We start from the raw sequence: 57,671 nt of genomic DNA, 5'->3' as shown, positions 1-57,671 counted from the left end.
ATCTTCAACGACCGTTTCAATCGGCTTTTGCCGGAATACAATCTGCAAAGGCTGATCTTTCCATTCTGTATAAAAAAGAGTTCGAAGAATGTCATATCTTTCGGCCAGCTGCGCCAAGCTCATCCTAAATGCCTCGATATCCAAGAAACCTTTCAGATCAAAAGCGGCTTGTTCAAAGTAAGCTTCGGAATCCGAATCGATCAAGCTATGGAACAACATTCCTTTCTGCATAGGGGTTAATGGGTATATATTTTCAATTTCACCAAGGTGATGTGTTTGTTGCACAAATTGATCTAGTTCACCGATCGTTATATCTTTTAATGAAATATCGCTTGGCGTCAGGTGAATTTGATCTTGAGCATCACAATGTTCGATGACTTGCTGCAAACTGCTTTTTAAGAGATCGGCACAAGCTTCCATTGTTTCTCTTTGATATTGTTTACCGCAATAACTGATTGCCAACGACAATTGACCGTTTGAAATCATGCCATTGATATCAAGTGCATAGGTTATGGGGCGCTTGTCACTGACTGTTTTCCCGCTTGAGTAAGGAGATACCTCCATCCTGCCGTTTCGGAAATCTTGATCAAATTGACCCAAATAATTGAAACTGATTTCCGGCTGTCCGGTAAATTCGGAAGCCTTCGGGTGATCGGACAAATACTTAATCAGGCCATAACCTATTCCTTTTTGGGGGATCTTACGTAAATTTTCTTTCACTGTTTTAATCCGCTGCGAGATATCCTGGTCTGCCTTAATTTGGAGCGAAACCGGGTATAGGCTTGTGAACCATCCCACCGTACGTGAAATATCAAGGTCTTGAAAAATAGATTCTCTGCCGTGTCCTTCCAGATGAATGAGAATGTCTTCATAACCGGTCCAACGATGAATAGCCGTTCCAAGTCCGGTCAGCAATAAATCGTTAATGTCAGTTGTATAGGCCCGGTTAGATTTTTTTAATAAAGATTCGGTTTCTTCCGCCGTCCATTGGACGATGATCGTTTCCCGGTCTTCAGCCAGGCCGATTTCCTGTTCTTTGTCCCTTGGCAATGTATGTTGCGGGTTATGTTTCTGCCCGAACCAGTATTGATTTTCTGCTTCGAATTCCTGACTTTCTGCATAACGTTTCAATTGTTCAGCCCATAAAAGGTATGAGTCTGTCTTCTTCGGAAGCCGGATCGCTTCGCCGTTTTGAAGCTGCTCATAAGCTGCTGCAATATCCTCAAGTAAAATCCTCCACGATACGCCATCGACGACCAAATGATGAATCGCAATCAGCAAATGATCTCCATCCTGACATTGAAACAATCCCAGTTTCATGAGCGGACCTTCGGCTAAATGGATGGATTGCTGAATGTCATTGGAGATCGTTTCTATCGTTTGGGCAGGGTTGTTTTCTCCAAGTAAGGAGAACACTTCAAGGCTGAATAAATCTCCTTCATCGATCCCCCGGTTTCGGGCTTGGTATCCATGTTCTGTCGGAACATAAACCATACGTAAAGCATCGTGATGCTCAGCAATCTTCTTCATGACTTTGCGAAGCTTCGATTCATCCAATTTCTCTTTCCAACAAAGCATGATGGATTGGTTATAATGATGCAAATCCTGATATTGCTGGGCGAAAAACCAATGTTGAATCGGTGTCAGAAGCGACCGGCCTTTAATTTCTCCTTGTTCAGCGATTCGGATGACCGGCTCTACAAAAGGAACAACCCCAGCGATCGTCGGATGCTTGAACAAGTGTTTGATGTCAAGCTTATACCCTGATTGATATAAGCTTGATGTCACTTGAATCGACTTAATTGAATCTCCCCCCAGCTCAAAGAAATGATCGTCGATTCCGACGCGTTCTGCGCCTAATACCGACTCCCACACTCCGGCTAGGATTTTTTCCAGTTCTGTCCGCGGAGCTGTATAGGTATTGCCCGTGAGATTTCCTGTTGGAACAGGCAGTGCCTGACGATCTATTTTTCCGTTTGAAGTAAGCGGCATCGCTTTCAGCTGTACGAAATAAGCAGGTATCATATAGTCCGGAAGCTGCCGGGACAGATGTTTCCGGATCTCACCTGCGGTTAAAGAACGCTGTGCCGTATAATAGGCGCACAAAGATGTTTCCCCGTTGGTTTCTTGTGCAATAACGAGGGCTTCTTGAATCGGCGGTATATGAAAAAATGCGGCTTCGACTTCACCGATTTCAATGCGGTAACCGCGGATTTTCACCTGATGGTCGATCCTTCCGAGGTATTCGATATTACCGTCCGGCAGCCGCCTGGCCAAGTCTCCCGTACGGTACATTTTCCCCTCCGGTACAAAGGGATGCCGCAGAAACCTTTCCGCCGTTAATTCCGGCCGGTTCAAATAACCTCTGGCAATGCCGTCCCCGCTTATATAAATTTCTCCCGGGACGCCGATTGGCACCGGCTTCATGCTCTTATCCAGTACATAAATGTTCATATTGTCCGCAGCGGTTCCGATCGGCACTGATTCCCGTCTGTCGTTTTGCGGATCAAAGGAATAAATCATACAGCCGACGACTGTCTCTGTAGGGCCGTATTCGTTAAAGATTTCGATTCTGCCGCCGAATTGTCCGCTGATATTTTGGGCGAGACGCGTGCTTAAATTGTCGCCGCCAACAATTAATTTCCGAATGGTGCACTCAGGAGAGATGTTCATTTCTTTTAATAACTGCAAATGAGCCGGGGTTAATTTGATAATATCCACCCTCGGATCCTGCACAATGGAATAAAGCAAGGCCGCCCTGTTTTCTCCTCCGTAGACAATAATGGCATTGCCGGTAATAAGCGGAGTAAAAACAGACGTTACCGTCAGATCAAAAGCGATGGACGAGTATAGCGGAAAGTTGGTTTTTTCTCCTTTGACATATACCCTGCGGGCCCACCAAATATAATTGGTTAAGCCTTGATGCTCAATTGCCACACCTTTAGGCTTGCCTGTGGAACCCGACGTATAGATGACATAGGCCAAATCCTTCATACTGCTGATCGGTTCAAGGTCAGAGCCGTCTTCGTGGTAAGAACTTTCCTCATCGATGAAAACCATTGTGCCCGTAAGTTCCAATTGCTTTCGGAGATGGCTCTGCGTCAAGATGATATCAGCTTGGGAGTCATCTACTATATACTGTATGCGATGCTTCGGATAATCCGGATCAATTGGCACATAGGCACCGCCCGCTTTTAATACGGCCAGTATTCCAACTACCACCTCAATGTTATGATCGCTGATGATGGCTGCGAGCCGATCCGTCCGCATGCCCTTGGCTCTCAACGTTCGGGCTAATTGATTGGCACGTTCATTAAGCTGACGATACGTGAATTGTTTTTCTCCGCAAATAATGGCTGCTTGATCGGGTGTTCGTTTCATCTGTTCTTCGAATAACTGATAGATCGTCTTATCTCGCGGATATTCAGTTTTCGTATGATGATAGTCAACGAGAAATGTATTTGTCTCCGCTTCAGACAAAATATTTACTTCACTGAGAGTGAGGTCCGGTTGAAATAACATGATAGAAAATAGACGGTTTAAATGCCCGATTACCTGCATCATATACTGACGGTCATAGGCTTGTTCATTAAAAAATAACTTTACATCAATCGAGTCTTCCTCCATAGCAAACTGAAATAAGGCATCTGAAGCAGCCGTTTCTATGAAACGCTCAGAATGAATTTGCTCTAATGAAACAACCGTATGGATGATCGGCAAATGATTTGTATTGTAGTTCAGTCGCAGCTGTCCGGCCATTTTATCAAAGGGAACGTCCTGATATAGGATCGCTTCGTCCAGCGTATGTTTCAGTTCATGGAATATAGATTTAAACGTACTGTCGGCATTTATATTTTGTTTGATTAACATGAGTTGATCTAAACGAAGATCTTCATCAGTTTCGTCTTCAAAGGTTGGAACCCCTGTAATTACACCCTCTTCCCCCGTGTATTTGTACAATAGGGACTCAATTCCGATCAGGAGAACCAGATAGACGGCCATTGGCGTTTGATTCGTCATGGTCAGGATGCGCCGTGATACATCTGAACTCAATGAACTGTGAATACAGTCAGATGCACTCGATACATCACGCTTTAATGTTGAGTCGGACACTTGAAACGAAGGGAATGCACTGGGACGGTCTTCCACGTGAAACATGCGGCCCCAGAACAACTCCTGTTGTTTGAATTCTGACATTCATATCCCTCCAGTTGGTTTCATTCCTGTTTTGAAGGCGGCTTGCGGCAGCCGCGGCATTCGTGCCGGGACAGCCGCGCCGGCCATTATTAGAAATCCAATTCGATTGTGCTTGCGAGGTGTTTACTTTTGTTTACTTTTTCGCTTAATTGAATTTCTCTTAAAGGAATGGATGGATTTCGTAAAATCGCCGAGAGGATCATGACGTAATCCTTGGCCAATACAGCAATGGTTTTCTTTTTAAATAGCTTCGTGCAGTAATCAAAGCTGCCTTGTATCTCATCCTGGTCTATTACAAAGGTCAGCTGTAAATCAAACTTGGCAGCCGTATTTGTTTGTTCATAAGGTCTGACGGCGAGAGAGTCTACCTCAATATCCGTTTGTTCAGTATTTTGCATGACAAACATCGTATCGAACAATGGATTGCGGCTTAAGTCCCGTTTCACACCCAGTTTTTCAACTAATTCTTCAAAAGGATACTCTTGATTTTCATAAGCCTTCAGCATTGTTTCTTTTGTTTCCGTTATATAATCCATAAATGTCTTTTCCGCCATCGGAGCGGTACGGATGGCTAATGTATTTACAAACATTCCGATGATATGTTGCAAATCTTCATGCATTCTCCCCGCAATAGGTGTACCGACGACGATATCATCCTGGCCGCTATATTTAGCCAGCAGTATGGAATAGGCCGAAAACAAAATCATATAAGCGGTCGATTCGGTCAATTCTTCCAGCTGCTTTACACCTTGGATGACAGTCTTATCGAGCACAAAATTGTGCCGCTTCCCATCGAAGCTTCTCACCGGCGGCCTCGCAAAATCTTTCGGCAGCTCGAATGACGGAAGCTCCTCATGAAATACACCTAGCCAATACTCTTCCTGCCTCTTGATTCGTTCTCTTTGCTCTTTTTGCAGCTTCCATTCAGTGAAGTCTTTGTATTGAATACGGAGCGGAGCTAACGCTCTGCCGTCATACAATTGAATCAGTTCTTCGACAAAAATATTCATGGAGGCGCCGTCCGTAATGATATGGTGCATGTCAAACATAAAAATATGCCGGTCTTGTTCCAACTCGATGAGTCCAGCCCGAAGTAATGGAGCCTGGCTGAGATCGAATGGCCGCACGAAGGCGCGGAAAAGTTCCTCAACCTCGTCAGGTGCTGCCTTATACCTTTCCATAGAGAACTCCATTTGCGGTTTGATCACCTGCACCAGTTCTCCGCGGATCATTTCAAATCCGGTGCGCAGCGACTCATGACGCTGGATCAGTCTTTGGAAAGCGGTTTGTAAGCGATTCATATCGATTTTTCCTTCTAATGCAAGGATTCCCGGCATATTGTAGCTAAGTTCGCCGCCTTCGATCTGTGTTGACAGGTAAACCATCTTCTGCACGGAGGATACAGGATAGACATCTTTTTCTTTGGCAGCCGGAATATAATCCGGTCCGCAGGCTTCAGCTTCAGCAATGGCCTTTGCCATTTCTTCAACTTTCGGATATTGAAATACTTCTCTTAATGAAATGCTTTTATTGAATTGCTTATGGATTTTGGCAACGAGCGTCATTCCCCGTAACGAGTGGCCGCCCAGATCAAAAAAGTTATCTTTCACGCCTATTTCTTTTACCTTCAAAACGTCTTGCCAGATGCATACCAGCTTCTCTTCCATACTCGTCCGCGGAGCGACGTAGTCAGTCCCGGTTTGCAAACCGACTTCAGGAATCGGTAATGCTCTTCGATTTACTTTTCCATTGGAGGTTAACGGCAGTTTCTCCAGCTGGATGAAGTATGAAGGAATCATGTAGCCCGGTATTTGATCAGCAAGTTTTTCTTTTAGCTGACTGATCGGCAATGATTGCTCCGCTGTAAAATAGGCATACAAATCGTTTTGTCCATCTGCATTTTCTTTTGACAGGACAACGGCTTCCTGAACATGCTCGATGTTTAGCAGAGCGGCTTCCACCTCGCCGAGCTCAATCCGGTAACCGCGGATTTTGACCTGATGGTCCATCCTTCCCGCATATTCAATGTTTCCGTCGGGAAGGTAACGGGCCAGATCACCTGTTTTATACATTCGTTGTTTCGTGTCATATGGGTGCGGAACAAATGTTTCGAGCGTCAAAGACTCCCTGTTATGATAACCTCTGGCTAAGCTGACCCCGGAAATACAAAGCTCACCGACGATCCCGACAGGCTGAAGCGTTCCGGCCTCATTTAAAATGAAAATCTCCGTATTTGAAATCGGTTTGCCGATCGGCTGAAGCTCCTGATCAATATCCGGATCAACGGTATACATGGTCACGACATGCGTTTCCGACGGACCGTAATGATTATGAAGAGTGACATGGTGGTGCGCCAGCATGTCACGCAGTATACTTGTTGCGATGAGCTGTTCTCCCGCAGCGATAATGTGATCCACGCACTCGGCAAACGGTTCGAAATAGTGTTTCTCCGAGCCAAGGAGCTTAAGGAACGCGGTCGGAAGAAATGCTGTTTGTACCCTGTGCGTTCTGACAAAATCATTGAACTGACGTATTTCCCGTTTTGCCTCATTGCTGATGATAAAGAGTGTCCCTCCGCTTGAAAGCGCGGAGAAAATTTCTTGATAGCAGACATCAAAGCTCATGGCAGCAAATTGCAGCACTCTGTCAAAACGCAGCTGCGTATGATCTCGTTCATATGCGAACAGATTCGTCATCGTTTTATGTTCTAATTGAACCCCTTTTGGCTTCCCTGTTGTACCAGATGTGTAAATGACGTACATTAAGTCATTTTCCGAATAGGAAAGTTGAAGATTATCTGTTCCACCTTGATATAGTAACGGATTGTCAAGCAGAAGAACTTCCCCTTCAAAGAGCGGCGGAATGGCATGACCTGCACTAGTCAAAAGCACACCGGCGCCGCTGTCTTTCATCAAAAAAGCCCGCCGTTCATCAGGAAGTTCCGGATCGATAGGAAGAAATGCTCCGCCGGCCTTTAATATGGCTAAAATGCCGATCATCATATTTGCTGAGCGATCCGTGAGAACGGCAACCACCTGATCTGTGCCTACACCCTTATCTTGAAGGACGCGCGCCAGCTGATTGGAACGTTCGTTCAGCTGACGATAAGTCAGAGTCTGATTTTCAAACAGGACGGCTTCATGGTCTGGGTTAAGCTCAGCCTGCTGCTCAAAAAGTTGATGAATCGTTGGCGGAATACGTTTTTCTGCGGTTGCAGTATCGTTAAAGAGTTTCTGAATTTCACTCTTCTCTTCTTGGGTTATCATATCCAAATCAGCCAGCTCGGCCTCAAGTTGTTTGATAATCGAATCAATCAGCTGCACAAAATGCCCCATCATACGTTCGATCGTTTCCGGTTTAAACAGAGCCGTCAAGTATTCCATCGTGAAATGAATACCCGAGTCTTCTTCCACAGCCGTTAAGGTTAAATCAAATTTAGCCATCGTATGTTCGCTTGGGTATGGTTTGAAAGTTATGTCATTTATATCTAACTGTTCCTGCTCCGTGTTTTGAAGCACAAACATGGTGTCAAACAACGGATTACGGCTCAAATCTCTGGCAATATCCAGTTGATCAACCAGCGCTTCAAAAGGGTAATCTTGATGCTCGTAAGCTTTCAAAGCATTCTCCCTCACCTCGGACAGATACTGAGAGAACGTCTTCCCTTTTTCTGGGTAATTTCTCATCGCCAGTGTATTCACAAACATTCCGATAATGGGTTCCAAATCCGCATGCGGTCTCCCCGCAATAGGGCTGCCGACAATAATGTCTTCCTGGCCGCTGTATTTTGAAAGCAATAATGTATAAGACGCAAGGAGCACCATATATAAAGTAGATTCGTTTTGGGATGCCAACTGCTTTAACCCGGCGCTTTTTTGCTTATCAAGCGTGAAATGCATCGTAGCTCCCGCAAAATCCCGTGCCGACGGCCGTATATAATCTGTAGGCAGATGAAGGACAGGAACGTCGCCGCTGTACAGCTCTAACCAATAGGCTTCTTGGTTTTGGATCTGTTTTAACCGCGCTTCTCCGGTCTGCCATACTGCGTAGTCCTTGTACTGGATGCGCAGGGGCGGTAATGTCTCTCCTTCATAAATCCGAATAAATTCTTTAATCAATATGCTCATAGATGTTCCGTCAGAAATAATATGATGCATATCAAACAGCAGAATTCCGCGGTCAGGTCGAAGTTCAATCAGCCCCACACGAAGCAGCGGCGGCTTCTCCAGATGAAACGGGCGAATAAATTGGCGGATATAAAGGCCTGCATCATTTTCTTCTGCCTGATACCACTCTACTTCAAACTCTGCGTGATCCAAGACATACTGAACAGGTTCTCCGCCGGCCATTTTAAAACCGGTGCGCAAAGATTCATGACGTTGAATCAGTGCGAGGAAGGCTTGCTGCAGCTTATCACGATCAAACTTGCCTTTGACAGCCATCAGACCCAGCATGTTGTAACTGAGTTCTCCGCCTTCCAGATGATTGAGAATGTACAATCGTTTTTGCGCCGAAGATACCGGATAATATGGTCTTTTCTCAATTGCAGGAATCCCGGCATACCCGGTTTGCTCCATCGTCGTGATTTCCCGCGCGAGCTGTTCAATGGTTGGGAAACGGAACACGTTTCGCAAAGGAATTTGGACATGCAATTGCTTTTGTATCTTTGCAATGAGCGCCGTTGCCCGCAGGGAGTGTCCGCCGATATCAAAAAAGTTATCTCGGATCCCCACCTGCTCTAACCCGAGAACATCCTGCCAAATTGCTGCCAGATGGATTTCTGCCGAAGTCTGCGGCGGCACGTATTCTATGCCTCTGTCCCTCTTTTTGACCGGAACCGGTAATAACTGACGGTTCAGCTTCCCGTTTGGCGTCAGCGGCATCTTATCCAGCTGCACAAAATGAGCCGGTATCATATATCCCGGTAAATGCCGGGCCAGACTTTCGCGAAGTTCACTGATCTGTATTGGCTTATCCGCAGTATAGTATCCGCACAGGAAATATTCTCCATCCGCATCTCTAAGGGCAATTGCGGCGGCTTCTTGAATATCAGGAATGTTCAGCATTACCGATTCGATTTCACCGAGTTCAATCCGAAAACCGTGAATTTTCACCTGATGATCAATCCGGCCGATAAATTCAATATTTCCATCCGGCATAAGGCGGGCCAGATCACCGGTTCTATACATCTGGTCCGTCGGGACAAACGGATCGGCAGCAAATTTTTCATCCGTTAGTTCCGGCAGGTTCAAGTAGCCCCGCCCGACACCGTCCCCTGCAATATACAGCTCGCCTTGAACGCCCACAGGCTGCAACCGCTTTTTTGAATCAAGAATGTACATGCGGTTGCTGCCTAACGGCTTGCCTATAGGAACATGAATTTGACTGCGTGCCCAAGCATCGGCAGAACATTCTATGTTGAACAGGGACGCGTCTACGCAAGTTTCTGTAGGCCCATATACATTGGTGATCGAAGGCGCAGCGCCATAATCGCCGAATAATCGCATGAGCTTATTTACCGTTGTTTTGGAAAGAGCCTCTCCTCCGATTAAAAGGTGCCGAAGCGGGACTTCCTGCAAATCACCTGCAGCTATCAAGAGCTTTAAGTGGGCAGGTGTTCCGTCCGTTATGTCAATGCAATGTTGCCGATAGTAACGGCATAATGCTGCACCGTCTGACACGACCTCTTTTGGAGCAATAAACAGGGTATGTCCTAACAACAAGGAAGCATACATTTGCTGAACAGAAGCATCAAAATAATATGGAGCAAGCATGGTTACATTCAGCTCCGCATCATAGGCAGAATAAACTTGGCGGCGAAGTCCTTCAATCAGGTGAATGACCTGGCGATGTTCAATTAACGCGCCTTTAGGCTTGCCCGTCGTACCGGAAGTATAAATGGCATAGGCCAGTTGACTCGACTGACAAGAGAGCGCAAGGCCGTTGTCTTTTTCGTGATAGGCATGTTCCTCTATGAGATCGATACATGTCCCTGGGAAGCCGATGTTATTCTGCAGCTTCTCACGATAAAGCAATACGCTGATGCCCGAATCACTTAAAATATAACGGATGCGTTCAGGTGGAGAATCAGGATCTATCGGCAAATATGCTCCGCCCGCTTTTAAAATCCCTAAAATGCCTACAATCATTTCTAGAGAGCGTTCAGTCATAATGCCGACAAGCTGATCCGCCTGCACTCCTTTTGCCTGCAAGGTTCGCGCTAGCTGATTGGATCGCCGGTTCAGTTCTCCGTAGGTTAATTGTTTACCCTCGAATACAACCGCCGCATGGTCAGGTGTACGATGCGCTTGTTCCTCGAACAACTCATGAATCGTTTGTTCACGTGGGTAATCCATCTCGTCAGATTGAATACGACTGAGCAGATGTTCTTTTTCTTGCTGAGTCAGAAGCTCCAATTCTTCTATTTTGACAGACGGTTGCTGCAATACTTGCTGCATGAGCTGTTCAAAATGCCCGCGGAGCCGCTCCACTTCTGATTTTTCATATTCGTTTTCATTAAAACCGAAATGGATGGCAAGCTTTTCGCCAGGAATGACAACCACATTCAAATCATAGTGGGAGTGTTCTTGCATATGAAAATTCATGATGTCCAGTCCCGCATCATGATGGCCTGCCTGTTCAACTTGTTGTCTTATCGGATAGTTTTCAAAGATCATGATATGGTCAATCAGGTTTTGCTTTTGTTCCGTTTTTGTCTGAATTTCATATAAAGGATAGGTATCGAATGCTTGGGAAGTCAATGCCTTTTGTTGAACCATTTGCATCGCTTCAGCAAAAGAGCTGTCCTCATCACAGCGGATGCGAACCGGAATGGTATTGATGAACAGGCCGATCATCTGTTCCACACCGGGGATTTCCGCCGGCCTTCCCGACACGACACTGCCAAATACAACGTCCCTGGACCCGCTGTATTTCTGTAATAAAACCCCCCACAATGTTTGAATCAACGAATTTAATGTCACTTGATGCTGATTTGCGATCTGCTGTAATTGTTTTGTCTGTTCGTGATCGAATTGGCAGATCACATTGGCATAAGCGTATTCTTTTTGTTCATGCTGCGGTGTTTTATGAAGAAGCCTGGTTTCACCTTTATACCCTTCAAGATACTCGCTCCAGTACCGTTTGGCAGCTCCCTGATCTTGGCGGTCAAGCCACTCGATATAGTCGCTGTAAGGAGCTGCAGATGGTGGTTCTGTTTCCCTGCCTTCTTGCAAGGCGCTATAATGCTCAAACACTTCCTTCGTGATAAGTGGCAGGCACCAGCCGTCCATGACAATATGATGAAAGCTCCAAATCAAATGATATTTGCGGTCTTCCATACGGAAAATCGCTATGCGCATCAGCGGATCCCGAGCCAAGTCAAATCCTTTTGCCTTGTCCTCTCTTTGGTAGGCAGCGATTTTATCCTCACGCCGGTGCTCCTCTATGTCACGCAAATCTGCAAAATAAATTTGCGGTTTTTGTGTTTTATAGACGATTTGTAAAGGAGTATCGTTCCAGCCGCTGTAAAAACGGGTTCTGAGCACGGCGTATTTTTCAAATAATCGTTCTAAGCTTGCTTTAAACCAATCAATCTTTAACTCTCCCTGCAAATCGAACGATGCTTGTTCAAAATAAGATCTTGTGGCCTCATCCAGCAAGCTGTGGAAGAGCATTCCTTTCTGCATCGGAGTGAGCGGATACACGTTTTCGATCTCACCTGAATGCGGCAGTTGAATGAGGAGCTGGTCCAAATCATCAATGGTCATGCCTTTTAACAAAATATCGCTTGGTGTCAGTTCCGATTGTTCTTTATGAACGCAATGCGTAATGATTGTCCGCAGGCGGCTTTGAATCGTTTCCGATAGCCGCTTGATCGTTTCTCTTGCGTACTGTTTGCTGCTATAACTGATCGTAAGCCTCATCCGGCCCTCTGTTATCATTCCGTTTATATTCAATACATACGGTCTGGCTTGATTCCCGCTTGAGTCTGAACCGCAGGAGTAGGAGGATAATTGAATCGCATGCTGCTGCAAATCTTGGTCAAACTGCCCCAGGTAGTTAAAACTAATCTCCGGATTCAGTTTTGCTGGCATTGACCCGCTTAAGTACCTTGCTACTCCATATCCGATCCCTTTATGCGGAATTTGGCGCAGTCCTTCTTTGGTCATCTTGATATAATCAGAGATTTCTTTGCCTGGCTGCGCGTGAAGCACAACCGGATACAGACTTGTGAACCATCCAACCGTACGGGAGATATCCATATCTTGAATCGTCTGTTCTCTTCCGTGTCCCTCTAAATGTATCGGAATCTGTTCAAGTCCTGACCAATGCGATATGGAAAGACCCAGAGAGGTTAAAAGCAAATCGTTTATTTGAGTGTTATAAGCGCGATTCGCTTGTTTTAATAACAGCTCCGTTTCTTCTATAGTCCATTCCACGGTTTCCGTTTGACTGTCCTTTGAGGTCGTATGTGTTTCATGAAAATCCTTAGGCAGCGGTTTCACATCGGTTTGTTCGATCTCTGTCCAATATTCCTGTTCTTGTTTTATGGTTTCACTTTGCGCATATTCTGAAAGTCTCTTGGCCCATAATTGGAAAGAGTCTGTTTTTTGCGGCAGTTGAATCACTTGCCCGTTCTCAGCTTGTTTGTAACCATTAGCAATATCATCCAATAAAATGCGCCATGAAACCCCGTCTACAATCAAATGATGGATGGCAATCAGCAAGTGATCTCCATCTGCACATTGAAACAATCCGGCCTTCATTAACGGCCCGTCACATAAACGCATACAGCCTTGTATCTCATTAGCCTTGGCTTCAATTGTCTGCCCCGGGTCGGATTCTGCTTTCAGATTCAGGACTTCAAGGTGGTACAGCCTGCTTTGAGCAATCTCTGCAATCTGTGCCTCGTATCCCTTTTCCGTCTGCTGGAACGTCATGCGGAGCGCATCATGATGTTCTGCAAGCTTTTGCAGGGTTTGACGAAGCGGCGTTTCCCGAAAACCTTCCGGTGCATACAGCATGACGGCTTGATTATAATAATGCGGTTCTATCGTTATGTGATCAAAGAACCAATGCTGAACAGGAGTCAGGCTGACTTTTCCTTTGACTTCACCTTGATCGGCTATACGCAGATTCTGCTTGATATGCGGACTCAAATCGGCAATCGTTGCATATTGAAACAAGTCTTTGATTTCCATTTTGTATCCGCTCTGTTTTAATCTTGATGACACTTGGATTGATTTAATAGAATCTCCGCCAAGGTCAAAGAAATTATCCAGAACACTGACGTTCTCTGCACCTAATACAGCTTCCCAGGCGGAAACTAATATTTCTTCCACTTTTGTTCGGGGAGCCTTATACTCTGCTCTGTCCTGCAGCCCGAAATCCGGAGCCGGCAGCCCTTTTCTGTTTATTTTTCCGTTGGAGGTTAAAGGCATTTCATCCAGCTCGATAAAATAGGCCGGAACCATATAACTTGCCAGAGTATGAGACAATTGTTTCCGGAGCCGGGAAACCGTTATTTGCCCGCCGCTCACGTAATATGCACACAATTGTTTAAACCCGTGGATATCTTCTCTAGCTGTAACAACAGCTTCCTTGATCGCTTCTTCTTGATGCAGTGCCGCCTCGATCTCGCCTAATTCGATACGGTAGCCTCTGATTTTCACTTGTTCATCCATTCTGCCCGCATATTCAATGTTTCCGTCAGCCAGCCACTTCGCCAAATCTCCGGTCTTATACATCTTGGCTCCGGGTTCAAACGGATCATCGACAAATTTCTCTGCCGTCAATTCCGGCCGGTTCAAATATCCTCTTGCCACACCGGCGCCGCTGATATAGATTTCTCCTGGGACACCGACCGGCGCGGGTTTCATATTCTCATCCAGCACATAAATGCTCATGTTTGCTGCAGCCGTTCCAATCGGTACCGATTCCCGCCTGTCCTTCACGGCATCGTAACGGTAAATCATGCAGCCGACAACGGTTTCCGTCGGTCCGTACTCATTGCATATTTCAATTCGGCCTTCAAACTGTTTATGAATACTTTGGGCTAACCGGGTGCTTAGATTCTCCCCGCCCACAATCATTCTTCGGACAGCCGTTTTATCGGCGATATTCATTTCTTTCAAAACCTGTAAATGGGCCGGCGTCAATTTAATGATATCCACCCTCGGGTCCTGCACAATCGATGCAAGCAGTGCTGTTTTGTCCTCTCCGTCATAGACGATGATCGTATTGCCTGTGACAAGCGGTGTGAAAATAGAAGTTACCGTTAGATCAAAAGAGATTGACGAATACAACGGGAAGTTGGTTTTCTCGCCTTTTAGATAAACCTCTTTCGCCCACCAAATATAATTGGTCAAGCCTCGGTGCTCGATTAATACGCCTTTTGGCCGGCCTGTGGAACCTGACGTATAAATGACATATGCCAAATGGCTAGCATCACTGATCGGTGCAAGGTCAGAGTCATTTTGGTGATACGAGCTTTCATCATCCAGTAAAACCGTGACGCCTTCATAGACAAGCTGTTCCCTGACATCTCGCTGCATCAAAACGATTCCGGCTTGAGAGTCATCCAGCATATACCGGATGCGGTCTTGCGGATATTCCGGATCTATAGGGACGTAGGCTCCGCCTGATTTTAAAACGGCAAGGATCCCGACTACTGATTCGATACTGTTTCTGCTGATGACAGCCACAGGATGATCCGCCTGCACGCCCTTCGCTCTTAACGTTCGCGCCAGTTGGTTTGCCCGCTTATTGAGCTCTCCGTACGTGAGCTCCCTGTCCGTATCGATGACGGCCGCTTGATCGGGCGTACGCTGCGATTGTTTTTCAAATAATTGATAAACCGGCGTCTGCGGAAATGGTGCAGCCGTGTCGTTAAGAGTATGAAGAAGGGTTCTTTTTTCGTCTTCCGTTAACAATTCCACTTGCTCCACCTGGATATCCGCATCTGTCATGACTTGATGCAAGATTTGCATGAAATGTTCCCGAATCCGCTCTATACTTGAGCGTTCATACACACTGGCATTGTATTCAAAATAGATGTTCATCGCTTCGCCCGGTACAACGGTCAAATGAAAATCATAGTTGGTCTGTTCTTCCATTTGCACGTTGGAAATTGTGATGGATGATCCGTTTTGCCGGCCTATGCTTTCCATATACTGATCTACAGGATAATTTTCGAAAATCATTAAATGTGTAATTAAATCTTGCTTTTGCGTTGTACGTGCTTGAATATCGTATAGCGGGTACGTCTCAAATTTTTGAGACGCTACTGCTTTTTCCTGCGCTTCTTTCATAAGTTCGGTAAACGTTGTCCCGGCTTCACATCGGATCCGGACGGGAATGGTGTTAATGAATAAGCCAATCATGGTTTCCACGTTTGGAATTCCAGCCGGTCTTCCGGATACAACACTTCCAAAAACAACATCTCGGCTTCGGTTATATTTCTGCAGCAAAACCGCCCATGCCGTCTGCAGCAGCGTGTTCAGCGTGACATGGTGTTTGCCGGCCATCTGCTTCATTTTCAAAGTGAGGTCGGTGCTTATTTCACATGTCACTTTCTCAGGAATGTATCGCTCATCTTCCGCCGCATGGTGATCCTTAGGGAGGATGGTTTGCTCTTCATATCCCTCCAAATATTGATCCCAATAACGCATGGCCTCTTCTGCATCTTGCCGGCCGAGCCATTCAATGTATTGACTGTACGGAGTAATCGACGGTTGTTCAGGCTGCTTTTGCTGAAGCAAGGCAAAGTAATGCTCGAATATTTCTTTTGTAATCAGCGGCAGGCACCAGCCGTCCATCAAAATATGGTGAAAACTCCATATAAAACGGTATGTCGCGTCATCCGTACGAAGAATGAGTAACCGCATTAACGCGCCTCTTTCTAAGTCAAACCCCTGTAACTTATCTCTTCTGGCATATTCCTGAATCATCTCTTCTTTTTGTGATTCCTTCATCTCACGTAAGTCAATGAATTCAAAACCGATCTTTTTCGTTCTGAATATGATTTGCAGCGGCTGATCTTTCCAGCCGCTGTAAAAATTCGTGCGGAAAATATCATATTTTTGTGATAAGCCATCCAAGCTTTTCGAAAATGAGTCAATATCCAGATCTCCATGCAGATCAAACATCGTTTGCTGAAAATAGGCACCTGAACTCGGGTCAAACAAGCTGTGAAATAGCATACCCTTCTGCATCGGTGTTAATGGATAAATATTTTCTGCTTCGCCCCATTCACGCGTCTGCTCCAAGAGCTGTTCCAGTTCGTCTATTGTGATATCTTTTAACAGAATGTCACTTGGCGTCAGGGTAGTCTGCTGCCGGCTTACGCAATGCGCAATGACTTCTTGCAGACTTTCTTTCAAATTTCGTGCAAATTGCGCCATAGTCGATCTTTCGTATTGTTTGTTGCTGTAGCTCAGTGTTATCGATAATTTCCCTTCAGCAATCATGCCGTTCAAATCAAGCACGGCCGTTCTCTCTTGGTTTTCATTCATCGATAACCCTGTGGAAAAAGGCGATATGCGTAAAGCTTGATGCTCCAGGTCTTGATCAAATTGCCCCAAGTAATTAAACGATATTTCCGGATTCAGCTGCAGACTGGCGGCTTCCGGACGCCCGGATACATATTTGATGATGTTGTAATTCATTCCTTTATCAGGAATACGGCGCAGTCCTTCTTTGACGATCTTAATCCGCTGCGACAGATCTTTTCCGGTTTCCATCCTCAGTACGACAGGGTACTGGCTTGTAAACCATCCTATCGTCCGGGAAATATCCGCAACCGGAATAATCGGTTCTCTCCCGTGGCCTTCCAAATTCACGAGAATGTCTCTTATGCCAGTCCACCTGTGAACGGCGAGTCCTAATGAAGTCAGCAGCAGATCATTGATCTCCGTGTTGTAGGCGCGATTCGCTTGTTTTAATAATTGCTCTGTTTCCTCTTTTGTCCATTGAATCGTCACTTCTTCGCTGTCTCTTAATAACGAACCTTTGCCGATGTTGTCCTTGGGCAATGGCTGCGGTTTCATGCTTGACAGCTCAGTCCAATAAGCAATCTCCTGTTCCATGTCGGTTTCCGCCGCATACTTGGACAATTGATCCGCCCAGAATGGAAATGAATCTGTTTTTTGCGGGAGGCGGATCGTTTGTCCGCGCTCTGCCTGCTCATAACCGCTTGCAAAATCCTCAAGTAAAATTCGCCAGGATACTCCGTCAATCGTCAAGTGGTGAATTGCAATCAGCAAATGATCTCCGTCCGGACATTGGAACAAACCAAGCTTCATCAAAGGCCCTTTTTCTAATACCATGCTGCTTTGAATCTCATTCGCTTTATCGGCAATTGCTTGAGCCGGATCTGTTTCCTCTTTATAATTCATCACTTCCAGATGGTATAATTCACTTTCATCCGTGCCTGTAATTCGCGGAGCATATCCATTCGGCTTTTTTTCAAAAATCATCCTCAAGGCATCATGATGCGAGGCGATGCGTTCCATCGTCCGGCGAAGCGAAGCCTCTTTAAAGCCTTCCGCCGAATATAACATGACGGCCTGATTGTAATGGTGTGCATTCGGCATTTTTTGTTCAAAAAACCAATGCTGAATCGGGGTCAGACTTGTCCTGCCGTTCACTTCCTCTTGATCAGCCATTCTGCCGAGCGGCACTACAAACTGACTTAGTTCAGCAATCACGGGGTATTTAAACAGATGCTTCATATCCACCTTGTAACCGGCCTGATACAATCTCGAAGACACCTGAATTGATTTAATCGAATCTCCGCCAAAATCAAAGAAATTATCCAGAATTCCTATACGCTCTGCCCCTAATACTTCTTGCCAGATGGACGCCAGCAGTTCTTCTGTTGAGTTTCGCGGGGCTATGTATTCGTTATCCGTCCGCATTTTTTCTTCGGCAGCAGGCAAAGCTTTCAAATCAATTTTTCCATTGGAAGTGAGCGGTATGTGTTCCAAATGGATAAAATAGGAGGGAATCATATAATCCGGTAGTTTACGGGACAAATCGTCTCTGAACTGCGCAACGGACAAAGAAGGATCGCCGACATAATAGGCATACAATTGCTTGGCTCCGTCTTCGGCTTCCCGCGCAACGACTGCAGCTTCACGAACTTTTTCAAGATTGCACAAGGCTGCCTCTACCTCGCCGATCTCGATACGGTAGCCGCGAATTTTCACTTGAAGATCGATTCGCCCTAAATATTCGATTCTTCCATCTGGCAGCCATCTGGCGAGGTCACCCGTTTTATACATCTTTTGACCAGGGAGGAGCAAATGCTGAACAAACTTTTCTTCCGTTAATTCAGGCTGATTGAGGTAGCCGCGGGCCACGCCGGCTCCTCCGACATACAGCTCTCCGGGTACGCCGATCGGCTGGATTTGATGGTGCGCTCCTAAAATATAGGCTTGGTGGTTGGCCACCGGTTTGCCGATTGTGATCTGTTCATCAGCGGACTGGACAGGGTGAAATGTAGATACCACGCTATTTTCTGTCGGTCCGTATTCATTATTGATTCGAATGTGAGGCTGCAGAGAATATAGCTTCTCAACTGTATCTAGTTCCAGCTGCTCACCGCCTACAACAACATGCTGAACATGAATGAAGTCCTCTGCATTCATCTGTTCGATCATCGTTTTCAGAAGACGGGGAGAAGTTGAAAAATGTGTAATCCTCTCTTGTTTCATGGCATTTTGAATGGCGAAAAGGTCTTTATTCTCTTCATTCGGCAAAAGATGCAAGGTTGCACCCGAGATTAGCGGGCCGAAGAAATTTAAAATGAATGCATCAAAAACATAGGGATACAAGACAAGCACTCGATCCTTGGCAGAATGCTTGAAAAACGCCTTTTTCCACTGGAGCGAGTTCACAATGCCGCCGTGTTCAACCATGACCCCTTTCGGCTTTCCTGTTGTGCCCGAGGTGTAAATGACATAGGCTAAATGGTTGTGTTCCGCTATGGGTGATAACAATGAGCAATCGGCATGGTAAGATGCTTCATCATTCAGATCGATCGTCGGTCCGTCAAAGGTGAGGCTGTTTTTCAAATGACGCTGAACAAGGAGAACATCTGTATTCGCATCATGAAGCAAATATTGAAGCCGCTCTTTTGGATATTCAGGGTCCAGGGGCACATAAGCGCCCCCCGCCTTCCAAATGGCTATAATAGACACGATCATCTCTAATGAACGATCAGCCAGAATGGCGACTAACGTATCGGCTTGAACTCCGCAGTTACGCAATGTTCTTGCCAAACGGCAGGCCTGTTCATTCAATTCCCTGTATGTCAAATGGCAGTTTTTGAACTTGACGGCTGCATGATCAGGCGTTCTTTCTGCTTGTTCTTCAAATAACTGATAGACGGTTCTGCTCCCGGAATAATTTGCGCCGGTGTCATTAAAATCAAATAATAGTTTCTGTTTTTCCGCTTCGGGTATGACCTCTGCCGTATGGATCGCAGCTTGAGGCTGAAATAAGATCACAGACAGCAGTTGATCCAAATGAGATACAATTTGATCCATATAGCGCTCATTGTACAGATTGCCGTTATAAAAAAGCTTCAAATGAATCCCGTTGTTCTCCAAATCAAAGTGAAACAGCGTATCGGTTGCAGCATCTTCTTTAAATTGCAAGGAATGAATTTCGTTAAGTGAAACGACGGTATGAATCAACGGCATACGCTCATCATTGTATTGCACGTTCAGATGCTGAACCATTTTTCGAAACGGCAGGTTTTGATTTTTCAGCGAATCATTAACGGCTTCTTTCAGTTGCTCGAATACGGTTTTAAACGTGCTCTGGCTTGAAAGCGTATTTTTCAAAAGGACAATGGTGTTAACGGCTGACTGGCTGCTTTTTTGCTTCGATACCGTTGGAATGCCAAGAATCAGCCGCGTTCGATCCGTATATTTATACAACAAGCATTCAATACCTGCCAATAAAATCAAATAGGCTGCCACTTCAGAATGATTAGACATTGTGATTATTCTTTGGGATACTTTCGGAGATAAGGAACGGCAGATGCATTTTTCCTGATAGCCGGTACGGGCCAATGGCGCCTTATCTGCTGCTTTAAAGTAAGGGAATGCGCTTAGGCTGTCATCTTCATCAAACAGGTTATCCCAGTACGTTTCCTGATTTTTAAATACCGACATTGGAGCACCTCATTTTGTATAATTTAAACAAATAAATATATGCTTTTCCCTAAAAGTTCAATTGAATAGAATCAAGCATGTTCTCTTGTTCCTCATAGCTGCCGCTCAATCCGATATGTTCAATTAGAATGCTTGGTTGTTCTAAAATCGCGGATAGAATGTGTAAGTAGTCGTTTGATAAAGCCTCGATTCTGCTTTTCTTAAACAGTTTTTTCGAATATTCAAACAGGCCGTGATAGTTGTCTTGGTCCGCCTGAATCGACAAGGTCAAATCGAATTTGGCAACCGGATGATGAAACTGATACGGCTTGAGCTGAAGGGAATCGAGTGTCAATTCAGCGTGATCGAGATTTTGCAGCACAAACATCGTATCGAACAAAGGATTGCGGCTTGGATCTTTCGAAAGATGTAAATGCTGAATCAATTCTTCTAACGGGTAGTCTTGATTTTTATAGGCATTCAGCATGTTTTCCTTTACTTCGTTTAAGTAGGCATCAAATGTTTTACGGCCCGCCGGCTGATTGCGGATGACTAACGTATTGACGAACATTCCCACGACCGACTCCACATCCAAATGATTCCGCCCGGCAGATGGCGTTCCTACGACAATATCCTCTTGTCCGCTGTATTTGGATAAAAGAATCGTATAGGCTGCCAATAAAATCATATACAGTGTTGCTCCTGTGTTTTCTTCCATTTGGCTTAAGCCTTGTTTCAAGTGTTCCGGTATAACAAATTCAAAGGATTCGCCTTCGTAATCACGTACGGCAGGCCGCTCGTAATCCGCAGGTATGTCCAGTACAGGAATGTCATCACGAAACTGATCCAGCCAGTACGCTTCCTGACTCTTGATATTCCGTTTCTGAATATCTGATTGCTGCCAAACTGCATAGTCTTTATATTGAACAGAAAGCGGATCGGGTTCGTTCCCCTCGTAGAGCCGGCTTAAATCTTTCATCAGAATGTTGACGGATACGCCGTCAGAAATGATATGATGCATATCAACCACAAGCACATGCCGCGCAGGTTCTAGTTCAATCAGTGCGGCCCGCATCAGCGGCGGTTTGGCTAAATCAAACGCTTGGATGAAATCAAGCACACGATCGTCCGCTTCTTCTTCGCTTGCTTGAATTCGTTCTATTGTAAATTCGACGTTCTGATGAATACGCTGTGCCGGTTCGCCTTCATATAATTCAAAGCTGGTCCGCAAAGCTTCATGACGCTCGATTAATTTTTGGAAAGCGGCGTTTAACCGGTCAGGATCAATCGTCCCTTCCACTCTCATGGCACCCGTCATATTGTAAGTCAGCTCGCCGCCCTCTGCGTGACTTAACAAATACATTCGCCTTTGAGCTGAAGAAACTGGATAATAGGACATTTCCTTTGCGGCCGGGATCGGTGTATATCGATTTTTGTTCATGTGTAACGCCTTGTCAGCCAATTGTTCAATGGTAGGAAACTTGAATATGTCTTTTAGCGTCAGGTTTACATCCAGCTCTTTATGAATTCTGGCGGCTAAGGCCGCCGCGCGAATGGAATTTCCTCCAAGATCAAAGAAATTATGTTTGATCCCCGCACGGCTTATTCCGAGCACTTCCTGCCATAAATCTGTCAGTTTGGACTCCACCTCATTGCCCGGCGGAACATATTCAGCTGTCTGTTGCAGACTTGCTTCGGGTGCGGGCAGTGCTTTACGGTTTATTTTCCCGTTGGACGTTAATGGCATATGCTCAAGATGGACAAAATAGGACGGAACCATGTAGTCCGGGAGCTCCGATGACAATTGTTCCCTAAGCTGCCCAGCCGCTATAGGTTTGTCGCTTACGTAATACGCGCACAATTGTATTAAGCCGTCTTCTGCTTCTTCGGCTGTAACAACGGCTTTTTGCACCGCTTCTACGTTATGCATCGCTGCTTCGATTTCACCAAGTTCGATTCGGTGTCCCCTGATTTTGACTTGTTCATCAATGCGTCCCACATATACAAGATTTCCATCCCTCAATCGCTTAGCCAAGTCCCCTGATTTGTACATCTTCGCTCCCGGGATATACGGGTTATCAACGAACTTCTCTGCCGTTAAATCTGGGCGATTCCAATACCCTCTGGCAACACCGGGTCCGCTGATATACAGTTCACCGATTACCCCGATCGGAACCAGGTTTCTGCTTGCATCCATCACATAAATGTCCGTGTTGGCAGCCGCAGTGCCGATCGGTACAGATTCCCGGTTGTCCCGTTTTGCGTCGTAACGGTAAATCATACATCCGACGACAGTTTCCGTCGGCCCGTACTCATTGAAAATGTCCAGCCGGCCTTTAAACTGCTCGCTGACACTTTTGGCCAGACGGGTGCTTAAATTTTCTCCGCCCACAATCATTTTCCGTATTGTGGTGCCGCCTGCTATATTCATCTCCTTGATTACATGCAAATGTGCCGGGGTCAATTTGATTATGTCGATTCTTGAGTCCTGCATAATCGCAGAAAGCACAGCGCTTTTGTCTTCTCCGTCATAGACAATGATGGTATTTCCCGTCACCAGCGGTGTAAATATCGAAGTCACCGTCAGGTCAAAAGAAATGGAGGAGTATAATGGGAAGTTGGTTTTCTCTCCTGTCACATAAACTTCTTTCGCCCACCAAATATAATTGGCCAGCCCCTGGTGCTCAATGAGTACACCTTTCGGATTTCCAGTAGAACCCGACGTATAGATCATGTAGGCCAAATCATGCGCATTGCTGAATAATTCAAGATTTGAGCGGTCTTCATGATAAGAGTTTTCCTCATCCAGAAGCACAACTTCACCATCATAAGGTAATTGATCTTGCAGGTTGTGGTGTGTCAACACAATCTTCGCTTTTGAATCCCTCAGCATATAATGGATCCGGTCCTCCGGATACTCAGGGTCAATGGGCACGTATGCGCCGCCGGATTTCAGCACAGCCAAAATTCCAACAACCAGCTCGATACAATGCGGAGAGAGGATGGCAACGAATTGATCCGCTTGTATGCCTTTTCTCCGTAACGTTCGCGCCAATTGGTTTGCCCGTTCATTGAGCTGTCTGTACGTATACCGCTCATTGCCAAAAATAACGGCTTCATGATCAGGCCGCTGTTCCGCCTGAATTTCAAACCATCGAGAAACCGTTTCGTTATACGGATACGATGTCTTTGTGTCATTCAACTCCGTCAGCAATTGATACCGTTCGGTTTCAGACAGCATAGGAACGGAAGACAACGTCATCTCCGGCTGCTTAACAAGGCTGTGTAAAATGCTGATATAGTGTTTTGTGATCTGTTCAATAGTTTCTTGTTCAAACTGTCCCGGTTTAAAATCAAAATGCATCTCTATCTGTTGCCCGGCATCTTCGACCGTCAGCATCAAATCATATAAAGAGACTCCGGGGTTTCGCTCTTTCACCTTAAATGTACATTCATTGTGCGTTATTTCATGAAATTCAATATTTTGAAACACAAACATCGTGTTAAACAGTGATTTTCCTGTTGTTTCCCGCTGTACATTTAATTTTTCAACCAGCCGGTCGAATGGATAGTCTTGGTTTTCGAAAGCGTCAAGCGTCTGCCGCTTTACTTCTTCCAGATAATCCGTAAACTTTCTATTGGCGTGCGGCTTCGTCCGGATTCCGATGGTTTGAATGAAAATCCCGATGATATTTTCGACATCCGGATGATTTCTTCCTGAAGCAGGCGTGCCTACGACAATGTCTTCTTGTCCTGTATATTTATGAAGGAGCACTTTGTAGGCGGCCAGAAGCACCGTATAAAGGGTCGTTCCCGCCTTTTGCGCCAGATCTTGCAGCGAACGGATTACATTCGGCTGCAGAGAGCACGTCACGCGCTGCCCCTCGGAAGACCGTACCGCCGCTTTTGAACCATCTGTCGGCAGTTGAAGAACCGGGATTTCTTCTTGAAATTGTTCCAGCCAATATGTCTCCTGCTGTTTCATGGCATCCTCATTCAGCCATTGGTTCTGCCATTCTGCGAAATCTTTATATTCAAATTCAATGTCCGGTAATGGTTTCCGATGATATAAGGCCAGCAATTCATTTGTAAGGATGTTGATGGAATAACCGTCCGAAATGATATGATGCATATCAATGAGCAGCTCGGCCTGCCCGTTATCAATCTTGATCAGCTCCGCGCGAACCAAAGGAGCTTGTTCCAAGCGGAATGGTTTTACGAACCGGTCTGCATAGTCATCAAATTCGTCCCGGCTCATTGTCCGAACATGAACGTTAACATCAACTTCGTTTTCAAGTTTCTGGACAATTTCGCCGTCTGAGATTTCAAAATACGTGCGAAACGCTTCATGCCGCTGCATGACTTGCTGAAGAGAAGAAATCAGGGCCTGCTCATCGTACTGCCCTATAATTGATATTTGGCCGAACATATTTTGAGCCAATTGATCCGGTTCCATTTGGTGAAGGAAATATACTCTTTGCTGCGCCGGTGATGTCGGATAATGCGCTTTTTTCTCAGCAGCCTTCATCGGGAGGTACATGACTTTCTTTTCATTCTCAATGAAACGTGCTAATTCCTTAACAGTCTGGTGATTGAAAAATTGTCCGATGGAAACTTTTTGATGAAATGTCTTCTGAACTTTGGAAAGCATCAGCGTCGCTTGGAGTGAGTTTCCTCCCAGAGCCAGGAAGCGATCTGATCTTCCAACCCGCTCAAGGCCGAAAAGTTCCTCCCAAATCTGCGCCAGCTGTCGCTCCGTTTCATTTGCCGGCGCCTCGTAGGCGTCAGCAAAGTTTGCCGTTTTGCTTACAATTGAAGAGACCCGCTGTTGGTGATCGGTATACAGTTCTTGTAAATCTTGCTGTTCTTCATCGGAAAACATCATCAGGGCGTCAAGAGGGACAGAATCCTCCTCAACCATTTTTTGCAGCAATTTCGTAAAGCCCGCTCCCCACTTTTTCATGATTTCCGGACTGATGACGTTCGTTTTAAAGTCGAAATCAAGAACATATTCTTCATTCGCGTCTGTTATGTTAAGAAATAAATCGTACAGCATGCGTTTCACCGGGTATGCAATGGGCTCCGCCTCCGCCTTTCCGAAATGCAGCTTTCGAAAAGGCCTGTCCAAATTAAAGATAATACGCATATCCGGCACTTGATCGTGCGGAAGCTGTCTGGCTACCAGTGTCATCGGAACAGCTTGATGCTGCATGGCGTGATTCACGTTTTCTTTCATATTGCCAAGATAACCGGATAAAGTGCTTTCTGAAGAAGACGTGTTCTTCACAGGAATCATATTGACGCAATTTCCAATCAGAGCATGATGTTTCATATGCGATTGACCTGCTGCAGGAATCCCGATCACAAGACCCGTCTGTTTGGTCAGCTGGTGCAGAAAAAGATGAAATGCGCCCAGCATCGTCACAAATACACTATTTTTCATCCGAATACTTAATGATTTTAAAGCCTCGCTTAAAGGCCGTCCAAGCCTGATGGTACATCTGTCTCCCTCATATCCGTTAGGATAACGGGCGGAAGCGACGCTCGGCAGGACTGCCTGCTGTATCGGTTCAGAGAAATGATGCCGCCAATAACGGACGCCTTCTTCATAGTGGCCGCTATCAATCTGCGCCTGCTGCCAGTCTAAATATTGACGAAACGAAGGAGCAGCCTCTTTTGGCGGAAACGGTTTTCCTTGTACAATTGCTGTATAGTTGCTCTCCAGCTCTTGAACAAAAACAGCGATTGACCATCCATCGGCAATGACATGATGGAACGTGAGCACAATCAGATGTTCATCTTGAGTCGATGTAAGCACATGGATTCTAAACAAGGGCTTTTGTTCATGAAAATGAAATGGCCGCTTGGCATCTTCTGTCAGCCAATTCTGCATTTCCAACTCCCGTTGCTCATCCGGGTGACCGGTAAAATCAATGACAGGAATGTCTATATTTATCCGTTCCTGCACCTGTTGTACCTCGTCATCCACATGAATCACCGTACGTAAAGCCTCGTGGCGGTCGATGATATGCTGCACGGCTTGTTTTAACGGCGTATACTGCAGTTCACCCTCCACTTTTAGCATAATGGACTGGTTTAAAGCTGCAGAAGCTCCATTCCCATAATGGGATGCCATAACCAATTGTTTTTGTTCAGGTGAAAGCTCGTACTTCCCGGATTTTTTATGGCTGCCGTCGTTAGGGGAATCCGGGCCTTCCGGGATAAATCCGCCTCGGCGAAGATCCTTCACCGTGTCTTTAACGGCTTGAATGATATGTTCAATATCATCCGCGCTATGCGCAGCAGACAAGAAGCAGTTGCGTCCTTCCCATACATAGACCCCTTTATAATTGAGATGGTAAAAGAACAAGTCGTTATCAAGCGATGAGACAAAACGGAATAAAGAACCGAATTGAACCATACGGATAGGCACTTGTGATTGTTCAAAGTAGCGATTTAACTGATCGACCAGGGAGGTAGTGTTTTGATTTAGCTGCTCATACAGGTGTTCTCCCTCGGTTTGTAAATGTTGAAGCACGGCTAATGACATTCTCATGGTAAGCGGGTGAGTATTGAAGGTGCCGGCCACAAACGTGCGTTTCGCCTCATCCTGTGGATAGGAGTCGTCCCCATACTGCCAGGTTCCCCCGTCGATCGCATTCATGAACTCAGCTTTTCCGGCAACTATCCCTAACGGCTGTCCGCCGCCGATGATTTTTCCGTAGGTCACCAAATCGGCTTGAATGCCGAACCATTCCTGCGCGCCGCCGAGACCGATCCGAAATCCGGTAATAATTTCATCCATAATCAGGGCTGTCCCGGATTGCTGCGTGATTGCCCGCAGTTCTTTCAAAAATGCTCCCGGCTGCAAATCCGGCCTGCGGCTTTGTACAGGTTCCACCAATACGGCTGCCAATTCATCTCCAAGACTGCGAATCACATCGAGCGAATCTGGATTGTTGTAATGCAAAATAATCAAATCATCCATAAAGCTCTGCAGTATGCCCGGAGCAAGCGGATTCGCCGACGCAGCCCCGCCTTTTGTACTGGCAACCCCTAATACGCCGTCAAACGTACCGTGATAAGAGCCTGAGAACGCCACAACTTTCTTTCTTCCTGTTGCCGCCCTTGCCAAACGAAGGGCAACCATGACGGCTTCTGTTCCGGAATTATAGAAAGCGACCCTTTCTACCCCGGTACATGTGCGGATTCGATCGGCAACTTCACCGGCGACATCCGACATCGGACCGAGCGGAGGCAATGATGAACGGATTGAATCATCGATAACCTGTGTAATAAAGGGCGGATGATGCCCGAAAAGATTAACCCCAAATCCCATGGTGATATCGATATATTCGTTTCCATCAATATCCCACATCTTGGAACCGTCAGAACGTTGGGCAATAATCGGGTACACGATTTCCTTCCAGTATGAACGGAAACTGGACAAGTTGCGGTTGTTTGCATGAGCAAATCGGGTTTTGTCCGTATATTGTTTGGAACCTTTCGTTTTATCTGCGTATTTCCCGATGAAATCTTCTAAATATCGTCTTTGCTGTGCGGTATAGTGTCCCTGTTCATACAGGTTCTGGGGCTGAAAAGGAACATAGGGTTTCGCTTCTTGAGCCAATTTCTTTTCTGCAGTGACGGTCGGCGTCCCTTGCTTGACAGAAGGAATTGATTTTTCTAGCGCTTTAGCGTAGTCTTTCACATCGGAATGATGTCCGCTGTTTCTCAGCAAATTAAAGCTATTTAATTGAGCCTGCAAGGTATTCTGAATTAATTGATTCTGAGAAGCGATTATTTTTTCGAGCATGTGCTCTTGATGCTCTTCTCTGTGACCAGATTCAGGCTGTGTTTCTGAAATGACCAATTTTTCCTCCGCCGGAACATTCTCTTGAGCCGGTGCGGATGCAAAGGACGATGGAGCGGTATCAGCCAAGTAATCTATGACACTTTGAAGGTTGTTCATCGTATCGAAAAAACGATCCATCGGGATGTCTACACCAAATTCGTCAGCGATGGCTTTTTTGACCTGTGACAGCATGATGGAATCCATTCCGAGCCCGATAAAATGCGCATTCAAATCGAGTTCATCCGCTCTGATTCCCGAAGCATTGCCGATTACAGTTTTCAGAAAGGATTCAATATGCGCCTTCGTTTGATTGATATTCATTGCCGCTTCTCCTCTCTCTCCGTCCTCGTTTAAGCGCAAATGGTCAGCTTCAGCCCAGCAGCGGTTTCGTTCAAACGGATATAAGGGCAATGGCGTTTTTTGTACAGTTTCACCGGCATAAAGCGCGCGCCAATCTATAACGGCTCCTTGCACAAATAATTCGGCGGCGCGATTCAGCCATGTGATTCGTTCATCATGCGTACGCATACACTGCTCAATCAGATCAGCAGCTTGTTTATTCAGCTCTTCTTTATGAGCAGGCAGCATTTCCTTCAAGTTCTTATAACCAATGTGTACCCCGGGAAGATGGCTGTCTCCTTGAACCACGGAGGTCAGCTTGTCACATAATTCTTGCTTACTGAATACAACCATGGCCATACCATGATCCAATTGAGCCCTTCCTGTACTGGCTGTATAGCAAATGGACTTCAATGAAGCTTGGCTGCCATCCGATACATATTGCCGATACTGCTGTGCGAGTTCATAGAGTGAATTTTCAGTATGAGCGGATAAAACAAATAGGTGCGGCTCATTTTCGTCCGCGAGTGCTTCCTCACTTTGAGAAATATATTCTTCCAACACCACATGAGCATTCGTTCCGCTAAAACCGAACGAGCTGACTCCGCCCCGCAGCGGCTCATCCCCGGATGTGAACTCCGCAACTTCCTGATTTACATAAAACGGTGAAGAGTGAAAATGGATGAACGGATTGGGTTCATTAAAGTGGGCTAACGGCGGGTTTTTCTTTTGATTCAGCATGAGGACAGATTTGATCAGCCCAACGACGCCTGCCGCTTCAAACAAATGACCGATGTTCGATTTAACAGAACCAATCGCACAAAATTGTTTTTTTGCCGTATACTTTTCAAATGCTTTACAAAGCCCGTTAAATTCAACCGGATCTCCAAGCTTGGTTCCGGTGCCATGCGCTTCGATGAATGACAGCGTTTCAGGAGCAATGCCCGCGTCTTTCCAGGCCGTTTCAATGACCTCAGTCTGAGCTGCCGGGTTCGGTGCAGTAATCCCGGCGGTTGTTCCGTCTTGATTCATCGCGCTCCCTTTGATTACGCCGTAAATATGGTCTCCGTCGCGAACCGCATCCTGCAAAGGTTTTAATAGGACTGCCGCCGCGCCTTCACCTGAGCCCGTGCCGTCTGAATCTTTGCTGAACGTTTTCGTGTATCCGTCCGAAGATTCCATATCAAGTCCGATACGCATCGGCAAGAGCGATGTCCGGATACCTCCGGCAATAGCCATTACACACTCGCCAGAATTTAAAGATTTGCACGCCATATGAACGGCAGCAAGCGATGAAGAACAAGCTGTATCCACTGTGACCGCCGGCCCTTTTAGATTTAAGAAATAAGCGATTCGGCTGGCTAACACTGAAGGAAGATTGCCTACAATATATTGATGAAGTTCCTCCGGATAATTGGCAGAAAGGAGGCGTTCATAATCGTAGCCCACCTTCGAGTACCCTGCATATACCCCGACCCGGCTCCCGTTCATGCTGTTTCCGGCATAGCCCGCATCTTCCATCGCATGCCATGCAGACTGCAAAAACAGTCTTTGATTTGGATCCATAAACTGAGCCGTTTTAGGAGCTAAACCGAAGAACGAATAATCAAAGCGGTCGATTTCATCTAAATAGCCACCTTTAACAAACTGATTCTCATTGAATTCACTTTGGATGGACTTTAAATAATCCGCCGCATCTTTCAGCCGAGATGCAGGGTATTCTCGAATGCTGTGCTCTCCTTTTTGAAGCAGATTCCAAAAATCGCTTTTAGTCGATGCTCCCGGGACATTGAGCGACATTCCGATAATGGCAATGTCTTTCGGCGACATTTGGCTTCGCTTCTCTGTCACATCATGCTTGATTTCAGCATGGTTTTCAGACAGAAATGCCGCTAAATCAGTGATGGAAGGATACGTAAAGAGGTCGGAAACGGCAAGCTCGCGCCCAAATTTCTGTTCTATGCACTCAGCAATCTGCGATAACTGTAATGAATTTGCTCCCATATCAAAATAACTATCAGTGAGGTGAACCTTTCTTCCATCGAGAACCTCAGAAAAGATAGACAGCAATTCCGTTTCTATCTCATGAATCGGCGTCTGTCCGGATTTTTCAGGGCTGCTCTCCAAAAATTCATTGATGGCGGCAGACTCTATCGAAAAATTCCCTGCCTCATACTGTCTGGCCAGTTCATATCGCTTAACCTTTCCGCTGGTTGTTTTTGGAAGCTTCCGGATTGGAAGGACTTCTTTTATGTTCCAGCCGCCCCGCTTGTACAAATACTTTTTAATCTCTTTGACAAGCGGTGCAAATTTTTCAGGTGATTTTTTGAAAACAACAAAGAGCACGATTTCTCCGCTTCGCGTCTTTTGATCATATACACCGCAGGCGGCAACCCTTCCTAAGTCAACCTCTTCCATTTCAATCGCGACCCGTTCAATATCGTGAGGGTAGATATTTTTTCCGTTCACGAAAATAATGTCCTTTTCTCTTCCGGTTACGACTAAGTTACCACTTTCACTAATGAATCCAAGGTCTCCTGTTTTTACCCAGCCGTCAGAAGTCAGTGCTCTGTCCGTACTTTCGGGGTTGTTATAATACCCTTGCGTCACATTGTCTCCTTTGATCTGGATATGGCCGATGATTCCGTCTTCTGCTCTTTCATTTTCTCCGTTGGAGATTCGAATCTGACAATAGTCAATAGGCTGTCCCACTTCGACGAATGAAGCGCAATTTTGATCTTCTTTGCTGACTTTTACAGCTCTTTCGCCGAGGTTTAAATGATCGCGATGCAAATAAACGGGGACGAATTCTTCGCCTGTTTTAGAGAACGTTGCGCCGACTGAAGCTTCCGCTAAACCGTAAACATTTAAAATGGCGGATCTTTTCATATTGAATGTTGCGCATCTTTTTAAAAATTCGTCACATAGCTCCGGCAATATCGGTTCTGCACCGTTTGCGATGACTCTGATATGGGATAAATCCCAGTCTGGTTCGTTTTTCAGAAATTTAAGGAAGTAGTTGTATCCGAAATTAGGAGAGGATAGAATGCTGGTTTTATGTTCATGAGCTTTTTTCATCCAAAGGATAGGTCTGCGAATAAATAATTCTGTAGGCATTAGATTTTGATTGATTCCGACTAAGAAGGGAACAAGGTGGCAGGCGATGAGCCCCATATCATGCGTTAAAGGCATCCAAGATAAGAAAGAGTCTTTCGAATCAATGGACAGAGCATTCCGAATGGCACACGTGTTATGTATTAAGTTGTGATGCGTTAACATGACTCCTTTTGGATGGCCTGTCGATCCTGAAGAAAATTGGATAAAGGCCAGTTCATCCGCATCAGGTTCATATATAGAAGCGGGGTAATCGTAGGTTTGATCTTGAATAATGTCAGATTTCTCGTTTAATTGATGATGGAAATCTTGTAAATCGTGTTCTGCGGCGTATTTCTTTATTTTATCCAATACTTTCTCAGAGGCAATCAGATACGGATGATTTAATATATTCCAAATGCGCCAGACCTTCAGCTTATGGTCATCATCTTCTCCGATACTGACCGGTACCGGGATCATTCCTCCTAATAAACAAGCCCAAAAAGCAACGACAAATGATTTGTTTTCTTGGATTTGAAATACAATTTCCTGCTTCGGCTGAATACCGATATGCTGTAAATAGCCAAGAAACCCCTGTGCCTCATCAAACAATTGGCGGTAAGAGACAACTGTCTCTTTTTTATCGGATTCGATAAAACGGATCCCGCGATAAGAGATATTGCTTCTTTCCCGAATGACATCGACTAAGGTTTGGAATTGACTGGTATACATAGGTCCCCTCCTGGGCGCTTTATTTTAAAATCCGTAATTGTTCCCAAGCCGGAAGCTGTTTAGCCTCGCAAATTAATTTGCACAAATGGATCGAATGTTCGAGTTCTTGTTCTGAAAGCTCATCTTCATGTATTTCCATTCTCTTTTTCAGCTCTTGGATTTGCGTAAATAATGGCGTCGTCATGTTGGAATAAGCCAATGAATCCTTATTGTAATTTCGCGCAATGGTGGATTGAATCATCAATTTATTGAGTTGTTTTTTGCGTAAGTGGACAATATTTTTATTTCTTTCCGCTGAATTGGAAAGTAGATGAAGATCAGATGTCTGCCCTAAAGAATAAGGTGCAATATGATTCGTTATTTTTCTCAGCAGACTGGCTAAGACATTCTTTGGGCCCATTTCGATGACTTCCGTCACTCCGTGTAAAAGCAAGTAATGCATCGATTCTGTCCATCTTACCGGCATCGTCATGTGCTGCTTGAGATGTTCGTTGATCGAATTTCCGCGGCTGTAAGGGTGCGTCGTGACATTCGAAATGATCGGCCATGCGGCATCCCGGAAGGAATACCGGTGTAATACAGTCTGGAATTGTTCGGATGCTGATCGTATCATCGAACTGTGAAAAGGCGCACTGACATTCAAATAAGTATATTTGGCCCTCTTTTCCTCCGCCATCCTGATGACACGTTCCACAGCTTGCCGATGTCCGGAAATCACATGCTGCTGATCTGAATTCATGCAGGCGACACCTGCGGGAAATTCTTCCGTCGACACTTTCGAACATATTTCTTGCAATGTTTGAAGAGGGAGCTGAGTCACGGCGGCCATCGCCCCCTGCTGCTGAGGATCCGCATTTTGCATAAGAATTCCCCGCTGCCTTACAAGTGTAACGGCATCATGAAATGAAAGAGCGCCAGCACAGACAAGCGCAGAGTATTCGCCTAAACTATGACCTGCAAGAAAGCGAGGCTTAACCCCTATCTCCTGCATATACACTTGAAAAGCAATCACACTGACGGTTAAAATAGCGGGCTGCGCATTCATTGTCTTTGTCAATTCATTTATATCACCGTTAAAACACAGTTTTTTTACATCCAAGGAGATCGCATCGCTCGCTTCTTCAAATAATCTCTTTGCGAGCACAAAATCATTCCAAAAACTTTTGCCCATTCCTACAAATTGAGATCCTTGTCCAGGAAATAAAAAGGCAAGATTGTTCATGAGCTCCCTCCGATCACATTGAACAGAGATACAATATTATACAAAATATCCCTTTATCTAACATCCTAGCATGATTATAATAAATGTGTATAGAATACTTTTGTAGGAGTTATTGTTCGGTTTTACAAAGGGCTTGGATTACATTTGTTCATTAAATATAAAATGGGGCTGACACCGAGAAATCAGTCTTTAAGAGAGATGACAGGAGTCGGAATGGAAGGCTGTTACCGACTCTTCTTCACTTAGGCCGCGCCCTCGATGTTCATATGTTTTAGGTCTATCGACATAATTGTGTCAGAAATTCCATATTTTTGTTTTTTATAAAAATTAATCTGTATATCTGTGAAGGATTGTAAACTGATGGCGCTTGTTTATAGATGTTGCACAAGAAATGGATCTTGATGAGGAAACTCTGCGAGGATGAAATACGACGCAGAACATATGAATGATCCTGCTTGGATACTGATTGATCGCAGTAAATCGGTCCATTACATTGCTGAATGCGAGCTGCATCATCATAAGAGGAATATATCATTAGAAACAAATTGTTTTGGTTCTGGTTCAGTCTTGCTGTAGGCTGTTAGGGAATCAAGGCGCGGAACTTTTCAAGCTATTGAATTCCGGCTGCTTCTTCTGCTGATTCCTGTTTCCATTATTCTCTTCTTTGTAAGACATTTCGTTAGCATTCCGCAAACCCCTTTCGAAGCCCGTCATATTTTGTCATCCATATGTGAACAAGGTATTCAGGCACAAAAAACAGCCGTTCAGAGCGGCTGTTTTTTTCAAGAGTATAAGAACTATTGAACGGTATATACGCCGTCATTGACTACGGCCTGACCTGTGGTTTGCCCTTTTTCTACCGTAGCTGTTTGATGTACGGCAATCGTTAAAGGGCGGATCGTTTTGATCGGTTCATTAACGCTTTCAAGCTGAATCTGCATAAAATCAGTGTCCGAGAAGCCTTTATGTAATAAGCATTCACCGCTTCCTGTAAATCGTTGTAAGTGATGAGCTGTTCTCAGCGGGAAATGTGTTTTCCGTCTTGTTCATGGGGACGTCATGGGAAGTTCTCATTCTGACACTGTAATATATTTTTTCCTGCATCACATTTCCCTTCTTTCTCGTATGGAAATTAATGTTAACTAAATAACGTTAACACTTAGGTTCCTAGCAAAATGCGCCAACCCAAACTATCAAAATGGTAACTTAATGAATCTGCAAGACCCCATTACTTTTCATGTTTTGTTCATATTTTATTAATTGTTTATTCAACACTGTCCGCTAAAGTAATCCATATCAACAAATAAGAAAGCCATCCGCATCTTTTATGAAGGGAGGTCAAAGCCGGGTGCCGTTATGCTGAAAGAAAAAATAAAGACATTAGGCCGTTTTTGCACCGTGGGCGTCGGCAATACGCTGATAGATTTTGGTGTCTTCTTTCTTCTCACCGCTTGTCATGTCCCTTATCTGCCGGCGCAGATCTGCTCCTATTCGGCAGGTATCATCAACAGCTATGTGTGGAACCGGAGTTGGACGTTTCGTGTTAAACGTAAGGCCGGCGGGAAAGAGATCGTGCGCTTTCTCATGATTAATATTGCCGCGTCTGGGATTACCTTTTTGCTGCTTTATTTGTTTCAAAAAGGCGGCTGTTCGCTTTTGGTGAGTAAGCTCGCCGCCACTATCGGCGGAATGATGGTGAATTTTATCGGAAACCGAATCTGGGTATTTGGAGATTCGCTGAAAAACATACAGGATCAGGAGTGAAGATGAATGAGAAAAAAAGTGAGAAAAGCGGTCATTCCCGCAGCGGGTTTAGGAACGAGATTTCTGCCGGCGACAAAGGCGCAGCCGAAAGAAATGCTCCCGATCGTCGACAAACCAGCAATCCAATACATTGTAGAAGAGGCCGCAGAGTCAGGAATTGAAGATATACTGATTATTACAGGGAGAAACAAACGCTCGATTGAAGATCATTTTGACCGGTCGGCGGAATTGGAATTCAATTTGCGGGAAAAAGGCAAGACGGAGACGCTTAAGGAAATGCAGCAGATTGCCGATTTGGCCAACATTCATTACATCCGCCAGAAAGAACCGCTCGGATTAGGCCATGCGGTGCTGTGTGCGGAGCATTTTATCGGAGATGAGCCTTTCGCCGTTCTCTTAGGCGATGATATTATGGTGTCTGAAAAACCGGCTCTTCGGCAATTAATGGATGTATACGATGCTTATGGCACAGAGGTTGTCGGAGTACAGTCAGTTCTCCCTGAGGATGTCAGCAAATATGGTATTATAAATACATCAGGCTCTCAAGGGCATGTGTATGAAGTGACAGATTTAGTTGAAAAGCCTTCTCCTGAAGAAGCGCCTTCGGAAATCGCCGTGATGGGACGTTACGTGCTGAATTCTTCGATCTTCCCCGTTTTGAAGTCAATTGGCAGAGGCGCGGGCAACGAAATTCAGCTCACAGATGCGCTTCGTGAGGTTTGCTGTAAGCAGCCTATCCATGCCCGGCTGCTAGAAGGAAATCGATATGACATTGGCGATAAGCTGGGCTGTTTTAAAGCGAGCACTGAAATCGGCTTAATGCGCCCCGAAATGAGATCTCAGCTTTTGGCTTATTTAGAAGATGTGATCAAACGGGAAACGAAAGAAATGCTGCGATAAAAAAATTGTAACCATCTTGCTCGTCAATCAGTCATATAATAGTGAAAAAGATTAGGACAGGTTGTGAAGAATGTGGGCAGTTTGATAAGCGAAATTTTAACATGGCTGACGAATATGGGATATGCGGGCATTGCAATTGGCTTAATGATTGAGATCATCCCGAGTGAAATTGTATTGGCCTATGGCGGCTATATGGTATCGGAAGGCACGATTGGATTTGTTGGCGCAATTATTGCGGGTGTTATCGGGGGCACCATTGCCCAGATCTTTATTTATTGGATCGGACGCTATGGCGGCAGACCGTTTTTGGACAAATACGGGAAGTACTTATTGATTAAAAAGCATCATATTGACATGTCAGAAAACTGGTTTCAAAAGTACGGAACGGGTGTTGTCTTCTCGGCACGTTTTATACCAGTTGTCAGACATGCGATATCCATTCCCGCAGGCATTGCCAAAATGCCGTTTCTCAAATTTGTGGTACTGACTGTACTTGCTATCATACCGTGGTCTATCCTCTTTGTTTATTTAGGCATCCAGCTTGGAAGTCAGTGGGATGATGTTGAGAACATTGCAGGTACTTATACAACGCCGATAATGATACTGGCGATTGTCGTTATCGCCCTTTATTTTGTGATTAAAAAACGTGCAGCCATATTTAAACGATAGCTAGCGGATATGCATAGGGATGATTGATTCTCCCCTATGCATATTTTTTTATCTGCGATGCTGGTTTGTCAGCTTCAAATGCTCCGCTAAAAATGCGACAAATACTTCATCACGCACGAGTGATGCGGCATAATTTCTTTTAATAAACCATTCTGCTTCTTCAAATGCTGCGAATGTTTCATCCTGTGTTTCCCCGTTAATTTGGATATTCCACTCGTTGTTTAAAGGGAACAGAAAAAATCTCATTTGTGCGCGATTTTCGTATAATGATCCGTTCGCTGATCCCTTTAGATTATAGGTGTTACGGAAAGCATCAGGCCGGACAGGATCAATCCGGAATGCTTCAGCAACAAACAAATCATATACTTCGTCGGTTATCGAACAGCCTGATGCCTTTGCATGCCCTCCTCCTCCGTATCGGCCAGCGATTTCTGAAACATCGACGTAATCATGAATGGTGCGCAGGCTGACCCGTTTTGACCCCATGCTTAAAATCGCAATGTAATCGAGATGCGGATTTTCTTTTCCGAGCCTGTTTCCAAGCTCTGAATGGTACGATTCTGCGTGAACGATGCCCACACAGTGTTCATGAACAAAGGTTTGCACCATTTCCCTTTTCTTTCTCCGTAGATAGCGCTCAATTTTTGCGTCTTCTAAATCAAGCAGTTTTTCTTCAAAATCATCAAAGAAAAATTCATCATGCGCAGAAAGACGCTGAATCATTTTTTCTTCAAATTCATCAATTGACAGCAAAAAGAAAAGGTCATTAAGCCGCTTCGCCTGTTTTTGATCGTACCGCTCCCACTCCCATGTATCATATTGGCGGACGAGCTCTGTGAATTGATCTAAGGCATTTGTCGGTTTCATGAAACCATTTTCAACGAGATAGCCATATAAAAGCGATGTGGCCGATGAAAGCCGTCCATCATCGTATTCCACTTGAACAAATCCCCATTCATGCTCATTTAAATGAAGGGCTGTTTTATGGTGGTCAATCAGCTTCACTTTTCCGCCCGCATGAACATACTCATTCAATCTCTCTTCGTTTTCTTCGTTGACGGCGAGATCGGTAATGAATAACGCGTCTTGTCTGTTGCTCTCTTTCGCTTTTTCTAAAAAGTACTGGACTTGACCGTTTAAGCCGTTGACAGAGTTATACCGGACCTCAACATCTTTTCCGAATGCCAATTTTGCTACGATTCCGCACCCTACTCCGTCCAAGTCGTTATGTGAATATAAATGATACATAATGTAGGCCCCTTTTTATGATGAACTGACAATTGCCGCTAGAGGAGCGGCAGCCTTTATTTACTATTCTAAAAAACATAGCGTTTTATGCAAAGTTGATTAGTTTACATAATGTAATTATTGTAAACATTAAAAGGAGCGCTTTTTTACGCTCCTGAGTCATTGCTTTTATACCGGATACACCGGATGCTTTCGATTTGTAAATGTCATTTCCTTTGTCATGTATGCCTTTAGCCGTTTGTCCAGCTCATCCCGCAGCGAATTGGCTGGGATCACGGCATCGATGATCATTTCTGAAGCCAGGCGGTATATATTAATGTCCTCTTTATATTCCTCCCGTTTGCTGCTGATGAATTGGGCTCTCTCTTCTTTCGGCAGCTCGGTGATTTTTTTAGCATAGACGGCATTTACAGCTGCTTCAGGGCCCATGACGGCGATTTGGGCGGTTGGGAGCGCTAAGCAGCAATCCGGTTCAAAGGCCGGCCCAGCCATTGCGTACAACCCCGCACCGTATGCTTTTCGGACAATGACAGAGAGCTTAGGGACGGTTGCCTCCGACATCGCTGAAATCATTTTTGCCCCGTGCCTGATAATACCCGCTTGTTCTACCTTTGTGCCGATCATAAAGCCGGGGATATCTGCTAAGAACAGCAATGGGATATGAAACGCGTCACATAAGGTAATAAACTTAGCCGCTTTGTCTGCGGAATCGTGGAATAAGACGCCTCCTTTTACCTTTGGCTGATTTGCAATAATACCGACAGGCTGTCCTTGGATTCGTGCGAGGCCCGTTATTAATTCTGGTGCAAATAAAGCTTTGATTTCAAAAAATGAGCCTTCATCAATGACCCGCTCAATCAGCTCATGCATATCAAAAGGTGCATTTTGGTTTTGCGGAATGACGTCGGCAAGCGGGATGTCGAAGTGTTTTGGCGGGCGTTTCTTTTGCATGGGCGCTTTTTCTTGATAATTTGCCGGAAAGTACGATAAATAAGCCCGTGCCAGACGTATGGCTTCTTCTTCAGTTTTTGCAAGAATATCTCCGCACCCTGAGATTGAGCAATGCATACGGGCGCCTCCCATTTCTTCGAGGGACACTTTTTCGCCAATGACCATTTCTGCCATCCGCGGCGAGCCTAAATACATGGAGGCGTTACCATCTACCATGACGACAATGTCACAGAAGGCTGGAATATAAGCGCCTCCTGCCGCAGACGGGCCGAAAAGCAAGCAGATTTGCGGAATGCGTCCCGATAATTTGACTTGATTGTAAAAAATTCTTCCTGCACCGCGTCTCCCTGGAAAGACATTGATTTGGTCGGTGATTCTGGCACCCGCTGAATCGACTAAATAGATGAGCGGACAGTTTAATTTTTCGGCTGTTTCTTGAATTCTGATGATTTTTTCAACGGTTTTCGCTCCCCATGACCCTGCTTTAACCGTTGAATCATTTGCCATCACACAGACGGTTTGGCCGCTGATTTTGCCGATGGCGGTTACGACTCCGTCAGCGGGAAGCCCGTCTGACATGCATTCCGCAAAAAAAGCGTCTTCAAGCTCGATGTCATCGTCAAACAAAAGAGCAAGCCGCTCTCTGACAAAGAGCTTGCCTTTTTCTTGGTTGCTCTTATGATACTTTTCCGCCCCTCCTTTTCGTATCTGTTCAGCCCGTTCTGTTCGTTCCTTTTCATAATCCATGAGCATTGCCTCCCTTTTATATTCCCTTGTATACGGCCCGTCTTTTTTCTTGAAACGCCTGAAGCCCTTCTCTCCTGTCTTTTGTCGGAATGGTATGTTCATATGCTTTTTGTTCAATCGCCAGACCTGTAGCGAGATCTGTCTCCAACCCTTTATTGATTGCGAATTTAGCCTGACGGACAGCGATCGGCCCGTTAGCAGAAATGGCTGCGGCCAGCTCTTCTGCTTTTGGCATGAGGTCACAAGAAGCCGTGACATGCTCTACAAGGCCTATCTCTTTTGCTTTGTGTGCAGTTACACGTGTGCCAGTATAAATTAATTCTTTTGCTTTTCCTCTGCCAATCAGACGCGGCAGCCTTTGGGTTCCTCCGGCGCCTGGGATAATGGCTAACCCTGTTTCTGGAAGGCCCAGCACAGCAGATTCAGCTGCGATTCGAAGGTCGCATGCCAATGCCAATTCAAGCCCGCCGCCTAATGCGCTTCCGTTTATCGCAGCTATGACCGGCTGCGGCAAGGATTCAAGTAAAGCCGCGGTTCTTTGAATGAGAGATACACTTTCCAGAACCTGATCTTCTTTCAGTTTTATCCGTTCTTTCAGATCTGCCCCCGCGCAAAACGCTTTTTCACCGGTGCCTGTGAGGATAACGCAGCGGATGTTTGAGTTGAATTCAATTTCCTGAAGAATCAATTGCAGGCTTCTAAGCATTTCCGCTGAAAGAGCATTTGCCGCCTGAGGCCTGTTTAAGGTGATCACGGCAATGTGATCATTTTGGACAGTAAAAAGAATAGATTCTCCCATTGTTTTTGTCCTCTCTTTAATCAAGATGATTTAAATACCTGTAAATTTCGGCTCGGCAGCTGTTTGCCTATTTTCTCTTCTATCCATTTGGCTGCGGATAGCAGTTTATCCAGCTTTATATTGGTTTTGATATCCATCTGTTCAAGCATGTACACGATATCCTCAGTTGCGGCGTTTCCTGACGAACCTGGAGCATATGGGCAGCCACCAAGCCCGCCTGCTGAGCCGTCGAACACAGTGATGCCCATTTGGAGTGCTGTGACCATGTTTGCCAGCGCCGTTCCTCTCGTATCATGAAAATGCAGGGCAATTTGATTGGCCGGAAATCGTGCCAAAAGAGCTTCAAGCACGGTTTCAACTTGAGCGGGATTTGCCGCTCCGATCGTATCTCCAAGCGACAGTTCAGAAATCCCGAATTCAAATAGGGCTTCAGAAAGGCGAATGACTTGTTCAATGGGGACATTTTTTTCGTACGGACAGCCGAAAACGGTTGAGAGGTAGGCTCTTGTTGTGAGGTTTGCTTTTTTTGCGTCATCGTTTACTTGTTTAAGAATTTGAAGAGTTTCAGAAGTGGATTTATTGATGTTTTTTCTATTGTGCGTCTCGCTTGCAGACATAAAGACACAAGCTTCGTCAATGCCTCCTTCAAGCGCATTCTCCAGCCCCTTCTGATTCGGGACAAGTGCCGCGTACGTTACCCCTTTTACACGGTCTATGCCTTTTGCCACGTCTATAGCATCTCGAAGTGCCGGAATCCATTTTGGGTGAACGAAGGATGTGATTTCGATATATGAAAGTCCAGTCCGGGAAAGCTGGTTGATCCAAGCGATTTTGTCTTCTGTTGCGATCCAGACGGACTCGTTTTGTAAGCCGTCACGCGGGCCGACTTCTTTGATTTTCACTTTTTTAGGATATGACATTGTCTTCCTCCAGTTTATTGAGTGGAATCGCTCAGTTCGAGCAGCACGTCTCCTTCATTCACGAAATCGCCCTCATTTTTTTTGACTTCTTTTACGGTTCCGCTTCTGTCTGCAACGATCGGAATTTCCATTTTCATTGATTCCAAAATGGCAACTTCCTGGCCTTTTTCAATTTGGTCGCCAGCTTTGACGTGCACTTTCCACAGGTTTCCCGCCATTTGTATCTTAACTGTCATGACAACTGCCTCCTTTATAGGTGTTGTTTCAAAAAGTCAGTCGTGACATCCCCTTCTTTAAATGCTTTTGATGAAGCAGCCTGTATGAGAAGCGGGAGATTTGTTTTGATTCCCTCTATCCGGTAGTTACGGAGCGCTGTCTCCAGTTTTTCAATTGCCTCCGCTCTGTTTTGGCCTTTGACAATCATTTTGGCGATCATCGGGTCATAAAAAGGAGTGACGGTGCTGTCTTTTGCTACTGCACACTCGTGTCTGACTCCTTTTTGGTCAGGGAGTGAAAATGCAGTGATTGTACCCGGTGACGGATAGAAGGTCTTGGGATCTTCCGCATATATTCGGACCTCTATCGCATGCCCGTTTCGTTTGATGTCTTCCTGTGAGAATGTGAGTGTATGGCCCGCAGCAATCCGCAGCTGCTGCTCAACTAAGTCCAGGCCTGTTATTTCTTCAGTCACGGGGTGTTCAACCTGCAATCTCGTATTCATTTCGAGGAAGTAAAAGTTTTGGTTCGGGTCAACTAAAAATTCGATGGTGCCCGCGTTTGTATAGCTGATCGCTTTTGCTGCTTTTACGGCCGTTTGCCCGATCTTCATTCTCAATTCATCGTCTAAAAATGATGACGGCGCTTCTTCAATGACCTTTTGATGCCGCCTTTGTACAGAGCAATCGCGTTCAAACAGGTGTACTGTATGGCCGTGCTGATCGGCCAAAAGCTGAACTTCGATGTGGCGGGCATGTTCAATCACTTTCTCTATATACATCGATCCGTCACCGAAAAAATCTGCTGCGCGCTTTTTGTTCCCCTCGTACGCCTTTATTAATGCTTCCTCGTTTTTTACAAGCTGCATTCCGATGCCTCCTCCGCCCGCTGAAGCTTTCAGCATGACAGGGTAGCCGATTTGATTTGCAGCGTGACAGGCTGCCTGTACGTCTCCGAGGGATTCAGAAACACCGGGAACGACAGGGACACCTGCAGCCTCCATTGCTTTTCGTGCTTCAATTTTGCTGCCCATTTTTGCAATGATATCGGGTGAAGGTCCGATAAACACGATGTTTTCTTGCTTGCAGCGTTCTGCGAATCGGCTGTTTTCTGATAATAACCCGTAGCCGGGATGGATGGCGTCGGCGTTTGCTTTTTTCGCCGTCTCTATGATTCTCTCTATATTTAAATAGCTTTCACTGACTCTTGATTCCCCAATTAAATAGGACTCTGTGGCTTCCTTTGTATGGAGCGCGTCTCGGTCTGCTTCAGAAAAAACCGCAGCCGTTTTGATGCCGAGACGGCTGCACGTTCGGATAATTCTCATTGCAATTTCTCCGCGGTTGGCGATCAGTACTTTTGTAAACATGACTTCACCTCATTGACATGATGATAAGCGGTACATTTCAATCGTTTTTTCACGCAGTTTATATTTTTGAATTTTGCCTGAAGCTGTCATCGGATAGTCGTCTGTAAAAATAACATAACGCGGAATTTTGTGGCGGGCGATTTTCCCTTTGCAATAGGCTTTAAGCTCTTCAGGTGAAACGCTTTTTCCATCTTTCAGTTTAATCCAGGCTGCGGCCTCCTCCCCGAATTTGGCGTCAGGCACACCAACGACCTGTACATCTAAAATAGCAGGATGCCGGTATAGGAATTCTTCGATTTCCCGCGGATAAATGTTCTCGCCGCCTCTAATGAGCATGTCTTTTAATCTTCCGGTGATGCGGCAGTACCCGTCTTCATCCATGACAGCAAGATCACCGGTGAATAGCCATCCGTCGGGATTGATTGCTTTTCTAGTCGCTTCTTCGTCTTTATAATAGCCTTTCATGACGTGGTAGCCGCGGGTGCATAGCTCTCCTTGCACGCCTCTTTGAACTTCTTGACATGTCCCGGGTTCTACGATTTTCACTTCTGCATGAGGCAGGGCACGGCCGGTTGTTTCGACCCTCCGGATGAAGGAATCATTTGCCCTTGTTTGCGTAATGACCGGTGAGGCTTCAGTTTGACCATAGGCGATGGTAATGTCTTTCATGCCCATCTTTTCAATGACAGCTTTCATCACTTCACTCGGACAGGGAGAACCGGCCATGATGCCTGTTCGGAGCGTCGATAAATCATATGCTTCAAAATCCGGATGATGCAGCTCTGCGATAAACATGGTCGGCACGCCGTGGAGCGCTGTGCATTTCTCTTTTTCTACCGTTTTAAGGACGGTAACCGGATCAAATTCTTGTACAGGTATCATGGCTGCCCCGACGGACACACACGCCAAAACCCCGAGCACGCATCCGAAGCAGTGAAAAAATGGAACCGGGATGCACATGCGGTCTTGAGAGGTTAATGCCATACATTCAGCGATATTGGCAGCGTTATTGATGACATTAAAATGGGTCAGCATCACTCCTTTAGGAAATCCAGTCGTTCCTGATGTGTATTGCATATTAATCACATCGTCTTTTTCAAGGCTGTTCATTCTTGCTTCCAGCTCAGCATCCGTCACTGTTTTCGCCAATATCTCTGTATCGTCCCAATGATACATGCCAGGCAAACGTTTTTCGCCAATATAAATGAGCGTTTTTAAAAAGGGATAACGTTCTGAGTTCAGCTGGCCGGGCTTTGCTTCCTGCGACTCTGGAATTAGGCTGTTCACGATATCTGTGTAAGAAGTGCCCCGGTAAGAATCCATGACAATAAGCGCCGCAGCATCTGATTGCTTCAGCAAGTAATCGAGCTCGTGTGCTTGATAATTGGTATTGACGGTAACGAGCACGGCTCCGATTTTCGCGGTGGCGAACTGAACGGCAAGCCATTCGGGGATATTCGAAGCCCATATGGCTACGTGGTCTCCTTTCCCAAGCCCCATCCGCATAAGTCCTTTAGCGGTTTGACGGCACAGACTGTTAAATTGGGCGTACGTATAGCGGATATTTCTGTCTGGATAAACAACCGCTTCTTGATCGGGATAGGTTTCAGCGATTTGTTCCAGCAGTCTGCCGATTGTGGAATGGATGAGTTCAGCCATGCAATGTTCCTCCTTTCCAAGTGATCGAAAGCGTTTACATTTTATTTTAAAAGCTGTCTGGCGATCACGATACGCTGAATTTCAGATGTGCCTTCACCGATTTCCATTAATTTTGCGTCCCGCAGCATCCGTTCTACCCCATATTCTTTCATGTAGCCTGAACCTCCATGGATTTGAATGGCTTGATTGCAAGCCCTTGTCGCCATTTCAGATGCAAACAGCTTGGCATACGCCGCTTCTTTTGTGAATGGGCGGTGATGGTCTTTCAGCCAAGCAGCTTTTAACACCATTTGCCGGGCTAGATCAATTTCCATCGCCATGTCGGCAAGCTTAAATTGAATCGCCTGAAAGGAAGAAATCGGCTGTCCGAACTGCTTTCGTTCTTTCGCGTATGCCAATGATGCTTCAAGTGCCGCTTGGGCGATGCCGACTGCAAGAGCAGCGATGGAGATCCGTCCGCCGTCCAGCGTATATAGAAACTGCTTAAAACCTTTTGTTGGATCGCCGAGTAAGTTGCCCGCAGGCACTCTGACATCCTCAAGCAAAATTTCCGCTGTATTTGAACCCCGGACGCCCATTTTATCGTACGGGCTCGTAATCGTAAGTCCGGGTGTGTCAGTTGGCACGATCAATGCGGAGATGATGTTTTTTCCGTCTTTGTTTTTGCCTGTTACTGCGGTCACAATCACCGTACGTGCGTAGCTTGCATTCGTGATCCAGCATTTTTCGCCGTTGATCACATACTCGTCACCATTTGTAACCGCTTTTGTTTGAGTGCCTCCTGCATCTGATCCGGCATTTGGTTCCGTCAGGCCGAATGATCCGAGTGCTTTTCCCGAAGCCAGCGGCGTCAAATGCGCACGTTTTTGTTCTTCTGTTCCGAAGTAATAAAGAGGGCTTGCGCCGAGCGAGACCGCAGCAGCATAGCTTAATCCAGTACTGCCGCAGGCTTTGCCGATTTCTTCAACCGCTAAGGCATATGAAACCGTATCTCCTCCCGAACCGCCGTAATCTTCTGGAAATGGGATGCCCATCAGCCCGAGTTCACCCATTTTTTTAAATGTTTGGATCGGGAACTCGCCCGTTTGATCCACATGTTCAGCGTGAGGAGCAATCTCCTTTTTCGCAAAATCCTTTACCATTTCACGCACCATTTGCTGTTCTTTTGTCAGGTCAAAATTCACGTGGGTTCCTCCTTCACATCTTTGTAACATCCTATTAGGCGAGTTCTGTAATCATTCCCTGACAAAAGAAGTCTGAAAATTAAAACTGAATCATTTTTTATATGAAAACATCAACGGGATGAGCAAATACATGGCATAGGCGCATACCATCCATATGGCAAATGCAATGACTTGCCCCTTTGATAGTGCTGGAAAGAGGATGGGATGATTCCAAAGGGAAAACGTGTCAATCAATAACCCGATCGCTGATCCCCATATACCGAGCTTGATGACAGCGTACTGTGATCGATCGAGTTTTTGATAGAGAAAGAACACAAGGCATAAAACGAGAGCGGTGCCCGCTTCCAGGAGAAGAAAGTTCAGCAAAAAAGGTTCTTCGGCCGGATCAGCTAAAACAGCGTCTCCGAGCAGGACAAAAAATAATGTAGCACCTAACCAGACTAGAAATGAAAATGTAAGGACAAGACCTAATTTTTGAGTAAACATGTTTGGTCTCCTTTCGTGTTACGTCATTTTTTCAGTCAGCTTCAGCAGCATCAATTCGAGTTCCTGATAAACATCTTCTGATGGAAAATCATCGGAAATGAGAGACTGTATGGCAAGGCCGTCAATTAAAGCATTCAGCATTATTCCCCAGGCTGTTAAGGAAACGCCATCAATTGGAGATTCGCCCCACAATTGAGTGAGCTCTTTTGTCAGATATTGATTTTCCGATTGTAGCAGATGACTTAGCTGCTCTTTGATTTGTTCATTTTGAAAGCTTGATACGATCAGCGTTAAAAATAACCGATGATAATCTGCATTTTCTTTCGTTCGAAATTTTGCTGACAGCAATGCCTCTCTCATCTTTTCGATTGACGGGAGCCGACTGTTCTTTACGTTCGCCCATGAGCTGCCGCATACGTGGCGAACCACCTCCAGCATGAGTTTTTCTTTCGTTCGGAAATGATAATAAACCGTGCCTTGGCTGACATTTGCTTGTTCCGCAACTGATTTTAACGTCAGTTTTTCTAACCCGTTTTCTGAGATGCATTTCTTGGCTGATTCAATGAGTGTTTCTTTGGAAATGACATTTGGTTTTGCCATGAAGCTCCTCCTTATGAATTAGTTAGTTGAATAACTAACTTTTAAAAGTACTATAATATGGTACACATGAGATTTCTGCTGAAAACTTTCTTTTTTGAAAAAAGAAAGTTTTATATGTATTCGTTCTTAAGAATGCCGTATATTTCTAAATCGACAACTCCTTTTCCTGACCAATAGGAAGCTTGTCTGACTAATCCTTCTTTCATAAAATTGTTTTTTAAGAGGATTTTTTTTGAAGCTTCATTTGCAGGCATGACTTCAGCTTGAATTCTGTTTACATTGGCTTTCTCAAATAAAAAGGAGATCACCGTGCTGACGGATTCCGTTGCAATGCCTTTCCCCCAGTATTCTTCAGCCAAGTAGTAGCCAATCGTTACCATGTTTACTTTTTGGTTAAAATCCATCGCTTCAATGACTCCCATCAACGTATTCTCTTGACTTTTCGAAAAAATCCCCCACTTAATTCTGCTTTTTTTGTTGTAATCCCTATCAAAATGGCCGATCATTTTATGTACCGTTTTTATGTTATGTTTAGGGATGATGCCGCAGTATTCGAATACTTTGTCATTATCGTAGATTGAAAATACATCCTGTACGTGCTCCTCTTCGATTTTACTTAATATTAAATTCTCAGATTCCAATACTGGGAAATGTCCAAAAACCGCTTCCATATTCATGTGAGTCTCTCCCTCGCTTTTTTTCTTTAACAAATTCAGCGGCTTATCTTAAGTATCCTGTCTCCACAATAACTTTTTTTAAAAAAAGACGACTTAGAAAGCCGTCCTACTCATTTCTTATTTTGTCTTTCGTTTGGAAGCCTTGCTTTCGTTATGAAGTCGGTCTGCTGAAGTGACATAATACGTATACTTCGTGTTTGGATCTGCCGTGTCATCTAAGAAGGTTTGCTGCTCATTTGTCTTTCTCGAGGTTGCCAGCAATGTTTTGTTCTTTTCCCCTTCGGCTCTGTATATCGCATAATAGGCTGTTTCTTTCGTTTTTTGATTTGATGGGTGATCTTTCATGTGCAGAAGGTTGCCGTTTTTGTTTTCGGTCACTTTCGTAAGCTTTGGCATTTTTGGGGCTGTGCTGTCAAGCCAAGGCATCTGCGGAACCAATGCCGGCTGGCTGTAAAGCTCGGTGATGAGCCTGTCTTTGATGCCAAGCGGATTTTTGTTGAGGTCTTTGAGGCTGAAATGCATACTTCCTTTTACAAGATCAAGCTGACGGTTTAAGGTGATTTGTCTTACATACTCCTCGGGGTCGGACCATGGCGGATCAAAGTTATTATTGATTTTATAAGCTGCCTGGCCAATATATAAATGAACAGGCCTATTCTTGACTTCTTTGCTCCACCAATCAGCCAGCACGTCGTAAGCTGCTGCGTTAAAGCCGATGCTCCAATAGATTTGCGGGGCAATATAATCGATGTCGCCTTCTTGAATCCAATGTCTCGTATCTGCATAAAGGTCGTCATAATTTCTGACGCCTGCCTTGGTATTCGATCCGGTCGGGTCATCTGCCGCGTTTCTCCATACGCCAAAGGGACTGATGCCGAATTTGACATATGGCTTTGCAGCTTTAATTGTTTGGTTGATTTGTTTGACAAGCTGGTTCACGTTATCCCGCCGCCAGTCATCAACGTTGGAAAAATCGTCTTTTCCGTATTGCTCATACTGTGCTTGATCAGGAAATTCCTGTCCGGCTATTTTATAAGGGTAAAAATAATCATCCATATGAACGGCATCGATATCATAACGTTTTACGACTTCTTCAATGCCTTTAACGATAAAATCTCTCGCTTCAGGAATGCCCGGATGATAATAAAGCTGTTTTCCGTAAGCGGCAACCCAGTCTGGATGCTTTCTTGCGGGGTGATCCTCAGACAATTTATTGAGGTCCGTATGATTCATCGTAATACGGTAAGGATTAAACCATGCGTGAAATTCTAAATTTCGTTTATGGGTTTCTTCAATCATAAATGCTAGCGGATCATAGCCAGGGTCTTTCCCTTGGACACCGGTTAAGTATTCAGACCAAGGTCCGTAAGCGGACGGATAAAAGGCATCTGCCGTCGGTTTAATCTGAACAATAACGGCATTCATCCCCATTTTTTGTACATCGTCCAGCAGTTTGATATACTCCTGCTTTTGCTCTTCCACTGATAAACCTTTTTTTGACGGCCAATCAATGTTTAATACGGAAGCAATCCATACGGCTCTCAGTTCCCTGTCCGGCTGCGCATTGGCCATAAACGGAACGGATATGACAAACGTTCCGATGATCAAGCTGACAAGGAAACGGACAATCGACTTTTGACAAACCTTCATTCTGTTTCTTCTCCCCCATTACATCACTTTCACTATTCGCTATTACGGTATTCCCGGGCTGTAAAAGGGTGCTTAATCGAATGGAAGAAATCAGGATTTATGTCTATATCACCAGATAAATAAAAAAGTCCTGAAGCATTTTATTCCTCTGCTTTAGGACTTTTTATCATTTATCATAGTTTGCAGGCTCTTTAACACATCAATGAGTTTCACGCCGACACCGACAGCTGTTTCAAGAATCGCCTGTGCTCCTGCGATGGCTAAAATAAAGATCACTGGAACTGCAATACGAGGCAAAAAGAGATAGCCCAGCCCGATCAAGATGGCACACCAAACGCCGGCACACCAGTAGCAGTTCAGCATGTATCCAAAGTTAGAAGCCGGCACGCTTTTTTCGTTCACATGCCCGTTTTGATCAACGATCCTTTTCTTTTTCATAAATGGTTTCCGGATAAATTCCGTGATTTTGTCGAATACAATCAAATGTGTCAGCCTGTAACTGGCAAGAATCAGCATGATAAAAGTAAGCCAAGAAAGATGGTCCATGAGAAGCCTCCAAGAAAAAGGATGATGTTATCATTCCCAAGTGTCCCTTATCCATTCTTGATACAAAAAGAAAGACGGACAGAGAATGGCCTCTGTCCGCTAGTCCGCTTTATCGTTTGTGCAGTATTGCTTGATTTGAAGTGATCTTGTCTAAAATGTCAAGGATGATGTCAGCGTTCTTTTCAGCATATGCGCCTTCCAGCATGTCTTTGTGAGCGCCAAAACCAGTATATTCGCTGTAGTTTCCGTAGGCAGCGCCTTTCCATTTCATTAAGCCTGTATGCCCGCTGGTTTCAGTTTGGACTCCAGCTTCGATGAAATGAATGTTTGCTTTGATGTGTCCTTTATTCAGCAACTGCGCCCAATATTCCTGATAGTTTCTTTTTTTCTTCATCACCTTTTCTCTGACTGCTTCAGGCAGGTATGCTGCAGATTCGTCATTGCCGGTATCCATAGACAAAGGCTGTTCTTTTAAATAAGCGTCCACGATAATGAAGTCACTGACTTCCAATCCTCTGCGTTCCATAGCCTGTGCCACTTCAAAAGCCAGGTTTCCGCCTGCAGAGTAGCCTAATAAAACATATGGGCCATCAGGCTGTATGTCCGTCATGCAATTGACATATTGTTCAATGCGGTTGTCATGTTCAATAAAGTGAAATCCGTATACAGCTGCCTTGTCATTCAGCAATAAAGCAAGTTCTTTGAAATAAATGCCAAAGCCTGATATCGGCGGGAAGCAAAAAAGATTTTGCGCACCGTGCTGATTCAGTTTGATCACATGCTGTTCATCTGCCGCTGTCAGCTGTTTGGAATAAAGTTTTTCGGCAAGCTGAGCAATTGTCGGATGTTCGAACAAGAAATCAATCGGTATGTCAATTTGCTGCTGGTGCTTCAGTGTGTGTATGACCTGCAGCGCTTTTAGTGAATGTCCGCCAAGAGCAAAGAAGTCATCATCAATACTGATTGTGTTGACACCGAGGACATTCTTCCAAATGTTCGCCAATTCTTCTTCAACCAAGTTTCTTGGCAATGTGATGTCCTGTCGTTTGTCAGACTTGTTTGCTGGAATAGGAAGAGCGCTGCGGTCTATTTTTCCGTTTCCGGTAAGCGGCATCCGCTCCACACGCACCCAGTGCTGCGGGATCATATAGTCTGGGAGCACACGCGCCAAATCGGCGCGGATATCCGTTTCTGTTCGTTTGTCATCACCGACGTAATGAGTGTACAGCTGCGCCTCTCCATCTTTTTCTCTCAATGTCACTGCCGCTTCCTGAACGCCTTCCATTTCTAACAGGCGAGCTTCAATTTCGGCGGGCTCAATTCGTTTTCCGCGGATTTTAATCTGCCTGTCAATCCTGCTGATGTATTCTAAGTTTCCATCAGGCAGCCAGCGCGCGAAATCACCGGTACGATATATTCTTTCTCCAGACAAGAATGGATGGGGAGAAAAAACAGCCTTTGTCAGGTCATCTCTGTTCAAATAGCCTTTTGCGACCCCGTCGCCGCCGACACAAAGCTCGCCGGGAACGCCTATTGGCAAAAGACGCCCTTTTGCATCTAAGATGAAAGCGGTGCTATTGCTGATTGGTTTTCCGATCGGAATCGGCCCCGCATAGTCCCTTTTCATCTCAAAAAAGGTTGAAAATGTCGTGTTTTCCGTAGGCCCGTAAATATTGTGAAGTGCCAGATCTGGACAGGCGTGTCTGACAGCATTCATAAGGGCAGGCGAGAGCGCTTCTCCGCCGACATATAACGTATGGAGCCCGCGGAACATGTCTGCTTGAGCCTGAGCCAGCTGATTAAAAAGAGCCGTTGTTAAAAATAGCACTGTGATGTCATTTTCAAGCAAATACGTCCCAAACCGATCAGGTGACAGCATTGTCGATTTATCAATGATATGAAGGCTTGCACCATGTAAAAGCGCCCCGAACATTTCAAAGGTGACGGCGTCAAAGCTGATAGATCCAGTCAGAATAAACCGGTCATCAACGGACGCAGACGTGTAATTGCTATTGCTGACAAGGGACACGACATTGCGATTCGTGATCATGACGCCTTTCGGCCGGCCTGTTGATCCTGAGGTATACATGATGTATGCAAGATCATCCGGGCTGGAGCCAATATTGATAGGGATATGGTTTTCTTCCATCAATGTCTGTGCATCTGAAGTAATACATGTTCCTGAGAACGCAGCGTTTTGCTCCAGCCCCTTTTGAACAATCAGCATTTTTGCCTGCGTTTCCTCGAGCATAAAGCTGACCCGTTCAGGCGGAAGCTCAGCATCAAGCGGGAGGTATACTCCCCCTGCTTTTAAAACAGCAAGCACACTGATAATAAATTCAGGAGAATGAGCAGCCAATATTCCGGCTGTCTCGTTTTTCCGAAACCCATTTTGGTATAACTCTCTGGCAAGTGCATTAGAGCGTTTATCAAGCTCTTCATACGAAAAAGACATATTATCATACACAAGTGCGGTATGGTCTGGCGTCTCTTCTGCTTGTTCACGAAATAAATCTATGATTGTATGATTCTTTGGATACTCTGTTTTTGTATTGTTGAACTGTGTGACAATCTGCTCTTTTTCTGTTACATCAAGAAAAGAAAAATCTGCAATGGGAATATCAGGGTGCTGTGCCGCTGTGCTTAGTGCTTGTGTCAATTGCCTCTTGATACAGCTGATCCATGCAGCATCGTAAACAAACGCATTATAGCTGAACTTAATAACAAGTTCTTCCCCGGGAGCAACGACAAGGTTAAAGTTATATCCTGATTGCTCGGATACCTTAACTTGATCGATTTGCAATGGTGAATCGGCGCGATCAGCTGAATCGGCGATTTTCTGCTGTAACGGATAGTTTTCAAATACAATAATGTGATCAATCAGTTCCTGTTTTAAAGCGGTGTTTGCCTGGATATCAAATAAAGGCTGGCAGGTGAACGGCTCAGCTTCCAGCATTTCTTTCTGGCAGCGTCTGAGCAGCTCTTGAAACGTTTCGTCTTGATGTGTTTTAATCCGAACCGGAATGGTATTGATAAACAACCCTATCATTTGCTCCACGCCCGGAATTTCTGACGGTCTGCCTGATACAACTGCGCCAAATACAACGTCGTCTGTGCGGTTATATTGCTGTAGCATCACGCCCCAGACTGCCTGAATAAGGGTGGCAAGCGTGACGCCGTGTTGTTTGGCAGTCTCTTTCAGCTTGTCTGTCAGTGGTTTATTTAATGAAAATATCAAATCTTCACGGTGATAACCTTCTTTTTTTTCTTCATCAGACACACGAGGCAGAGGTGATGGAGTGCTGTAGTTTTTTAAATAGGAACCCCAGTACTCCGCAGCTGTTTCTTTGTCTCGGTTTGTCAGCCAGGAAATATAGGTGCTGTAAGGACGGACAGGGTCCAAAGAAAGTGGTTTTCCTGCATGGATAGATTGATAAATTTGCATAAATTCCTGCAGAACGATGCCGAGGCACCAGCCGTCCATTAAAATGTGATGGTGACTCCAGAGACAGACATGCTCATCTTCAGCTGTTTTGAATAGAGAAATCCGCATCAGCATGTCTTTTTGTAAATCAAAGCCTTTCTGCTTGTCCTTCTCCTTAAAACAATCAATAAACTCATTCTGGTCGTTTATTTGCAGATGGGAAATGTCTTCGCTGTACAAATGGAATTCGCGTTCTGTCATTACGACTTGCCGAGGTCCCGACAAATGCGGGACGTGCGGCAAAAATACGGTTCTGAAAATATCATGGCGGTCGATGATGGCTTGAATACTGCGCTGAAACCAGTCATAGCTTAGGCTTCCTTTGATGGTGAAGAGCGACTGCTCAACATACGCCCCCTCCTCTTTACGAAGGAAGGAATGAAACAGCATTCCCTCCTGCATATGACTCAGAGGATAAATGTTCTTGATTTTTGTGATGTTATCCATAGTGTCTGCACCTTTCTTCACGGATTCATTAGTGAAAACTGAGCATATCAGCAATCTCTTGCAGCGCGTCCTCGGTCAGTTCTTGATCATCAAAATCGCTGATCGTCTTTTCTGTTTCTCTTTTGTTCTGGCAGTGTTCGATCAGCTGTAATAAAAATTGACGGCAATACTCGCTAAGCTGTTCCATCGTTTTGCGCTGAAAGCGGGTATTGTCATAAGTCATGTTGACAGCCATTTTTCCTTCTGCGGCGATTGCGCTGATATCCAGCGACTGTTCACGATTCCATGTTGCGCTGATATCGTCCCCGGCACCCAGCGGAGAGAAAGAGAAGGCGTCCTCCTCAGGTCCTTCAGCTGTGCTGCCGCTTTCAAACTGACCCAGATAATTGAAGCTGATTTCTGGCGAACCTGTGAAATCGATGTCTTTTTTGTCAGGCGGAGTCAAATATTTGATGACACCGTAGCCGAATCCTTTGTCCGGTACGCGTCTCAGTGTATCTTTTGTTGTTTTTAGTACATGAACCATATATTCCTCCGGATCAGGCAGATCTGAGTTCAGGTTAACCAATAATGGATAAATGGCGGTAAACCATCCAACCGTACGGCTCACATCTATTCCGTCTAATACATCCTCTCGCCCGTGGCTCTCTAATGATAGTTTGAAGGCGGATTGATTGGTCCAATGGGACAGCGCAAGAATAACAGAAGCAAGCAGCATATCCTGAGTATCTGTGTTATATGCGCTGTTGGCATCTTTTAAAAGCGCAGCTGTCTCTTTATCGCTTAATGTAAACGAAACCGTGGAACGTTTACTCTCGTTTGCTATGGTTCCGTCGATTTGATCAAAAGGCAGTGCTTCTGTTTCATATTCTTCGGTTTCACGCCAATACTTGAACTGTTTCATAAGCTGCTGGCTTCCCGCATAGTCAGAGAGCTTTTTTGTGTACGCTTTGAATGAGCTTGTTTTAGGCGGAAGCTGGATATCTTCCCCGCCTGCAGCTTGGCGATAGCCTAAAGCCAAATCCTCAAGCAGAACCCGCCACGAGATGCCGTCAACGACGAAGTGATGAGCAGATAAAAATAAGAAATCACCGTCAGTTGTGCGGAAAAGACCGGCTTGCAGCAGCGGGCCATTCTTCAAATCCATTTTCTGCTGAATATCACGTACATGGCGTTTGATAAGAGGCTCATACGATCTATTCCCGTCAGTACAGTCTGGATTTTGTAAATCAACAATGTGAAGGCCATACAGCGCTTCGTCCGAATGACTGAGCGGCCGATTATATTGACTCCACTTTCCTTGTTCATTCTGTGTAAACACCATCCGCAGCGCATCATGATGACACGTTATTGCTTTTAAAGTTTTGCGAAGTGCGTCTTCTTGTACAGAGGTGCTTCGATGCAGCATAACGGACTGATTAAAATGGTGTTTTTCTTTTATATCTTGAGAAAGAAACCATTTTTGAACAGGCGACCATTGTACGTCTCCCTCAACCGGAGCTTGGCTGGAACTTGTATCTGAATCCCGGATATAAGCTGCCAATTCTTGAATGGTCGGGTGGCTGAACAAATCTTTCACTGCCATCTGCTTTCCTATCCGGTGAAGCCGTGCGGAAACCTGTAACGCTTTGATCGAATCTCCTCCAAGCTCAAAGAATGAATCAGCTGTTCCGATTTTTTCTGCCCCCAGTACTTCCTTCCATATATCCGCCAGTATTTGTTCCATCTTGCTGGCAGGTGTGCGGAATGGACGTTCAGTTTCACCCTTGAATACAGGTTTTGGAAGTGCTCTGCGATCCAGTTTACCGTTTGGTGACAATGGAAGTGAGCCCAGTTTTTCAATAAACGCAGGAATCATGAACACCGGCAGCTTGTTTTGTAATTCTAAGCGTATCGTATCTGTGCTCAATTCTGGTTCGGTCACAACATAAGCACTTAATTCAGTTTGTCCTGATGCTGTTACATGAGCGAGTACGGTGGCGTCTTTTACACCGTTTATACAACGGATGACCGATTCAATTTCTTTCGTTTCTACACGATAGCCTCTGATTTTGACTTGTTCATCAATTCTTCCCAGATACTCGAGTGTTCCGTCGGCCATCCATCTGGCGGCGTCTCCTGTTCGGTACATTCGCATTTCAGGTTTGTATGGGTTCTGGATGAATGCTCTCTCTGTCAGCTTCGGAAGGTTGATATACCCTCTTGCAAGCCCCGTTCCCGCTATACAAAGCTCTCCCGCAACACCAATTGGCTGAAGCTGATGATTGCCATTTAAAATAAGCACTTGGGTCCCGTCAATCGGCTGGCCGATGCTTACGTATTTCTGCTTTTCCATATGTCTCATGACGGTAGTGGCCACACTGTTTTCTGTCGGTCCATATTCGTTGGCGAGTTCGGTGTGCGGACATATGGCCAGGCTACGGTTTATCAATTCGCGGTCAGCTGCTTCTCCCGCCAGAGTGACGATTCTAAGCGTCTTTACATCTTCCGGCTGCAATACATCCAAAAGCGCTCGATATAAAACAGGCACAATAATCATATGTGTAATCCGTTGATGAGACAGCTGATGCTTGATGGCCAGAATGTCCTTCGCTTCCTCTTCCTTAAGCAGAACTGCTTTTGCACCTGACAAAAGCGGTGTGAACATACTTGTTAAAAAGCCGTCAAATGAGAAAGAAAAGAGCTGCAGGATGGCGTCTGTCTCGTTGAAAGCATAAGCGTTTCGCCTCCACTGAAGAGTGTTGGCAATGCCTTTATGCTCGACCATCACCCCTTTTGGACGGCCCGTCGTCCCTGACGTATAAATGATATAAGCCAAATGATGAGCAGACGATACTTGCGGCAGCGGTGATTTGTCGTATGCCTCCGCGCTCTCTATCGTCAAGATTTCTCCTTCAAAATCAGCAAGCGCCCCCCAATCCGCTTCATTTATTGTAATAAGCAGTTTCGTTCCGCTGTCGCTGAGGATATAGCGTTTCCGTTCCACCGGGTATTCCGGATCAATGGGAACGTAACAGCCTCCTGCTTTCCAAACACCAAGTACGGCCGCTATCATGCTGAACGAACGAGGCATCATGATGCTTACTGGTGTGTCCGGTTTAACACCTCGGCTGCGCAATATACGAGCGATTCCATTGGACCACTCGTCCAACTCTTGATAAGTCAGTGTTTTGTCTCCGCTGACAAGTGCAGAAGCTTTTGGAGTTCGTGCAGCTTGCTGCTCAAACAAACGGTCAATTGTTTGTTCTTCGTATTGATTCGCTTGTCCGGTGTTAAACTCATTGAGCAGCTGGTTCCACTCTTCTTGGGTCAGGATGTCGATATGGTTGAGTGTCACCTCAGGGTTTTTAACGATGATGTTAAGTACATTAGTCAAATGCGATGCCCAGCGTTCTATAGTTGTTTTTTCAAACAGTGCGGTTGAATATTCAAAATGGAAATAAATGTTCCCGTCACCCTCAGATGCTTGTAATGTCAAATCGAATTTAGAAACGAGATGAGAAACTTGTGACGGCTTCATTTGCAAATCATTCAGATGCAATGGCTGGTGATCATTATTTTGAACGACTAACATGGCATCAAACAGCGGGTTTCTGCTCATATCCCTCGTCACCCCAAGCTTATCGACGAGCTCTTCGAACGGATAATCCTGATGCTCATACGCTTCCAATGCAGTCTCGCGCACTTCCTGCAAATACTCCACAAACGGCTTCCCGCCCTCCGGGCGTGTCCGAAGCGCCAGCGTGTTCACAAA

The 57,671-nt window shown here is 45.3% G+C and carries 22 protein-coding genes and 1 pseudogene (1 of these 23 running past the window's edge); 3 read left to right on the top strand and 20 right to left on the bottom strand.

Features of this window, described 5'->3' with window-relative positions; all coding sequences use genetic code 11:
• The 5 genes and pseudogenes from BSI_RS12630 to BSI_RS22085 all read right to left on the bottom strand — a co-directional run.
• A protein-coding gene (locus tag BSI_RS12630; RefSeq protein ID WP_003238156.1) for a non-ribosomal peptide synthetase crosses the window boundary here: on the bottom strand, positions 1 to 4,197 show its 5' portion. It extends 3,630 nt beyond the left edge of the window; the window shows 4,197 of its 7,827 coding nt (coding positions 1-4,197); the start codon lies at positions 4,195 to 4,197; its stop codon lies off the left edge, out of view.
• Between the two features lie 89 nt (positions 4,198 to 4,286).
• On the bottom strand, positions 4,287 to 20,381 hold the full coding sequence (locus BSI_RS12635; RefSeq protein ID WP_003238154.1) for a non-ribosomal peptide synthetase: 16,095 nt from the start codon (positions 20,379 to 20,381) through the stop codon (positions 4,287 to 4,289).
• Between the two features lie 49 nt (positions 20,382 to 20,430).
• A complete protein-coding gene (locus BSI_RS12640; protein WP_003238152.1) occupies positions 20,431 to 32,379 on the bottom strand; it encodes a non-ribosomal peptide synthetase/type I polyketide synthase in 11,949 nt (3,982 codons plus the stop codon).
• 19 nt (positions 32,380 to 32,398) lie between these two features.
• Positions 32,399 to 33,601 (bottom strand): ACP S-malonyltransferase, encoded by a 1,203-nt coding sequence (gene fabD, locus BSI_RS12645; protein WP_003238150.1) that lies wholly within the window; start codon positions 33,599 to 33,601, stop codon positions 32,399 to 32,401.
• A gap of 824 nt (positions 33,602 to 34,425) precedes the next feature.
• Positions 34,426 to 34,705: pseudogene (locus tag BSI_RS22085) on the bottom strand (6-carboxyhexanoate--CoA ligase); the annotation flags it as partial.
• A 252-nt stretch (positions 34,706 to 34,957) separates the two neighbouring features.
• Between BSI_RS22085 and BSI_RS12650 the strand changes: the two are divergent.
• The 3 genes from BSI_RS12650 to uptA all read left to right on the top strand — a co-directional run bounded on the left by BSI_RS12650 (position 34,958) and on the right by uptA (position 36,934).
• Positions 34,958 to 35,365 (top strand): GtrA family protein, encoded by a 408-nt coding sequence (locus tag BSI_RS12650; RefSeq protein WP_003238141.1) that lies wholly within the window; start codon positions 34,958 to 34,960, stop codon positions 35,363 to 35,365.
• Between the two features lie 6 nt (positions 35,366 to 35,371).
• Entirely contained in the window at positions 35,372 to 36,265 is an 894-nt protein-coding gene (galU, locus tag BSI_RS12655; RefSeq protein ID WP_003238139.1) for a UTP--glucose-1-phosphate uridylyltransferase GalU, read from the top strand.
• 72 nt (positions 36,266 to 36,337) lie between these two features.
• Entirely contained in the window at positions 36,338 to 36,934 is a 597-nt protein-coding gene (gene uptA, locus BSI_RS12660; RefSeq protein ID WP_003238137.1) for an undecaprenyl phosphate transporter UptA, read from the top strand.
• 48 nt (positions 36,935 to 36,982) lie between these two features.
• Here uptA and nrnB read toward each other — a convergent pair whose 3' ends face one another.
• The 15 genes from nrnB to BSI_RS12735 form a co-directional block, all read right to left on the bottom strand.
• Positions 36,983 to 38,182, bottom strand: a complete 1,200-nt coding sequence (gene nrnB / locus BSI_RS12665) for an oligoribonuclease NrnB (protein ID WP_003238135.1) — start codon at positions 38,180 to 38,182, stop codon at positions 36,983 to 36,985.
• A 168-nt stretch (positions 38,183 to 38,350) separates the two neighbouring features.
• Positions 38,351 to 39,886, bottom strand: a complete 1,536-nt coding sequence (locus tag BSI_RS12670; protein WP_080030815.1) for an acyl-CoA carboxylase subunit beta — start codon at positions 39,884 to 39,886, stop codon at positions 38,351 to 38,353.
• A gap of 10 nt (positions 39,887 to 39,896) precedes the next feature.
• Positions 39,897 to 40,679, bottom strand: coding sequence for an enoyl-CoA hydratase (locus tag BSI_RS12675; RefSeq protein WP_003238132.1), 783 nt, complete (start codon positions 40,677 to 40,679; stop codon positions 39,897 to 39,899).
• A gap of 20 nt (positions 40,680 to 40,699) precedes the next feature.
• Positions 40,700 to 41,599, bottom strand: a complete 900-nt coding sequence (gene ldeG / locus BSI_RS12680; RefSeq protein WP_003238130.1) for a hydroxymethylglutaryl-CoA lyase — start codon at positions 41,597 to 41,599, stop codon at positions 40,700 to 40,702.
• Between the two features lie 14 nt (positions 41,600 to 41,613).
• Positions 41,614 to 41,835: an acetyl-CoA carboxylase biotin carboxyl carrier protein subunit gene (locus BSI_RS12685; RefSeq protein ID WP_003238128.1), complete on the bottom strand. Its 222-nt coding sequence runs from the start codon at positions 41,833 to 41,835 to the stop codon at positions 41,614 to 41,616.
• Positions 41,836 to 41,849: 14 nt separating this feature from the next.
• Positions 41,850 to 43,184, bottom strand: a complete 1,335-nt coding sequence (locus BSI_RS12690) for an acetyl-CoA carboxylase biotin carboxylase subunit (protein ID WP_003238126.1) — start codon at positions 43,182 to 43,184, stop codon at positions 41,850 to 41,852.
• A gap of 9 nt (positions 43,185 to 43,193) precedes the next feature.
• Complete coding sequence (locus BSI_RS12695; RefSeq protein ID WP_003238124.1) at positions 43,194 to 44,843, bottom strand: AMP-binding protein; 1,650 nt, start codon at positions 44,841 to 44,843, stop codon at positions 43,194 to 43,196.
• Between the two features lie 41 nt (positions 44,844 to 44,884).
• The gene (locus BSI_RS12700) at positions 44,885 to 46,027 is read right to left on the bottom strand and encodes an acyl-CoA dehydrogenase family protein (protein ID WP_003238122.1); all 1,143 of its coding nucleotides are present in this window, start codon (positions 46,025 to 46,027) and stop codon (positions 44,885 to 44,887) included.
• Between the two features lie 90 nt (positions 46,028 to 46,117).
• Positions 46,118 to 46,438 (bottom strand): DUF5367 family protein, encoded by a 321-nt coding sequence (locus tag BSI_RS12705; RefSeq protein ID WP_080030829.1) that lies wholly within the window; start codon positions 46,436 to 46,438, stop codon positions 46,118 to 46,120.
• 93 nt (positions 46,439 to 46,531) lie between these two features.
• Positions 46,532 to 47,113 carry a TetR/AcrR family transcriptional regulator gene (locus tag BSI_RS12710; protein WP_003238118.1) on the bottom strand — a complete coding sequence of 194 codons (582 nt, stop codon included), beginning with the start codon at positions 47,111 to 47,113 and terminating at the stop codon, positions 46,532 to 46,534.
• Positions 47,114 to 47,223: 110 nt separating this feature from the next.
• Positions 47,224 to 47,790: a GNAT family N-acetyltransferase gene (locus tag BSI_RS12715; RefSeq protein WP_003238116.1), complete on the bottom strand. Its 567-nt coding sequence runs from the start codon at positions 47,788 to 47,790 to the stop codon at positions 47,224 to 47,226.
• 117 nt (positions 47,791 to 47,907) lie between these two features.
• On the bottom strand, positions 47,908 to 49,440 hold the full coding sequence (locus BSI_RS12720) for a glycoside hydrolase family 10-like protein (RefSeq protein ID WP_003238114.1): 1,533 nt from the start codon (positions 49,438 to 49,440) through the stop codon (positions 47,908 to 47,910).
• A gap of 153 nt (positions 49,441 to 49,593) precedes the next feature.
• Positions 49,594 to 49,986, bottom strand: a complete 393-nt coding sequence (locus tag BSI_RS12725; protein ID WP_003238112.1) for a DUF1360 domain-containing protein — start codon at positions 49,984 to 49,986, stop codon at positions 49,594 to 49,596.
• 109 nt (positions 49,987 to 50,095) lie between these two features.
• Entirely contained in the window at positions 50,096 to 53,938 is a 3,843-nt protein-coding gene (locus BSI_RS12730; protein ID WP_080030814.1) for a non-ribosomal peptide synthetase, read from the bottom strand.
• A gap of 7 nt (positions 53,939 to 53,945) precedes the next feature.
• Positions 53,946 to 57,671, bottom strand: a 3,726-nt coding sequence (locus tag BSI_RS12735) for a non-ribosomal peptide synthetase (RefSeq protein ID WP_032731996.1), incomplete at its 5' end; no start/stop codon positions are given.

Origin of the sequence: Bacillus inaquosorum KCTC 13429, from assembly GCF_000332645.1 — a bacterium.
Taxonomy (GTDB): domain Bacteria; phylum Bacillota; class Bacilli; order Bacillales; family Bacillaceae; genus Bacillus; species Bacillus inaquosorum.
Note: the sequence above shows the minus strand (reverse complement) of the source record. Positions and strands in the feature narration are given on the sequence as shown.

What these genes read in the sequence shown, in the direction of transcription:
- BSI_RS12695 (WP_003238124.1), bottom strand. Translation starts at nt 44,843, where the DNA reads ATGGCTGAACTCATCCATTCCACAATCGGCAGACTGCTGGAACAAATC.
- BSI_RS12690 (WP_003238126.1), bottom strand. Translation starts at nt 43,184, where the DNA reads ATGTTTACAAAAGTACTGATCGCCAACCGCGGAGAAATTGCAATGAGA.
- BSI_RS12715 (WP_003238116.1), bottom strand. Translation starts at nt 47,790, where the DNA reads ATGAATATGGAAGCGGTTTTTGGACATTTCCCAGTATTGGAATCTGAG.
- BSI_RS12725 (WP_003238112.1), bottom strand. Translation starts at nt 49,986, where the DNA reads ATGGACCATCTTTCTTGGCTTACTTTTATCATGCTGATTCTTGCCAGT.
- BSI_RS12710 (WP_003238118.1), bottom strand. Translation starts at nt 47,113, where the DNA reads ATGGCAAAACCAAATGTCATTTCCAAAGAAACACTCATTGAATCAGCC.
- BSI_RS12650 (WP_003238141.1), top strand. Translation starts at nt 34,958, where the DNA reads ATGCTGAAAGAAAAAATAAAGACATTAGGCCGTTTTTGCACCGTGGGC.
- BSI_RS12640 (WP_003238152.1), bottom strand. Translation starts at nt 32,379, where the DNA reads ATGTATACCAGTCAATTCCAAACCTTAGTCGATGTCATTCGGGAAAGA.
- BSI_RS12685 (WP_003238128.1), bottom strand. Translation starts at nt 41,835, where the DNA reads ATGACAGTTAAGATACAAATGGCGGGAAACCTGTGGAAAGTGCACGTC.
- ldeG (WP_003238130.1), bottom strand. Translation starts at nt 41,599, where the DNA reads ATGTCATATCCTAAAAAAGTGAAAATCAAAGAAGTCGGCCCGCGTGAC.
- BSI_RS12675 (WP_003238132.1), bottom strand. Translation starts at nt 40,679, where the DNA reads ATGGGAGAATCTATTCTTTTTACTGTCCAAAATGATCACATTGCCGTG.
- BSI_RS12635 (WP_003238154.1), bottom strand. Translation starts at nt 20,381, where the DNA reads ATGTCGGTATTTAAAAATCAGGAAACGTACTGGGATAACCTGTTTGAT.
- nrnB (WP_003238135.1), bottom strand. Translation starts at nt 38,182, where the DNA reads ATGTATCATTTATATTCACATAACGACTTGGACGGAGTAGGGTGCGGA.
- galU (WP_003238139.1), top strand. Translation starts at nt 35,372, where the DNA reads ATGAGAAAAAAAGTGAGAAAAGCGGTCATTCCCGCAGCGGGTTTAGGA.
- fabD (WP_003238150.1), bottom strand. Translation starts at nt 33,601, where the DNA reads ATGAACAATCTTGCCTTTTTATTTCCTGGACAAGGATCTCAATTTGTA.
- BSI_RS12670 (WP_080030815.1), bottom strand. Translation starts at nt 39,886, where the DNA reads ATGCTCATGGATTATGAAAAGGAACGAACAGAACGGGCTGAACAGATA.
- BSI_RS12720 (WP_003238114.1), bottom strand. Translation starts at nt 49,440, where the DNA reads ATGAAGGTTTGTCAAAAGTCGATTGTCCGTTTCCTTGTCAGCTTGATC.